This window comes from uncultured Sphingomonas sp., assembly GCF_964244265.1.
Taxonomy (GTDB): Bacteria; Pseudomonadota; Alphaproteobacteria; order Sphingomonadales; family Sphingomonadaceae; genus Sphingomonas.
In genome coordinates, this window is the sequence record NZ_CAXTHV010000017.1 from 1 (window position 1) to 45,651 (window position 45,651).

General features: G+C 68.6%; 43 protein-coding genes, 1 tRNA gene and 2 pseudogenes. 17 read left to right on the forward strand and 29 right to left on the reverse strand.

Going from position 1 to position 45,651, the window contains the following annotated elements:
• Positions 1-149 precede the first annotated feature (149 nt).
• Positions 150-845, forward strand: a complete 696-nt coding sequence (locus tag ACFE7K_RS08590) for an SDR family NAD(P)-dependent oxidoreductase (RefSeq protein ID WP_375397774.1) — start codon at positions 150-152, stop codon at positions 843-845.
• Positions 835-1,809, forward strand: a complete 975-nt coding sequence (locus tag ACFE7K_RS08595) for a 50S ribosomal protein L11 methyltransferase (RefSeq protein WP_375397775.1) — start codon at positions 835-837, stop codon at positions 1,807-1,809. The genes ACFE7K_RS08590 and ACFE7K_RS08595 overlap by 11 nt, the downstream gene beginning before the upstream one ends.
• Positions 1,810-1,817: 8 nt before the next feature.
• Here the strand turns inward: ACFE7K_RS08595 and ACFE7K_RS08600 are convergent, their stop codons facing one another.
• The 3 genes from ACFE7K_RS08600 to ACFE7K_RS08610 form a co-directional block, all read right to left on the reverse strand.
• Positions 1,818-2,663: a hypothetical protein gene (locus ACFE7K_RS08600; RefSeq protein WP_375397776.1), complete on the reverse strand. Its 846-nt coding sequence runs from the start codon at positions 2,661-2,663 to the stop codon at positions 1,818-1,820.
• A complete protein-coding gene (gene phhA, locus ACFE7K_RS08605) occupies positions 2,660-3,535 on the reverse strand; it encodes a phenylalanine 4-monooxygenase (protein ID WP_375397777.1) in 876 nt (291 codons plus the stop codon). Before phhA ends, ACFE7K_RS08600 begins: the two co-directional genes overlap by 4 nt.
• Positions 3,536-3,976: 441 nt before the next feature.
• Positions 3,977-4,351, reverse strand: coding sequence for a hypothetical protein (locus ACFE7K_RS08610; protein WP_375397778.1), 375 nt, complete (start codon positions 4,349-4,351; stop codon positions 3,977-3,979).
• A gap of 359 nt (positions 4,352-4,710) precedes the next feature.
• Here ACFE7K_RS08610 and ACFE7K_RS08615 point away from each other — a divergent pair, with 359 nt between their 5' ends.
• The gene (locus tag ACFE7K_RS08615) at positions 4,711-5,181 is read left to right on the forward strand and encodes a nuclear transport factor 2 family protein (RefSeq protein WP_375397779.1); all 471 of its coding nucleotides are present in this window, start codon (positions 4,711-4,713) and stop codon (positions 5,179-5,181) included.
• Positions 5,182-5,316: 135 nt separating this feature from the next.
• On the opposite strand, the gene ACFE7K_RS08620 is transcribed toward ACFE7K_RS08615, so the two are convergent.
• Genes ACFE7K_RS08620 through ACFE7K_RS08635 form a run of 4 tightly spaced genes read right to left on the reverse strand, consistent with a single transcriptional unit; the run spans position 5,317 to position 11,241 of the window.
• On the reverse strand, positions 5,317-5,460 hold the full coding sequence (locus ACFE7K_RS08620) for a hypothetical protein (RefSeq protein WP_375397780.1): 144 nt from the start codon (positions 5,458-5,460) through the stop codon (positions 5,317-5,319).
• Between the two features lie 30 nt (positions 5,461-5,490).
• Positions 5,491-6,909 (reverse strand): efflux transporter outer membrane subunit, encoded by a 1,419-nt coding sequence (locus ACFE7K_RS08625; protein ID WP_375397781.1) that lies wholly within the window; start codon positions 6,907-6,909, stop codon positions 5,491-5,493.
• A gap of 1 nt (position 6,910) precedes the next feature.
• Positions 6,911-10,078, reverse strand: a complete 3,168-nt coding sequence (locus ACFE7K_RS08630; protein WP_375397782.1) for an efflux RND transporter permease subunit — start codon at positions 10,076-10,078, stop codon at positions 6,911-6,913.
• Positions 10,078-11,241 (reverse strand): efflux RND transporter periplasmic adaptor subunit, encoded by a 1,164-nt coding sequence (locus ACFE7K_RS08635; RefSeq protein WP_375397783.1) that lies wholly within the window; start codon positions 11,239-11,241, stop codon positions 10,078-10,080. Before ACFE7K_RS08635 ends, ACFE7K_RS08630 begins: the two co-directional genes overlap by 1 nt.
• 130 nt (positions 11,242-11,371) lie before the next feature.
• Between ACFE7K_RS08635 and ACFE7K_RS08640 the strand changes: the two genes are divergently transcribed.
• A complete protein-coding gene (locus ACFE7K_RS08640; protein ID WP_375397784.1) occupies positions 11,372-12,094 on the forward strand; it encodes a CerR family C-terminal domain-containing protein in 723 nt (240 codons plus the stop codon).
• A gap of 109 nt (positions 12,095-12,203) precedes the next feature.
• Here ACFE7K_RS08640 and ACFE7K_RS08645 read toward each other — a convergent pair.
• Together ACFE7K_RS08645 and ACFE7K_RS08650 are read right to left on the reverse strand one after the other, a co-directional pair.
• Positions 12,204-12,323 (reverse strand): annotated as a pseudogene (locus ACFE7K_RS08645) (PEPxxWA-CTERM sorting domain-containing protein); the annotation flags it as partial.
• A 62-nt stretch (positions 12,324-12,385) separates the two neighbouring features.
• Entirely contained in the window at positions 12,386-12,559 is a 174-nt protein-coding gene (locus ACFE7K_RS08650; RefSeq protein ID WP_375397785.1) for a hypothetical protein, read from the reverse strand.
• A gap of 820 nt (positions 12,560-13,379) precedes the next feature.
• Between ACFE7K_RS08650 and ACFE7K_RS08655 the strand changes: the two are divergent.
• A pseudogene (locus tag ACFE7K_RS08655) lies at positions 13,380-13,487 on the forward strand (PEPxxWA-CTERM sorting domain-containing protein); the annotation flags it as partial.
• A 127-nt stretch (positions 13,488-13,614) separates the two neighbouring features.
• On the opposite strand, the gene ACFE7K_RS08660 reads toward ACFE7K_RS08655, so the two are convergent.
• From ACFE7K_RS08660 to ACFE7K_RS08690, 7 genes are all read right to left on the reverse strand, one after another.
• Complete coding sequence (locus ACFE7K_RS08660; protein WP_375397786.1) at positions 13,615-14,274, reverse strand: nuclear transport factor 2 family protein; 660 nt, start codon at positions 14,272-14,274, stop codon at positions 13,615-13,617.
• Positions 14,275-14,356: 82 nt separating this feature from the next.
• Positions 14,357-15,661 (reverse strand): transporter, encoded by a 1,305-nt coding sequence (locus ACFE7K_RS08665; RefSeq protein WP_375397787.1) that lies wholly within the window; start codon positions 15,659-15,661, stop codon positions 14,357-14,359.
• The gene (locus ACFE7K_RS08670; RefSeq protein ID WP_375397788.1) at positions 15,658-16,395 is read right to left on the reverse strand and encodes a hypothetical protein; all 738 of its coding nucleotides are present in this window, start codon (positions 16,393-16,395) and stop codon (positions 15,658-15,660) included. The genes ACFE7K_RS08665 and ACFE7K_RS08670 overlap by 4 nt, the downstream gene beginning before the upstream one ends.
• Positions 16,396-16,401: 6 nt before the next feature.
• Complete coding sequence (locus ACFE7K_RS08675) at positions 16,402-17,103, reverse strand: C39 family peptidase (protein ID WP_375397789.1); 702 nt, start codon at positions 17,101-17,103, stop codon at positions 16,402-16,404.
• Positions 17,100-17,459 carry a hypothetical protein gene (locus tag ACFE7K_RS08680; RefSeq protein WP_375397790.1) on the reverse strand — a complete coding sequence of 120 codons (360 nt, stop codon included), beginning with the start codon at positions 17,457-17,459 and terminating at the stop codon, positions 17,100-17,102. Before ACFE7K_RS08680 ends, ACFE7K_RS08675 begins: the two co-directional genes overlap by 4 nt.
• A gap of 70 nt (positions 17,460-17,529) precedes the next feature.
• On the reverse strand, positions 17,530-19,632 hold the full coding sequence (locus ACFE7K_RS08685; protein WP_375397791.1) for a beta strand repeat-containing protein: 2,103 nt from the start codon (positions 19,630-19,632) through the stop codon (positions 17,530-17,532).
• 274 nt (positions 19,633-19,906) lie between these two features.
• On the reverse strand, positions 19,907-21,013 hold the full coding sequence (locus tag ACFE7K_RS08690; protein WP_375397792.1) for a helix-turn-helix transcriptional regulator: 1,107 nt from the start codon (positions 21,011-21,013) through the stop codon (positions 19,907-19,909).
• A 363-nt stretch (positions 21,014-21,376) separates the two neighbouring features.
• On the opposite strand from ACFE7K_RS08690, the gene ACFE7K_RS08695 reads away from it, so the two are divergent.
• The 3 genes from ACFE7K_RS08695 (at position 21,377) to ACFE7K_RS08705 (ending at position 23,427) form a co-directional block, all read left to right on the forward strand.
• The gene (locus ACFE7K_RS08695; protein WP_375397793.1) at positions 21,377-21,673 is read left to right on the forward strand and encodes a hypothetical protein; all 297 of its coding nucleotides are present in this window, start codon (positions 21,377-21,379) and stop codon (positions 21,671-21,673) included.
• Between the two features lie 274 nt (positions 21,674-21,947).
• The gene (locus ACFE7K_RS08700) at positions 21,948-22,094 is read left to right on the forward strand and encodes a hypothetical protein (protein ID WP_375397794.1); all 147 of its coding nucleotides are present in this window, start codon (positions 21,948-21,950) and stop codon (positions 22,092-22,094) included.
• A gap of 577 nt (positions 22,095-22,671) precedes the next feature.
• Positions 22,672-23,427: a PEPxxWA-CTERM sorting domain-containing protein gene (locus tag ACFE7K_RS08705; protein ID WP_375397795.1), complete on the forward strand. Its 756-nt coding sequence runs from the start codon at positions 22,672-22,674 to the stop codon at positions 23,425-23,427.
• Here ACFE7K_RS08705 and ACFE7K_RS08710 read toward each other — a convergent pair.
• From ACFE7K_RS08710 to ACFE7K_RS08720, 3 genes are all read right to left on the reverse strand, one after another.
• Positions 23,397-24,299, reverse strand: a complete 903-nt coding sequence (locus ACFE7K_RS08710; protein ID WP_375397796.1) for a helix-turn-helix domain-containing protein — start codon at positions 24,297-24,299, stop codon at positions 23,397-23,399. The two genes, ACFE7K_RS08705 and ACFE7K_RS08710, sit on opposite strands and share 31 nt — an antisense overlap.
• A 147-nt stretch (positions 24,300-24,446) precedes the next feature.
• Positions 24,447-24,872, reverse strand: a complete 426-nt coding sequence (locus ACFE7K_RS08715) for a hypothetical protein (RefSeq protein ID WP_375397841.1) — start codon at positions 24,870-24,872, stop codon at positions 24,447-24,449.
• 232 nt (positions 24,873-25,104) lie between these two features.
• Positions 25,105-25,180: transfer RNA gene (locus ACFE7K_RS08720), tRNA-Thr, on the reverse strand.
• Positions 25,181-25,323: 143 nt separating this feature from the next.
• On the opposite strand from ACFE7K_RS08720, the gene ACFE7K_RS08725 reads away from it, so the two are divergent.
• Positions 25,324-26,565: a hypothetical protein gene (locus ACFE7K_RS08725; RefSeq protein ID WP_375397797.1), complete on the forward strand. Its 1,242-nt coding sequence runs from the start codon at positions 25,324-25,326 to the stop codon at positions 26,563-26,565.
• 51 nt (positions 26,566-26,616) lie between these two features.
• Positions 26,617-31,221, forward strand: coding sequence for an NAD-glutamate dehydrogenase domain-containing protein (locus ACFE7K_RS08730; protein WP_375397798.1), 4,605 nt, complete (start codon positions 26,617-26,619; stop codon positions 31,219-31,221).
• Positions 31,222-31,327: 106 nt separating this feature from the next.
• Here ACFE7K_RS08730 and ACFE7K_RS08735 read toward each other — a convergent pair whose 3' ends face one another.
• The 5 genes from ACFE7K_RS08735 to ACFE7K_RS08755 form a co-directional block, all read right to left on the reverse strand.
• Positions 31,328-32,380 carry a PepSY-associated TM helix domain-containing protein gene (locus tag ACFE7K_RS08735; RefSeq protein WP_375397799.1) on the reverse strand — a complete coding sequence of 351 codons (1,053 nt, stop codon included), beginning with the start codon at positions 32,378-32,380 and terminating at the stop codon, positions 31,328-31,330.
• A 169-nt stretch (positions 32,381-32,549) separates the two neighbouring features.
• The gene (locus tag ACFE7K_RS08740; protein WP_375397800.1) at positions 32,550-33,233 is read right to left on the reverse strand and encodes a Fe2+-dependent dioxygenase; all 684 of its coding nucleotides are present in this window, start codon (positions 33,231-33,233) and stop codon (positions 32,550-32,552) included.
• The gene (locus ACFE7K_RS08745) at positions 33,227-33,946 is read right to left on the reverse strand and encodes a tetratricopeptide repeat protein (RefSeq protein ID WP_375397801.1); all 720 of its coding nucleotides are present in this window, start codon (positions 33,944-33,946) and stop codon (positions 33,227-33,229) included. Before ACFE7K_RS08745 ends, ACFE7K_RS08740 begins: the two co-directional genes overlap by 7 nt.
• Positions 33,943-36,432, reverse strand: coding sequence for a TonB-dependent receptor (locus ACFE7K_RS08750; RefSeq protein WP_375397802.1), 2,490 nt, complete (start codon positions 36,430-36,432; stop codon positions 33,943-33,945). The genes ACFE7K_RS08745 and ACFE7K_RS08750 overlap by 4 nt, the downstream gene beginning before the upstream one ends.
• A gap of 57 nt (positions 36,433-36,489) precedes the next feature.
• Positions 36,490-36,729 carry a ribbon-helix-helix domain-containing protein gene (locus ACFE7K_RS08755; protein ID WP_375397842.1) on the reverse strand — a complete coding sequence of 80 codons (240 nt, stop codon included), beginning with the start codon at positions 36,727-36,729 and terminating at the stop codon, positions 36,490-36,492.
• A gap of 174 nt (positions 36,730-36,903) precedes the next feature.
• Between ACFE7K_RS08755 and ACFE7K_RS08760 the strand changes: the two genes are divergently transcribed.
• Positions 36,904-37,731 (forward strand): PEPxxWA-CTERM sorting domain-containing protein, encoded by an 828-nt coding sequence (locus ACFE7K_RS08760; RefSeq protein WP_375397803.1) that lies wholly within the window; start codon positions 36,904-36,906, stop codon positions 37,729-37,731.
• Positions 37,732-38,027: 296 nt separating this feature from the next.
• On the opposite strand, the gene cobT is transcribed toward ACFE7K_RS08760, so the two are convergent.
• From cobT to ACFE7K_RS08785, 5 genes are all read right to left on the reverse strand, one after another.
• On the reverse strand, positions 38,028-39,857 hold the full coding sequence (gene cobT / locus ACFE7K_RS08765) for a cobaltochelatase subunit CobT (protein ID WP_375397804.1): 1,830 nt from the start codon (positions 39,855-39,857) through the stop codon (positions 38,028-38,030).
• Entirely contained in the window at positions 39,847-40,194 is a 348-nt protein-coding gene (locus ACFE7K_RS08770) for a DUF86 domain-containing protein (RefSeq protein WP_375397805.1), read from the reverse strand. The genes cobT and ACFE7K_RS08770 overlap by 11 nt, the downstream gene beginning before the upstream one ends.
• A complete protein-coding gene (locus ACFE7K_RS08775) occupies positions 40,184-40,477 on the reverse strand; it encodes a nucleotidyltransferase family protein (RefSeq protein ID WP_375397806.1) in 294 nt (97 codons plus the stop codon). The genes ACFE7K_RS08770 and ACFE7K_RS08775 overlap by 11 nt, the downstream gene beginning before the upstream one ends.
• Positions 40,478-40,487: 10 nt before the next feature.
• Entirely contained in the window at positions 40,488-41,492 is a 1,005-nt protein-coding gene (gene cobS / locus ACFE7K_RS08780; RefSeq protein WP_375397807.1) for a cobaltochelatase subunit CobS, read from the reverse strand.
• A gap of 65 nt (positions 41,493-41,557) precedes the next feature.
• Entirely contained in the window at positions 41,558-42,238 is a 681-nt protein-coding gene (locus ACFE7K_RS08785) for a winged helix-turn-helix transcriptional regulator (protein WP_375397808.1), read from the reverse strand.
• Positions 42,239-42,302: 64 nt separating this feature from the next.
• On the opposite strand from ACFE7K_RS08785, the gene ACFE7K_RS08790 reads away from it, so the two are divergent.
• The 6 genes from ACFE7K_RS08790 to ACFE7K_RS08815 are packed head-to-tail and all read left to right on the forward strand — an operon-like array spanning position 42,303 to position 45,510.
• A complete protein-coding gene (locus ACFE7K_RS08790; protein WP_375397809.1) occupies positions 42,303-42,734 on the forward strand; it encodes a VOC family protein in 432 nt (143 codons plus the stop codon).
• A gap of 25 nt (positions 42,735-42,759) precedes the next feature.
• Positions 42,760-43,116 carry a DUF1428 domain-containing protein gene (locus ACFE7K_RS08795; protein ID WP_375397810.1) on the forward strand — a complete coding sequence of 119 codons (357 nt, stop codon included), beginning with the start codon at positions 42,760-42,762 and terminating at the stop codon, positions 43,114-43,116.
• 26 nt (positions 43,117-43,142) lie between these two features.
• A complete protein-coding gene (locus ACFE7K_RS08800; RefSeq protein ID WP_375397811.1) occupies positions 43,143-43,928 on the forward strand; it encodes a VOC family protein in 786 nt (261 codons plus the stop codon).
• Positions 43,925-44,398, forward strand: a complete 474-nt coding sequence (locus ACFE7K_RS08805) for a VOC family protein (RefSeq protein ID WP_375397812.1) — start codon at positions 43,925-43,927, stop codon at positions 44,396-44,398. The genes ACFE7K_RS08800 and ACFE7K_RS08805 overlap by 4 nt, the downstream gene beginning before the upstream one ends.
• Positions 44,398-45,054: a glutathione S-transferase family protein gene (locus ACFE7K_RS08810; RefSeq protein WP_375397813.1), complete on the forward strand. Its 657-nt coding sequence runs from the start codon at positions 44,398-44,400 to the stop codon at positions 45,052-45,054. The genes ACFE7K_RS08805 and ACFE7K_RS08810 overlap by 1 nt, the downstream gene beginning before the upstream one ends.
• Before the next feature lie 9 nt (positions 45,055-45,063).
• Entirely contained in the window at positions 45,064-45,510 is a 447-nt protein-coding gene (locus tag ACFE7K_RS08815) for an SRPBCC family protein (RefSeq protein ID WP_375397814.1), read from the forward strand.
• The last annotated feature ends 141 nt before the right edge of the window (positions 45,511-45,651 follow it).

Here is a 45,651-nt window from a genome sequence, read left to right on the forward strand (position 1 = left end):
GAGGACACCGAAAGCGTCGCCAGCGAGATCGACCGCCTCGGACAAGGCTTCGGCGAGGTCGACGATCAATTGGGCGGGCTGAAGAGCGCCGCGGACGGGTTCCTGGCAAAGGTAGCCTGACGGTCGAGCCGAGGCTAAGCGCTTTCGGCATGACCACTATCCTTCTCACCGGCTCGTCGCGCGGCATCGGGGCGGCGTGCGCGGCGGCGCTGGCCGCCGCCGGCGCGACCGTGATCGGGCATGGGACGCATAGCGGTATCGCCGCCGACCTCGCCGAGCGGGGCGCGGCGACCGGGCTCTGGGCGCGGGCGCTGGACGCGGCGGGCGGGCGGATCGACGTGCTGGTCAACAATGCCGGAGTGTTCGAGGCGAACCCGCTCGACGGTGAGGACGCCGCATGGGTCGCGGGCTGGGAGCGGACAATGCGGATCAACCTGACCGCCACCGCCGAACTCAGCCGGCTGGCGGTGCGGCACTGGCGGCAGACCGGCGGCGGGCGGCTGGTCAACGTCGCCAGCCGGGCGGCGTATCGCGGCGACTCCCCCCAGCATTGGCATTATGCGGCGTCCAAGGCGGGGATGGTGGCGATGACCAAGACGATCGCGCGGGGGTACGCCGCCGACGGCATCCTCGCCTTTGCGGTGTGTCCGGGCTTCACGATGACGGGCATGGCGGAGGACTATCTGGCGAGCCGGGGCGGCGACAGGTTGCTCGCCGACATCCCGCTCGGCCGCGTCGCCGAACCCGCCGAGGTGGCGGAGGTGGTCCGCTTCCTCGCGCTCGACGCGCCGGCGTCGATGACGGGGGCGGTGCTCGACGTGAACGGGGCCTCCTATGTCCGCTGAGCGACCGCCAGTGGAAGGGGGATCCCCTTCCACGGCCGGCGGCGCGACCAATCAAGAAAGCTGGAAGCTCAGCCTGCCCTGCGCCAAGGTTGAGGCGGAAGCGATCGCAGCGGCGGAGATCGACGGCGCGGTGCTGGTCACGACCGAGGAGGACGAGGCCGAAGGCCAATGGCGGCTCGACGCCTATTTCGACGGCGAGCCCGATGCGCAGACGCTGGCGGCGGTGCGGGCGCTGGTCGCCGGCGGCGGCGACGTGGCCCCTGCCCCGCTGCCCGCGCAGGATTGGGTGACGCTGAGCCAGGCGGGGCTGGCGCCGATCCGGGCGGGCCGGTTCTTCGTCCACACCGCTGCTTACGCCGACGCGGTGCCGGCGGGGACGACGGCGTTGCGCATCGAGGCGGCGCAGGCGTTCGGGACGGGGCATCACCATACCACCGCCGGCTGCCTGGCCGTGCTCGACGCGCTGGCGGACGAGCGGTTCGCGGACGTCATCGATCTGGGCACGGGCACCGGCCTCCTCGCCTTCGCGGCGCGGGCGCTGTGGCCCGAAGCGCGGGTGACGGCGACCGACATCGATGCGGTGGCGATCGACGTCACCGCCGAGAACATGGCGGTCAACGGCATCGAGGCGGTGACGCTGGTCGTGGCGGACGGGGCGCAGGATACGGCGATCGCGGACGGCGCACCGTACGATCTGGTGATCGCCAACATCCTGGCGGGGCCATTGATCGCGATGGCGGGGGAGATCGCGGCCATCGCCAGCCCGGGCGGGCGGGTGCTGCTCGCGGGGTTGCTGTCGACGCAGGCCGAGGCGGTGGTCGCGGCTTATGCGGCGCAGGGGTGCGGGGAGCGGCGACGGCTGGTGCGGGGGGATTGGACGGTGTTGCTGCTGGTGGCGGAAGGTGGTGCCGGTGGCGCAGCCTATAGCGTGGGCGATCGACACGCGTGGCGCAGCGACGGCTGAGCCTTTCGCTATCTGGCGCGCGAGTCGTTACGTTTCTCGGTCAGTGGCGCGCCCCCGCCGGGGGTCAACGGCTCGATGATCCGGAGCGTATAACGGTCCTTCGCGACAGGATCGGCGCTGATGCCGATCACCCCGCCGCCAACCGCGAACAGGCGTTCGGCCGGCTGGCTGCCGCGGCCGATGTCGCCAAAGACATAGCCCCACTGGTTGGCCATCACATCGCCGACCCAGATCTGTGCCTTGATCCGCGCGATCTTGCCAAGGCTCTGAACGAAATAGCGCACCCTCACCGGCGCGCCGAGATCGAACGTGCCGGGGCCGATCTCGCCACCGCCGTAGCGGTCGCGGTCGAGGATATAGCTCGCCGTCGTCATCAGCGCGTCATTTCCGCCGAAGGTCAGCCCCTCATCGAACAGGCACACGGTGCCGACCCTCGGCGAGCCCGGCTTGCGGGTGGCCGCGCACCAGACAAGCTCGGCCGGCCCGGCCTCGCTCGCCCACTTTTCGCCCCGGAAAATCGGCTGATCGGGGGTCTGCGCGGTATTGTCGCGGTCGCGTACCCGCATCGGCACGCCGTAAGCGGGACTGCCGGCCGGGGCGACGACGTCGCCGCCGCGTTGGATCGGCGTGACGACGCGCCCGGTGTAGCCGTACGCCAGATCGCCTTCGAGGAACGGCTCGTCACGGGCGAAGGTCGGTCGGATCACAGGCGGCGTGGCGAAAGCGAAGGGCACGCGGCCGGGATCGACCGTCGTCGGTTTGGGACCCGGCGTCAGGACATTCTTCGCCGGCAGCGACACCGCCAGCATCGTCACGAAGCCGAAGGCGATAGCGAACTTGCGCAGCCCGCTCACGCGCCCCTGCTCCGCTGCCGCGCATATCCCTGGGTGCCGCGCGTCATCACGTCGTCCTCCGGCAATATTTCCGCGACCGGGATGTCGGGCTGCGCCTTCAGCGCCTCGTACAGCGGGGCGAAGTCGGTCTCGACCGTCGCGCGGAGCAGCGTGTCGAAGCTGGGGATGACGAAATAATTCTGCTGGAAGTCGTCTATCCGGTATTCGGTCCGCATCACCCGCGCCAGATCGAAGCCGAGGCGGTTGGGCGACGAATCGTCGAGCGCGAACCTGCTTTCCGCCGCGCTCGACACGATGCCGCTGCCGTAGATGCGCAAGCCTTCCGGCTCGGCTATCAGCCCGAACTCGACCGTGTACCAGTACAGCCGGCCCAGATACTTGAGCGCGTCGTGCTGCATCGCGCGCTGGCCGCCCTTGCCATACGCCTCCAGATAATCGGCGAACACCGGGTCGGCGAGCATCGGCACATGGCCGAAGACGTCGTGGAAGACGTCGGGTTCCTGCAGATAGTCGAGCTGGTCCGGGCGACGGATGAAATTGCCCGCGACGAAGCGGCGGTTCGCCATATGATCGAAGAACACCTCGTCGGGCACCAGCCCCGGTACCGCGACGACGCGCCAGCCGGTCAGCTTTGCCAGCCGGTCCGACAGCTCCTCGAAATCGGGAATGCCGCCCTCGGACAGGCGCAGCGCGGCGAGGCCCTTCAGATAGGCGTCCGACGCGCGGCCCGGCAGCAGCCGTGTCTGGCGCGCGAATAGCGTATCCCAGGTCGCGTGCTCCTGCGCGGTATAGTCCGCCCAGCCCTGCGGGATCGTCCAGTCGGACGCGGCGCCGGGCGGGGGCGCGTCGAGCACATGCGTTTCCTCGGCCATGCCTGTCCCCTATCACGTCTGCGACGAGACGAAACGCCCAGGTGAGCACCGTGGTTGCCCGGTTGCTGAGCGGGTGGCGCCGGGGACGGTTGCGCGGGTGACAAGTTGAGAAAGTTGAGACGCCCGGCTTGCGCCAAAAGTCACGAAAGTCGCGCCCTCTCGCGTGCGCGCGCGACGCCCCCTGATCCGCTCGACGGCAGCGAGACGTAGGCGACGATGCGACGACCGATGCGACATGGCGTCGACCGATGACCATCCATCGGCATGTAGGACAGCGGTTTTTCGCTAACGGCGAGATCGGCGCGGGGGGCGGCTATCGCCCCAACCCGGTCATTCAGCGGCGCGCGGCGGCTTCCGGGGAGCGGACACTCGTTCAGCTCCAATCCCATCAGACGCTTGTTCGTACGCGGACTGCCCGGCGTGGCCTTGCCCTACCCTCACCTACATCCTTGCGTAATGGCAGCCGAGGGAATCGTTCTCCTTCATCTCGTTTGCGCCCAGCATCGTGTACATCGGCGCTCCTGCGAAGCCTGGCGTCGATGAAGCGAAAACATTGTTGCCCCGAACGAAATAGATCACCCGCGTCGTCATCTCGCTGGAGGGGCTGTACTTATCTGCTGCTCGGTAAACGGTCTGCGTGGTCGCATCGAAATCGATCTCGGGAAAGTCAGCGCACCCGTCCCGGCCGGAACGGTCGGTCGGGCCGCGCGCCTCCACCTTCCACTTTCCCAACAGCGGGTTCGCCGCTTCAGCCTGGCTCGTGCAGGCGGCCGTCAACAACGCCGCCAAGACTGCGCGTCCGGTTTTCCACCGCATTCCTTCCTCCTTCGACGACCGGATGCCGCTTTGGCAGGGTAGTGCCTGTCTCATCCACCGTCTTGGAAAAACCCGCCATTTCTCCGGCAGCACTGATCGCCAAACCCCTTCTCGACGGCGGCGACGCTAGCGCTATCAGCCGACGGACGGGCTGGTCGCCGGCGCGGTCTGCCGCGACGACGCGGGCCGCGCGATCGAGGCCAGGAGCGGGCATCCGGGGCGTGCAGATGAAGCCGGCGGTGGCGCGGGTGCTGGCGGGGGGGCGTATGGCTTGCACCCTCCGGTCAGGCGTGAGACACTCTTGCCCAAGTCAGGCGAGCCAATCGCCGGCGGTGCCGTGCAAGCGGCGGGAGAGTGTGATGACCTGTATCTCGACGATCGATATCCAGACGCGGCTCGACGTGCAGGAGCTGCTGAGCCACTTCTCGCATTTCCTCGATCACGATCGTGGGCATTGCTGGGCCGACCTGTTCACCACCGACGGGGTGTTCGAATGCGCCGACGGCGAGCGGTTGCGCGGCGCGGCCGAGCTGGCGACGCTGCCGGGGCTGGTTCACGAGCGCGGGCATGGCGCGTGGCGGCATCTGATCACCCAGGTGGTGATCGAACGCTGCAACACGCGCAAGGAGCTGACGGTCCACGCTTATTGCCCGGTGATGGACATGGACCAGAGCAGCGCGGTCGCCGCCTTCTACGACATCGACTTCACGCTGCGCTTCGCCTCGCGCTGGAAGATCGGCCATGCGCTGGCGCGCCGCGTCGGGGCGGCGACGGGCGTGGGCGCGGCGGCGGTCGCCAACGCGGCGCTGTCGCGGCTGGCGCTGCAATAGCCTTTGGCTCGCAAGGCCATCCGTTTCCCTCCCCCTGCAAGCGAGAAGGTACGGCGCGTCACCTGACGCCGTCATGGTTGGCGGGGCCCGGCGGGGTAGTCGGCCGGTTGTGGACGCCGGCGGCGGCGGCGGTCATCATAGACACGAAGCGATCGAGTGGAGGAGAGACAGCTCCTTGTGGACCATCGCGGCGGCGACGTTCCCGGCCTTCAGCGCGCCGACCAGCTCGTCGACCGAGCGGCGGCCGTGATAGCATAGGATGTCCGGTTCGTGTTGCATGGGCCTTCCTCCGATGGATGTGACGCGGCGCTACTTCAGCCCGCCGCCGAGTGAGCGGTAGAGCTCGACCATGTTCGCCTGCTCGGTCAACCGCGTCGTGACGAGCGACTGCTGCGCGGCGTAGAGCGTGCGCTGCGCGTCGAGGACGTTCAGGAACGGGTCGACGCCGGCGCGATAGCGCAGGTCGGACAGCCGCAGCGTCGCCGCCGCGCCCTCCGCCTGCGAGGTCTGCGCCGCCAGTTGCTCGCCGATCGTCCCGCGCTGCGCCAGCGCGTCGGCGACCTCGCGGAAGCCGGTCTGGATCGCCTTTTCATATTGCGCGACCGCGACGTCGCGCGACGCCCGCGAATAGCGCAGGTTGGCCTTGTTCCTGCCGAAGTCGAACAGCGGCACGCTCGCCTGCGGCTCGACCGTCCAATTGCCGTTGCCGCCCGCGAACAGCCCCGACAGCGCGGTGCTGAGCGTGCCGAGCACAGCAGTCAGGCTGATCGTGGGAAAGAAGGCCGCCCGCGCCGCGCCGATGTCGGCGTTGGCGGCGCGCAGCCGGTGCTCGGCCTCGGCGATGTCGGGCCGGCGCAGCAGCACGTCCGACGACAGGCCGACCGGCAGCGCGGCGATCGTCGCGCCGGTCGCGGGCAGGCTGGCGGGGAGCAGGTCGGCCGGCGGCGCCGCGCCGACGAGAAGCTGGAGCGCGTTGCCGTCCTGCGTCACCAGCGCCGTGCGCCGGGCCGCGTCGGCGCGCGCGCTGTCGTAACTGGTCTGCGCCTGGCGCACGTCGATCTCGCTGGCGACACCGATCCGGAAGCGGGTGCGGGCGAGATCGAGCGTCGCCGCGTTGCTCTTCACGGTCGTCGTCGCGATGGCGAGCGCGTCCCGATCGGCCGCGAGCGTCACGTAAGCGGTGGCGACCTCGCTGATGAGCAGCACCTGCGCGGCGTTGCGCGCCTCCTCGCTCGCCAGATAGGTCTCGAACGCTTCCTTGCTCTGGTTGCGCAGCCGGCCGAACAGGTCGATTTCCCAGGCGGAGATGCCGATGCCGGCCGAATAGGTGTCGATGCGGCGTGGGATCGCCGCGCCCGCGCCGCCGCCGAACGACGCGAACGAGCCTTGCGATGATTTCTGGAAGGTCGCGTCGCCGGTGCCGTTCAGCGTCGGGAACAGGTCCGCCCGGCGCGCGCCGAACTGCGCCCGCGCCTGCGCGACGTTCGCCACCGCGATACGCAGGTCGCGATTGTTGACGAGCGACAGCTCGATCAGCGTTCGCAGCCGCGCGTCCGTGAAGAAATCGCGCCACGCGACGTCGGCAGGCGCGACCGCGCCCGGGTCGGCCGCGCCGACCGGCAGGGTCGGCGGCACCGGCAGCGCAGGCCGCACATAATGCGGCGCGAGGTCGCAGCCGCCGAGCGCGAGCGCGGCGGTGAGGCCGAGGGTCAGGGCCGAATGGCGCATGTCATGCCTCCTGTGGCGTGCCGGGCGCGGCGGTGTCCCGGGGCTGGTCGTCCGCCGATCGCGGCACACCGTGCTGCTTGAACAGCGTCTTCACGAGCACGAAGAACACCGGCACGAAGAAGATCGCGAGGATGGTGCCCGACAACATTCCGCCGATCACGCTGCGCCCGATGGCATGGCGGCCGCCCGAGCCCGCGCCGCTCGAGATCGCGAGCGGCAGGACGCCGAACACGAACGCGAGGCTGGTCATCAGGATCGGGCGCAGCCGCAGCGTCGCCGCCTCGAACGCCGCCTTGGCGACGTCCATGCCGCCGGCGACCCGTTCCTCGGCGAACTCGACGATCAGGATCGCGTTCTTCGAGGCGAGACCGACGGTGGTGATCAGCCCGACCTGGAAGTAGATGTCGTTGTCGAGCCCGGTCAGCGTCGCCGCGATCACTGCGCCGATGACGCCGAGCGGCACGACGAGGACGACCGCGATCGGGACCGACCAGCTCTCGTACAGCGCGGCGAGGCAGAGGAACACGATGAGCAGCGACAGTCCATAGAGCGGCAACGCCTGCCCGGCCGACGCCTGCTGCTCATAGGACAGGCCCGTCCATTCATAGCCGAAGCCGGGCGGCAGCTTGGTCGCGAGCTCGGCCATCGCCTTGATCGCGTCGCCGCTGCTCTTGCCCGGCCCCGCCATGCCCTGCAGCTCCATCGCCGGCGAGCCGTTGTAGCGCTCCAGCCGCATCGGCCCCATCGTCCAGTTCGTCGCGGCGAAGGCGGAGACCGGCGTCATGACATTGGTCGGTCCGCGCACGAACAGCGCCTCGACGTCCTCCGGACGGGTCCGGAACGGCGCGTCGGCCTGGACGAACACCTTCTTGACGCGGCCGCGATCGATGAAGTCGTTGATATAGGCGCCGCCGAGCGCGGTGCTCAGCGTGTCGCTGATGTCGGCGGGCGCGAGGCCGAGCGCGGTCGCGCGCGGCAGGTCGAGATCGATCTTGAGCTGCGGTGCGTCCTCCAGCCCGTTGGGCCGGACCTGCGCGACGCGCTGGTCCTTCATCGCCATGCCGAACAACTGGTTACGCGCGGCGGTCAGCGCGGCGTGGTCGTGGCCGCCCAGATCCTTCAGCTCGAAATCGAAGCCGGTGGCATTGCCCAGTTCGAGCACCGCCGGCGGCGCGAACGCGATGACCTTGGCCTGCGGCACCGCCTGCGCCAGGCTCCTGATCGCGCGATTGGCGATGGACTGCGCATTGTTATCCGCGCCGTCGCGGTCGTCCCAGGGCTTGAGCCGCATGAAGGCCGTGCCGACATTCTGGCCGATGCCCCCCAGGCTGAAGCCGGAGATGCTGAAGAAGCCGTCGACATTGGCCTTTTCGTCGACCATGAAATGCTTGCGCGCGATCGCCATCGCCGCCTCGGTCTGGGCCGCGGTCGAGCCGGCCGGCATCACCACCTGCGCGAACATGACGCCCTGGTCCTCGTCGGGCAGGAAGCCGGCGGGCAGCCGCGCGAACAGCAGCGCCATGCCCGCGAAGATCAGGGCATAGACGATCAGCGACCGGCCCCAGCGCCGGTTGGCGGCCTGCACGCCGTCGGCATAGCGGTCGCGCGTCCGGTCGAACTTGCGATTGAACCAGCCGAAAAAGCCAGTGTCGCGCTTTTTTTCCTGATCCCGCGGCTTGAGCAACGTCGCGCACAGCGCCGGGGTCAGCGTCAGCGCGACGAGCACCGACAGGACCATCGCCGAGACGATCGTGATCGAGAACTGGCGATAGATGACGCCCGCCGACCCGCCGAAGAACGCCATCGGCAGGAACACCGCCGACAGCACCACGCCGATGCCGATCAGCGCGCCGCTGACCTCGTCCATCGACTTGTGCGCGGCCTGGAGCGGGGTCAGCCCCTCTTCGTCCATCAGCCGCTCGACATTCTCGACGACGACGATCGCGTCGTCGACGAGCAGCCCGATCGCCAGCACGGTGCCGAACAGCGTCAGCGTGTTGATCGTGAAGCCGAGCGCGAACAGGATGGCGAAGGTCCCGAGCAGCACCACCGGCACCGCGATCGTCGGGATCAGCGTCGCCCGCCAGCTCTGGAGGAACAGCAGCATGACGAGGAAGACGAGGACCACCGCCTCGATCAGCGTCTGCACGACCTCGTGGATCGACAGGCTGACGAAGGGCGTGCTGTCGAAGGGATAAGCGACGCGGACGTCGGGCGGGAAGCTCTTCGTCAGCCGCGCGATCTCGGCCTTGACGTCGCGCACCGTCGCCAGCGCGTTGGCGCCGGGGGCGAGCTTGACCGCTATGCCGCTCGCGGGATGGCCATCGTAGCGCGAGATCGAGCTCGCCGTCTCGGCGCCGATCTCGACGCGCGCGACATCGCCCAGCGTCACGTTCGACCCGTCGGGATTGGCGCGGAGCACGACCGCGCGGAACTGCTCGGCGGTCTGGAGCCGCGACTGCGCGGTGACGACGGCGTTGATCGCCTGGCCCGCGACGGTCGGCAGGCCGCCGATCTGCCCGGCCGAGACCTGCGCGTTCTGCGCGACGATCGCGGCGCGGATGTCGCCCGTGGTGACCTTCAGCCCCTGCATCTTGTAGGGGTCGATCCACACCCGCATCGCATATTGCGAGCCGAACAATTGGGTGTCGCCGACGCCGGTGACGCGGCTGAGCGGATCCTGGATCCGCGCCGCGACCAGATCGCCGATATCGTCCTGATCGTGGCTGCCGTCGGCGGAATAGACCGCGATCACCAGCGCGAAGTTCTTGACCGACTTGGCGACGCGCAGGCCCTGGAGCTGGACGGCCTGGGGCAGCAGCGCGGTCGCCGCCTGGACCTTGTTCTGGACCTGGACCTGCGCGGTGTCGGGATCGGTGCCTTGCGCGAAGGTCAGCGTGACCGTCGCGGTGCCCGAGGAATCGCTGGTCGAGGAGAAATAGCTCAGATGGTCGATGCCCTTGAGCTGCTGCTCGATGACCTGAGTCGTCGTGTTCTCCAGCGTCTGCGCGTCGGCGCCGGGATAGACCGCCGTCACCGAGATGGAGGGGGGCGCGATGTTGGGAAATTGCGCGATCGGCATCGCGCGGATCGCCAGCCCGCCGGCCAGCATCATCACGATCGCGACCACCCAGGCGAAGATCGGGCGATCGATGAAATAGCGCGACATCAGCGCGGCCCCTGCCCCGCCGCGGCCGGCCTGGGTGGTGCGGCGCCGGCGGGGTGCGCCGTCACCTTCATGCCGGGCATGACGCCGACCAGCCCCTCGACGACCAGCCGGTCACCCGCCTTCAGCCCGCCGGTGACCAGCCATTTGTCGCCAACCGTCTGGCGCGTGGTGACGATGCGCAGCTGGACGCTGTCGCCGGGTCCGAGCACCAGCGCCGTCGCCTGACCGCGCTCGTTGCGCGAGACGCCGGCCTGCGGCACCAGCAGGCCCTGCGCCTGGACGCCCTCGACGATGCGCGCGCGGACGAACAGGCCGGGCAGCAACATTCCGCCGGGGTTGGGGAAGGTGGCGCGCAGCGTCACCGAGCCGGTGGTCTGGTCGACCGTGACGTCGGCGAACTGGAGCTTGCCCTCGATCGGATAGATCTTGCCGTTGGGCAGCAGAAGCTGGACGCGGGCGCTGTCGGGGCCCTGTCGGCTGACGCCGCCGCCCGCGAGCGCCTCCTTCAGGTCGAGCAGCTGCGCCGCGGATTGCGATACGTCGACATAGACCGTGTCGAGCCGCTGGATCGTCGCCAGCGGATCGGCCTGGCCGGTCGCGACCAGCGCGCCCGGCGTTACCAGCGACCGCCCGATCCGCCCGCTGATCGGCGCGCGGACGCGCGTGAAGCCGAGATTGACCTCGGCGCTGCGCAGCGAACCGCGCGCCGCCACGACCTGCGCGCGCGCCTGCCCCGCGGAAGCCGCGGCATTGTCGGCATCCTGCTTGCTGATCGCGTTGGCGGCGGCGAGTTGGCGATAGCGATCCGATTGCAGCGCGGTCGAGCGGATCGTCGCCTGCGCGCTAGCCAATTGCCCCTGCGCGTTGAGCGCGGTGGCGCGATAGGCGGCATCGTCGATCACATACAGTACCTGCCCCGCACGGACGATCGACCCTTCCTCGAAGAGCCGCTCGCGGACCACGCCCGCCACCTGCGGCCGCACGTCCGACGTCTCGAGCGCCGAGATACGGCCCGGCAATTCGGTCGTCAGCGTCACCGGCTCGGTCTTGACGACGATGAAGCCCACCGCCGGGGGCGGCGGCGCGGGCGGCGGCGCCTTGCCGCACGCGGCGAGCGCCAGCGCGGCGGTGAGGACGAGCGTGCGCAGCGGTCGAGTTGGCATAGCGGAACCACCATTGTCGGATCATGCCGGTCTGGCGGCAAATATATCGAGCGATATAAATATGCCAATCGACATACTTGTGTCAAGTGGCATAGTTTTCTATGTCGGACGAAAGAGGAAGTGAGGAGGGATGATGCTCTGCAAGCCGCGTACCGCGACCGGCCGCTATCCGCGCGGCGAGGAGACCAAGCAGCGGATCATCGACGTCGCGATCGACATCTTCGGGCGGCAGGGGTTCGCGGGCACGTCGACCCGCGACATCGCGGCCTGCGCGAAGGTCAATACGCCCGCGATCCATTATTATTTCGGTGGCAAGCTCGGCCTCTACAACGCCTGCATCGACCGGCTGACCGATGGCGTCTGGCGCCGGATCAGCCCTGCGGTGCTCGCCTGCCAGGCGAGCGTCGACGCCGGGGCGTCGCTCGACGGCCTCGTCGCATCACTGGGCGAGGTGCAGAACAGCCTGATCGATTCGTTCTTCGCCGATCGCGAGGGCCAGGCGATCCGCCGGCTGCTGGCCTGGGAAGACGCGGAGAATGGCGAGAACACGTCCGAGGCGTTCATGAAGGACCGCATCGGCACGCCGCTGTTCCAGACTTTCCAGAAGGTGGTCGAGCGCGTCGCCGCCGCGCCGATGCGACGGATCGACCTCGAACTCCACGCCTTGTCGCTGATGGGCCTGTCGATGATCTTCCACTTCAACCAGACCAAGGTGATGGACATGCTCGACCGCCCCGCGCTGGACGACACCCTGATCGCCACGCTGAAAGCCGTCGCGCGACAGCAATTGTCCTATGCGCTGGCCGGGCTGGCGGGGTCCGGCCACGACCTCCCGGCCGGCGGCAGCGCCTAGGGCGCTTTCCACACGGGGCAAGTGGAGTAGCGGCGGGGCCGCGCCGACCCCGAACACGGAACCGCCGCCGGCCCTCCGACCGGCGGCGTCGTCAGTCCGGCGAGAAGCTTCAGGTGAAGGTGAAGGTGAAGGTGATGCTGGTCCGCCGACGGCGGCGCATCAGGTAGCCGGTCGTCCCGCAGCCCGCGACCATCAGCGCCCAGGTGGCCGGCTCGGGCACCGCCGGCACATCGGCGGCCGACGCCACCGTCAGGCTCCGCAGGCCTTCGCCGGGCATCTAGCGACCGGGCGCTACCCCGCCTGCATTTGCGCGGCAATGTCGTCCACGGTGCCGACGACGAGGATCGAGTCGCCGCCGACCAGTCCGACCTTCGTCTGACCGTTCTCATCCGTACGCAGATAGGCGACATTGGCGGCAACGACTTTGTAGTCGCCACCGCGAGATTTGAGCTCGACGAACTTCATCATGGTCTCCTTGCCGGGCACCGGTAGCATCGGAACGGCAGGATTGGATTAACGACTCCAGGGTGCCTGCCGGCGTCGCGTCTGCGCGGCTCTGACGCCCCGCGCGTGGCGATCGGCGGCATGGCCGTCTGGCGGCTCATCGAGCGCGGCTGAACGGCCGCCGATTTCTCGACGTTCGCGATCCGCCCGGGTAGCGCCTCCCCCGAACGGGGGATGGATCGGCAAGGTCGTCGGGCCGATGGCGTAGCACCGCGCTTAAACATCCGACGACGACCATCGCCAACAGTCGTCGGGGACGGCGGGATCGCACGGTTTTGGTCACGCGCCGTCGTAACGGTTGGCCGAGGGGGATGATATGTTACGGAAAACAGCGATGACGTCGCTCGGCCTGTTGGTCGCCGCGCACGCGGTTGCGGCGAACGCCACGAGTGGCACGTATAATTATCAGGGCAATGCGTTGAGCTGCGCGACGGCCAGCTATCAATATTGCACGTACACGAGCCGTCAGGGCCTGACCGCGAGCTTTACCTTCACGCCGGACTTCATCCAGGGCAACGGCGATCAGACGGTCGGCATCAGCGCCGTGTCGGCCTGGAGCGTATTCGACGGGGTTCAGACGCTAAGCTCGGCCAACGGCGACCTGCTGCGGTTCGACTCGACGTTCACGTTCAACAACACCACCCTTCGGACATGGAACTGGGGAGCGGTTGGCGGCCGGACGGGGCAGGTCGTCATCTACTCCGACGCACCGCATTACCAGGACGAGGGCGACGGCTATTATTCGCACGGCAACGGCACATGGACGAGAGGCGGGGGCGACGCGACGTCCGCCGTCCCGGAAACGGCCACCTGGGCGATGATGATCGCGGGCTTTGGCCTGGTCGGCGGCGCCATGCGTCGCCGCACCATCAAGGTGGCGTTCGTCTGATTCCGACGGGTCGCCAAGATGCGTATCTCAATGATACAACAGGGCTCTAACGACGGTAAAAGGCTCGGTCGTCCGACGGGATCTCCTGCTCAAATCCACGCCGGATGAAAAACGAAGTCAACTCACCTCACCTGGTGGCCGGCAGCAGGTGAAACGTCAGGCCGTCTATCTTCCAGCCATCCGTCGCTCGCTCGAAGCGGTATTCGTACTGACCAGCCTGCAAGTCGCGCGACGTCGGCGAACCATTGGCACGACGCCAGGCATAGCCGTCCGACGACAGCGTCGCGCTCCCCCCATCGATGCGTACGCGCTGATTGGAGCGGGGGAGGATGCTACCCCCCGCCGTCAACGCGGGTAAACTGGCGACGAAAGCGTCCGCCGACATGGTGCCGGCCGCCCCTGGTTGACCGTCGAGATCGATCGCTATCGGGTCAGCTAGAAATGTGCGGACAAGCGTCCAGCGCCTGCCGACGAGCGTCGCGTCGAACGCCGCGGCAAGATCGATCAGGACACGTTCGTCCCTGATAAGCTGAAGCTCGTCGCCGAGTTGCTGCACCGAGGCCGCCTGCGCTTGCAGCAAGGTCGCTTGCTGGTCGGTGCGCCGGGCGAGGTCCTCGATCCGGCGTTGCTCCGCAACCCGCTTGTCGCGGGCGGCGTCTTGCGCGCTGAACAGAACCTTGTTCGCCATTGCCTGCGTGTCGGCGAAATCCTGCGCGTTGGCGCTGCTCGCGATCAGCAGCGCGGCGGCGACCTGCACTGGCCGCACCCGGTTCAGCTTCACCGGCATCGACGCGCAGTTCGGGGTCGGTGTGTTTTCGCCCAGGTCATGAAATTCACCTCCCCAACGTGATGTCGATGCGTGGCGGCTTCTAGCGCGGGGTCAACAGCACCAGCGGCAGGCGGAGCACCGTGCGAACGTCCGGGGCGTCGTCGGTGGCGCCGACCTCGACCGACCAGTTGATGCTCGCGCGGTCGGTGGCGCGATAGGTGACGCCGAACAGAAAACGGCCGAGCTGCAGGTCGCGCGCGGTCTGCTCGATCTCGCCGGTGGGATCGGTGGGCCCGGGCGAGAGGAGCATGGTCTTCGTCCTGGTGCCGAACGCCCAGGTCTGGGCGTAGCCGAGATTGAACGAGGTCCGCTCGTTGAGCGAGATGCCGATGCCGGCGCTGAACGACACCGAGTCGCCGGGCTTCACATAGGTCAGCCGCACCGGCGAGATCACCGTGTCGACCGCCTTGCCGAAATTGTGGGTATAGCCGATCGTGCCGAACAGCACGGCGGGGTCGCTCGGCAGGATCGCGGTGATGCTCGGCGAGACGCCCCAGAAGCCGGAGCCGGTCGCCGCCTTGAGCGCCTCGCCGTTCGCGTTGCGCGGCACGCCGAACGGGTCGGAGCCGGTCGGGGCCACGACCTGAAGGTTGCCGACCAGGAAGGGCAAGCCGCCATGCGCGGCGGCGAGCTGGTAGCGCGCCGAGATCTCGACATCGCCGACGCCCGTGCCCGTCGCGGCGCTGTCGATCTCGCGCGCCGTGTCGTTGCTGGTGCTGCCCTGCACCGGCACTAGCACCGAGCTGTCGGCACGGTGGACGAAGGGCACGCGCGCGCCGATCTCCAGCTTGTCGGTCACGCCGTAGCGCGCCGCGAGCGAGCCGGTGAAGATGTCCTGCCGGCTCTCGTTGATGTTGAACTCGCCGACCAGCACCGACTCGACGATCTCGATGCCGCGGAACAGCGCGCGGTTGCGGTCGGCGCGGGCATAGTCGAGCTGGATCTCGCCGGTGAGCTGGCCCTTGCGGGTGACGACGCTGCCCTCGCTGCCGAGCACCGCGACCTCGGGCGGGCGGTCGCGATCGGCGGGACGCTCGCCGACGCGTTCGAGCGGCGGCTGGAGGGCGGATTGCTGGAGCGCGGCGGGGTCGCCGCCGGGCGCGCCGCCCAGGGTCGCCTGCGCGAGCGCCGGCGGGGGTGCGGGCGATGATACGGGACCGGCGCTGGCCATGCGGTCCTCCAACGCCCGCAGCCGCGCTTCCTGCGCGTCCAGCTGCTTGCGCTGCGCGGCGATCTCGGCCCGCGCCTCGGTCAGCTCGGTCTGCAACGCCGCGCGCGTCAGGGGCGGAGTGTTCGCTTGCGGCTCCGCCGCCGCTAGCATCCCGGCGGCTACCAGCATCATCATCGTACCATCCCCCTCGCGGCATCCAGCGCCAAGGTTTCTATGTGCATCTGCGCCGCCCCCGCTTGATAGGGAGCAATGTTGCGCAAATCGATCCCGACGTTGGTGACCGTGTCGAAGGTGCGGTCATTCGCCGAGTTGACCAACGCCGTCGCGACCGCGCGGCCGACCAGATTGGCGACCGAGAACTGGTCGCCGACCAGCGTGACCTGCGTGCCGCTGGGCACGGCGGCGACGCTCACCGTCCCGTCGGCGGTGACCACCGATGCCCCACCGGCGACGACCGGCAGCGCGCTCAATCCCAGGCTTTCCGGCGTCTGAACGGCGGCGCCGACCGATACGGAAGGGGTCGCGGCGGCATAGGTCGGCGTGACGGTCTGCAACCCGGACTGGCGATCGAGCGTGATCGACACGCCCGTGGGCGCGGTCGCCTGCGCGCCGCCGGACGCGCCCGTGTAGGCGATCCCGCTCGCGCCGCTTTCGCGTCCGTACACCTGCACCTGGCTGCCGCGGTCGACGGTCAGGACGGTGCGGAGCACGAGCTGGCCGTTGACCACGGTGTCGCTCGTCACCGACAGCGCCAGCTCGACGCCGTTGGGCAGCAGAAACTTGCCCGTCAGCCGCGCGAGCTGCGCGTCGGTGAGCCTGGCCGCCTCGGGCAGCGGGCCGTCGACCTGCTGCGCGGCCACCGGCGAGGCCAGGGCACAAGACAGGATCGCGAGGAAGAGCGAACGCATGAGAGATCAGAAGTCCCGATAGAAGGGGGCGGTCAGCGCCAGCGCCGCCGGGCTGAGCGGATCGACGAACGGACCGCCGACCGGCGCGCGCGCGATCGCCCGCCATTGACGCTGCCCGTTGAAATTGCGCTGGCCGACGTCGAGCGACGTGGTCAGCACGAAATAGATGCCGTTCCAGATCTGCTGGAACTCGTTCCGGCTCATGCTCCGCAGCCCCAGCGAGGGGTCGCCGATCAGCACGCGGTCGGCGGTGACGCCCTTGACGACGATGAAGTGGCGGTAGCCCTTGACCGTGATCAGCGCGATGCCGGGCAGGCCGCGTTCCGCGATCGAGTCGAGCGATACGCGATAGCCGTCGCCCTTCAGCGCATTGTCGACGAGGTAGCGTTTCATGTCGAGCAGCGAGAAGCCGACCTGGCGGATGCGCGGCTGATCGCCCTTGCGCCACATGCCGGTGAAGACATCCGCTTCGGAGCGCGGCAGTTCGTAATGATAGAGGAGCAGCGTCGCGAGCGCGGCCGAGCCGCAACTGAAATCATATTGCTGGCGCACGACCGTATTGAACTTGCGCGCGAGCATGGAGGCGACGGGAACGCGAAAGTCGCTCATCGACCCCGACGAGCTCAGGAATTGCGGATCGCCGCCATGGCTCTGCGCCGCGCAGCCGGCGAGCAGGGCCGCGGCCAGCAATCCGCCCGCTGGCTTCACCGCGGGCCCAGATTGATCGTGACGTTCATCGCCGAATTGATCGCGACGTTGTTGCCGCTGTTGGCGCTGATCACCGCCAGCCCCTGCAGGTTCTGAAAGGCGTTGCCGTCGATCTGGACGCTGCCGGTAACGGAATTGCCGGTGACGCTGTTGCCCGAGACGGTGTTGCGCTGCGTCGCGATCGCGGCGAGCGTGGCGGTGTTCTCGCGGCCCGTGACCTCGCCCAGATCGGCTTCGGTGACGGCGGTCGCGAACGTGTCTGTCGCGGGGGCGGTCGCGGTTTGAGCGGAGGCACCCGACGCGAGGCAGACCGCGAGCGGCGCACCGGCGAGAATGCTCCAGAGAGCGGTTTTCATGGACTGAGCCTTGGTCGGACAAAAAATGTGGCGGGAGGAGCCATCAGCCCCTCCCGCCCGTCATCCACCCTTAGCGGGTGGTAACGTCACCCGTGCTGATCGCCACACTGACGTTCGAGTTCTGCGAGGCCGCTGCACCCGTGTTCTGGTTCAGCGACTGCATACCGGCGAAGTTCTGGAAGGCGTTGTTGCCCGTGGTCAGGCTGTTGTTCGGCGCGCCCTGATCACCCGCGGTGCCACCGAAGGTCACATGAACCCCGCTGACGTAGCTGGAGAGCGAGGAGCTCGCTACCAGCGCGCCGTCGCCGAACACGCTGCCACTGTTGACGGTGGCGTCACCCGCCGTCTCGGTGCTCGTGTTGAAGGCGTTGGCATAGGTCGCCGTATTGTTGGTCGAACGGTTGGAATTATCCGTATTGTTGGTCGTGTTGTTGTTCGTGGTGGTCGTCGAGCTGTTGTTGCTGTCGGCGACCGTCGTATTCGTCGACCGATTGGAGTTATCGGTGTTGTTGGTCGTGTTGCTGGTTGCCGTCGATGTGTTCTGGCTGTTGGCCAGCGTCGTGTTCGTCGAGCGGTTCGACTGATCGGTCGTGTTGCCGCTGTTCGAGGTGTTCACCGAGTTGTTCGAGTTGTCGGTATTGGCGACGGTGGTCGAACGGTTCGACTGATCCGTGTTGGTCGTGTTGACCGAACGGTTCGCCTGGTCGTTGTTGGTGGTCGCCGTGTTCACCGAGCGATTCGCATTGTCGGTGTTGTTCGTCGTGTTCGTCGTATTCTGGCTATTGGCCAGCGTCGTGTTCGTCGAACGGTTAGAATTGTCCGAGTTGTTGGTGTTGTCGGTCGCCGTGCCGCCGTTGTTGGCCGCCACCCGCGCCCCCGACGCCGAGCTGCCGTCGTTGCCGTTGTTGCTCACATCGCCGACCGCGATGCCGCCGTTGCTGGCAGCGGACGTACCCGCGGCGGCCGACGTGTTGGTCGAACGGTTGGAGTTGTCGGTGTTGGTGGTGTTGCCGCCGTTGTTGCTGCCGTTGGTCGAATTGTTGTTCTGGCTGCTGGCGAGCGAGGTCGACGTCGACGTGTTGCCGCCGTTGTTGGAGTTATTCGTCGAACTGTCGTTGCCGCCGTTGTTGCTGCCGTTCGTGCTGCCGACGTTGGCGAGGCTCACGTCACCGACCGCGACACCGCCGTTGTTCGCGGAAGAGGTGCCCGCGCCGCCCGAGGTGCTGGTCGTCGACTTGTCCGTGTTGGTCGTCGTGTTCGTGACGTTGCTCGTGTTCTGGCTGTTGGCCAACGACGTGTTGCCGCCGTTGTTGCTGCCCGAGCTATCGGTGTTGCCGCCATTGTTGCTGCCGGAGCTGTTGGTGTTGCCACCGTTGTTGCTGTCGTTCGTGCTGCCGACATTGGCCAGGCTCACGTCACCCACGGCGATACCGCCGCTGCTGGCGGCCGACTTACCCGCGCCGCCCGCCGACTGATCGGTGCTGGTGGTGTTGGTCGTGTTCGTGGTGTTTGTCGTGTTCGTCGTGTTGGCCGTGTTCTGGCTGTCGGCGAGCGAGGTGTTGCCGCCGTTGTTGCTGCCGGAGCTGTCGGTGTTGCCGCCGTTATGGCTGCCGTTCGTGCTGCCGACATTGCTCAGGCCGACATCGCCCACCGCGAGACCGCCATTGTTCGCCGAGGAGGTTCCCGCGCCGCCCGAGGTGCTGGTCCGCGACTGATCGGTGTTGGTCGTGGTCGCGGTGTTCTGACTGTCGGCGAGCGAGGTGTTGCCACCGTTGTTGCTGCCGTTGGTCGAGTTGTTGTTCTGGCTGTCGGCGAGCGACGTCGACGTGTTGCCGCCGTTGTTGCTGTCGCTGGTGGAGTTGGAGGCGTTGGTCGAATTGTTGGTGTTCGCCGTGTTGCCGCCATTGGCGACATTGCTGACGTCACCGACCGCGAGGCTGCCGTTGTTGGCCGACGAGGTCCCCGCGCCGAGGCCGGTGTTGTTCGACCCCGAGCTGTCCGACGTGGTGGCGCTGTTGCCCGAGTTCTGATCGCCGATCGCGGTGCTGCCGTTGGCAGCGGCGGACGTGCCGGCGCCCTGGCCCGTGGTCGGGACGGCGCCGGTTTGTGCGACTGCCGACGAAGCGGCGAAAAGTGCCACTGCCGACGTAGTCAGGAGAAGGTTGATTCTCATGCCGATCATTCCTCTGTTCGTTATGTTTGGCTGAGCCCGAGAGCGGCGTTGATCGCCGTTCGTCGTACCCCCCGCCCAGTTCTGGACGGCTGTTCATAAGACGTTAACGATATCGCCGACTGCCCGCATTCGGGTGGATAGCGCGCCCCCAAATGGGGGGAGGCAGGCAGCGGTGACGGGAAACGCACCGGCGCAAGACATTGACGAGGAGTGGTTTTGTCCCGTTACGGGACACAGTCGCCATCTTTGGTCGAACCGCCGGCGGCGGGCCTATTCAGGCCGGGCGGAAATCGAAATCGCCGCGCATCACCCGCAGATAGCGGGTCATCAGCGCCACCAGCTCGGCCTGACGATGCGTCCCCGTCTTGGCGAAGATCTGCTTCAGATAGGCGCGCGCGGTTTCCAGCTTGATGCGCAGGCGCTCCGCCGACTCGGCGACCGTGAGACCGGCGCAAAGCTGCGCCAGGAGTCGTCGTTCGACCCCCGACAGCCCATGCAGCTCCGCGATCGTATCGAGGCCGTGGACCGAATGGATATCGGGCTGGAAGAGATAGATCAGCGCCGACGCGCCTTGTGCGGACGCCGGGCCGGCGCGCGCCGGCACCACCGCGACGATTAGCGGACGTGCCTTGCCCTGGCTGGGCAGCAGCATGACCAGCGCCGGCGGCTTGCCGGCCCGCCCCGCGCCGCGACCCTCCTGCACCGCATCGAGCGCGGCTTCGAACCTTACCGCCTGTCGATAGTCCACCGGCCTGACGACGCCGCGCCTCAAGTGAAGGCCATCCCCATCGGCGAGCATGGCGGCGGCGGCGGTATTGGAGAACAGCACCGTATGGTCGGCGCGCACCGCGATGACCCCGCACGTGCCGTGGTCGAGCGCCAGGACACAAGCCGAATGCCGCTCCTCCAGCGCCTCGAACCGGCCTTCCGCCTCGATCTGGGCGGCGATCAGGGCGGTAAGCGTGGGGATCAACCGCGCGACTCGGGCGCGCGCGACGGCGGACGCGGTCTCGAACACGAGCGCCAGGATATAGGTCACCGCGCCGGCGCTCGCCACCCGCACGAGCGTCGTCGCCCCCGGCTGGCCGTCGTCGGCGGGAACCCAGTTCGGCGCGGCCGCCGGAAACATCAGCGCCGCCTCGAGCTCCGCCGCCGTCCGCATGGCTGGCGACTCCAGGTCGATCGCGGCCGACCCGGCATGGGCGACGGCGGTCAGCGACAGTGGCGATTCGATGGACAGCACCGCGGCGGCCGAAGCGCCTGCGAGCTGAGCGCAGGCGGCGAGCGTCCGCGCCATCGCACTGTGCCCGTCGTCGTGATCGTGATCGCCCGGATCAACGAGGATGCCGTCATCGGCGCCGCGCGCCCGCAAACCGTTCATCCGCTTCCCCCTGTCAGCGCGCCTGGACCCCGACCAACGCGACTCAAAAGTTACCGTTGCCGGCCTGTCGGCTTATCAATGCATGTTCAGGCCAATGCGATTTCGTCGATTGAGGAGGGAAATGTCAATCGCCGATTAACCAAACAACAGCCTATATCTCCTTATCTATTGTTCGTTGCGATACCGTAATGACCGCGAACTGATCGAGCTGGGGCTATGCTTTCTTCAGCGATCGGATCGCCCGCCCATCTCCTCATTGCTTTGCCGCTGGCGCAGGGCAACGCGTCGGCCTCGCAAATCTCCGCTGCTGTGGAACGCCTCCGCACGCGGCTGGTTGATGTCGGGGGAGCAACGAGGTGACCCATGCGCCCACTCACACTGATGCTCGCCGCCGCGATGCTGAGCCTTCCGATCGCCGCGACGGCGGCCGACGGCCCCTATCGCGCCGCTCAACCCGTCTCGGACGACATGCTCGACACCGTTTTCGCGACCGCCCTGCCCGGCTTCGCGCGGGACGCCCGGTCGCTGAGCGACACCAACGCGCAGCTATATCTTCAGCAGGTCGGCGTCGGCAGCCGGATCGCGATGGACAATTGGTGGTCACAGACGGGCGCGGCCCTCATCTTGAACAATGTCATGAGTTCGCCGGCCGGGCGCTAGCGGCTGGATAAATTGCCTGGGATGTGCGTCCAAACCGGCCTCGGCGCGTAGCTACCTCGTCGCCACCGAGGATGCCGCCATCTCACCGACCGAAAATCCCGCCCCGATCTATCGCTCCATCCGTCTGGGCCATGGGCAAGGACGCATCCTGATCGAGCGATGGACGCTCTCCGACGAACCGCGGCTGTGCAACATCGCCCGGCGCGACGCCCAGGACAGGCTGATATGGCGCGCGGAATTGCCGAAGACACCGGGCCGGGAATGCTTTGTCGCGATGCGCCGTGTCGGCGACGCGGTGCTCGCCACCACCTTTCAGGGTGCCGAGGTGCTGCTCGACATGGCGAGCGGCGCGCATTTGACCATGCCGGAACTCGCGAGCCCGACGGCGCCGGCGTCACGATCCACCGACGCCACCGGCTGAATAGGCGCAAGATCGCGCGGCGGACGGCCGGTACCGCCTGCTTTCAGGTAAGCGCGACCCGTCCGCTATCCACGCGACACGCCATCGCCAGGCACCGGCAACGCCATCCTTCGGGCGCGGCGGTGGGAAGCTGTGCCCCGTGCACTACCCAATCGGGCACTCAGGACATTGGGCAATTTCGATACCGTTCGAGTGAGCGCCCGCCAGCAAGCGTCGGGGGTTCTTCTTCGCGAACAGTGTGTTGCGTCGATAGAAAACGAGGGTCGCAATATCGGCTGTCTCCCAGCGCCGGCGTTGAGGGAAATCCGTCGTCGAGCGACGTCTCGCGGATGGTGGGGACATTAACCACGCGCTCGCACCCGCAGCGATTGGCGCCCGCGAAGACTTCACTGAACCAGGGACGACATCGTCGGGTATGGCTGGCCAGGGATTGAATCGCGCTCCCCAATCGATTGCCTAAGTAACCTGGACCTGCGCGACGCAGGGCCAAATCTGCGGGATGCGGCGACAACGACAGCCGCGGCTTTCCGCCCTAATCGGTGACGCGTGGACAAGCCACTAACCGGGGGTTATCATCATGAATATTCGCCATATACTGCTCGTATCCCTTGCCGCGCTGACGCCTTCGCTGGCGCAGGCCGGGCAGGTATTCCTGCCCGGCGGCAGCAATCAGCCCAGCGAGGGGGCGGGCAACAGCGTGCTCTTCGCGCCGGATGGGGGCACCCGGATCCAGTTCTTCTATGACACCAGCCTGTTCGGCAACGCGCCGATCACCATCAGCGGCTTCGCGATGCGGTACGACATGATCGTCACTCCCTCCACCAATGAGGGCGACATCAATTTCGGCGACCTGTTCCAGGTGAAGCTGGCCACCCTGGCCGGAACGATAGGAGCCACCTTCGCCGACAATATCGCCACCAATGCCCAGACGGTCATGTCGGGCGCGCAATCGGTGCATTATGTCGTGGGCAATCCGGCCGGCTTCACCAAGCCGTTCGGCATCCAGTTCAACTTCGCCACGCCCTATGTCTATGATCCGGCGGCCGGCAAGCTGGTGGTCGATATCCGCGCGCCTGCGGTCGATCAATTCGTAACCATCGACACCACTTTCGACAACGGCTTCGCCCGGGTTGTCGCGTTCGACCCCAACGCCGCCGCGGGTTGCTGCGGTGGACGAAACCCAGGCGCGGCCGTGCTGCGGCTCACCACGCAGGACGCCGTTTCCCCCGTGCCCGAGCCCGCCACCTGGGCGATGCTGGTGGTCGGCTTCGGCGCCGTAGGCGGGGCGCTGCGCCGCCGCCGTCAGCCAAGCTCGGCGATCAGCTTGACATAGGTGCCCTGCACCGCGCCGGCCGGGAGCACTCGCCCGGCCGGCCGGCCGCTGGCACGGCGCAGGCTGCTCGGCGGATAGCCGTAGCGGCGGCGGAACTGCCGGCTGAACTGGGCAAGGTCGGGCAGGCCGACGGCAGCGCCGATGCGGCCGACCGAGCGTAAATCGGCCGGGTCCGCCAGCGCCCGGCGCGCCTCGGCGAGGCGGCGCTCGCGCACCAGTGCCGCGACCCCGCCGAACGGCTTGACCGCGCGATAGAGCGCCGAGCGGTAAACGCCGATCCGCTTGGCCAGCCCCGCGGGATCGTGCGACGAGGCTAGATTGCCGTCGATATGGCGCGTCAGCCGGGCACGCACCGACATCGGGCTGGCACCACGATGGACCGTCGCGGGCTCTCCGGTCAGGACACCGAGGAGCAGATCGCGCACGATCAGCCCGAGCGATGGTGCCATCGCCTCGGCCAGGCCCGGCAGGCGATCCGTCAGGGCCACCAGGAAGTCCCGCATCAGCGCCAGCGGCATGCCCGCCGGCAGCGATCCGTGCGGCAGATCCGCAACCTCGCCTTTCGCCACCAGCGCGCGGGGCATCAGCAGCAGGATCGCCCGGCAGCGGGTGCCGTCGGTGAACCACGGCCGGGTCAGGTCGAGCAGGCATGCACCGCCGGCGGCGACGGCCAGCGACATGCCGTCCGCCTCCCCGACGAAACCGCCCTCGACCATCAGCTGGAAGGAGAGATGGTCACCGCCGAGCGCGATCAGGTCGGGCGATCGCTCGAACCGCACGGGCGGAAGCCGCGCGTCGATCATCATCACCTGGCCGAGCTTGGTCACCGCGACCCGGGCGTCGAACGGTTCGCCGGGCGCCAGCGGGGTCACGTGAAAGTCCGGGACCGAGCTGGCCCAGGCGGCAAATCTGTCCGCAGGCGGCAGCGTCGCCGTATCGAAAAGAAGCTGTTCCACGCAAGTCCACTCCAAATCCGGACAGGCCGGCCGCCGGGCCTCGACCCGGCGGACGCGTTCACATCACACCACCCCGAACGCCAGCATGGCGTCGGCGACCTTCTTGAAGGCGGCGATGCTGGCGACCTTTACATAGTCGACATGGCCACCGCTCTGCGTGCCATATACGACACAGCGCGAATGGATGCCCTCCATGATGTCGAGCAGCAGCAGCGGCAACTCGGCTTCCTTCCAGGAGCGGCGCTCGGAGTTCTGGCTCATCTCCAGGCCGGAGACGGCGACGCCGCCGGCGTTAGCCGCCTTGCCGGCGCGTAGAGGATCCTGGCGTCCTTGAAGACGTCGACCCTTCAAGGTCGTCGGCATGTTGGCCCCTTCCGACACCGCGGTGCAGCCCGCACGACACCGACTTAACCGCCCGCCTCGCCGCCCAGCGCACCCGCCGCGCCGATTTGGGCCCGGAGATCGTGCTGGTCGAGCGGCAGTTGTCAGCCACCGATCGCAGCGTCACGGCCGAAGCGATCGGGCGGCTCGGCGACGTCGTTATCCGCAAACTGCGATCGGATGACCCCGTACTCCGGCAGGGCTATGCTCGTCGCTTCATCGACAAGGTGGTACCCGCGCCGGATGTCATCACGATCAGCGGACCGATCAAGCCGCTCGAATCGCCGTCGGCGAAGACCCCGATGATCAGACATCGGGGGTGCCCTCTTCTGCTCGGGAGTGGTGCCGCCTACAGGACTCGAACCTGTGACCCCCGCATTACGAATGCGATGCTCTACCAGCTGAGCTAAGGCGGCCGGAGGCCCGTCGTGGGCCTGCGCTGGAAGGCGGGCGCTTAGCGCAGGGCCCCGGTGCTGGCAAGCGGGCGGCCGGGTTTACGCGGCGTTTACCACGGCGGGTGCATGGCCTTGCCCGTACGAGGCGGTGGACGGAACGCACCATGGACATGACGGGTCTGAACGACGGGCGTTTCGACGCCGAGGAGGAGGCCGAGGAGGGGGCCGAAGAAGCGACCGACGGTGGCGTCAGCGATCAGATGTTCGATCTGGGCGGCGACGAGCGGCGTATGCATGTCCGCGCCTACAACCATTGGGTGTCGCTGCTGAAGGGCCGGCCCTATCCCTCGATCGAGGATCTGGACCCCGCCTCGATCGCCGATTTCGGGCAGAACTCGGTGCTGCTCGACTTCTCCGCCGGGCTCGACGATCCGCACATTTCCTTCCTCGGCCGCGCGTTGCGCGAGGAATGCGGGCTCGCGGCGCACATCGACCAGATCAGCCAGGTGCCCGCCCGCTCCCTGCTGTCGCGGCTGACCGACCATTATCTCCAGATCATCGCCAACCGCGCGCCGATCGGCTTCGAGGCCGAGTTCGTCGGCACGCGCGGGCGCAACACGCTCTACCGCGGCATCCTGATGCCCTTCTCGTCCGACGGCGAGCAGATCGACTTCATCTATGGCGTGATCAACTGGAAGGAACTCGCCGACGCCGCGACGCAGGCCGGCCTCGTCGCCGAGCTCGATGCGACGGTGCGCGACGCCGGCGCCACGGCCCCGGTCTGGGCCGACGGCCCCGGCGCGGAACGCGACGAGGACGACACGCGCCAGGCCGGCCTCGACCACCAGCTCGCCATCGCCCGCGAAAGCGCCGCCGCGGTGCGCGCCGCCGACACGCGCAGCCGTGCGGCCCTCTACCGCGCGCTCGGCCGCGCGCATGATTTCGGGCTGGCCGCCGACGCCGACCCGGCGGGCTATGACGCGCTGCTCGACGCCGGCGGGATCCGCGTGCAGCAGCGCGCGCCGATGACCGCCGTCGCCAAGCTCGTCTTCGGCACGGATTACGACAAGACGCGGCTGACCGAGTTCGCCGCCGTGCTCGACCACGCCCGCCGCCACGGCGTCGACGCCGGTGCGCTGCCGGCCTTCCTCGACCTGCAGCAGGGCGGCATCAAGGCGGTCGTCGCCGCCGAACGCATCGCGCGCCGCCCGCGCATGGCGCTCGACCCCGTCGCGCAGGCGCAGGCCGAGCTGCGGACACGGCCCGTGCTGGCGGAGATCGACCTGCCGGGCGAGGCCGAGTGGGTGGTGCTGGTCGCGCGCCGCGACGGCGACTCCGTTCAGGTGCTGGGTGAAATCGACGCCCGGAGCTTCGTCCAGCAGGCAGTCCGCCGCGCGGCCGCCTGACGCCACGCCGCAAGGGTTGAGCCGATTCCGCGCCGGGCGCATAGGGCCGCGATGGCCGACTACCCCTCCACCCTGTTCGAAAATCTTGCCGCGCGCCTGACCCGTGGCGCGCTGCCCGGCGAGCTTCACCAGTTCGGACCGGAACAGATCGCCGAGGCCGCGCGCTTCGTCGCCGCCACCGCCGGCCGGCGCGCGCCGGGCGAGGCGGCGATCGCGCTGGAGCCGATCGCGGGCGAGGATGTCCGCCGCCGGATGCGCCTCGCGATCGTCAACGACGACATGCCCTTCCTGGTCGATTCGATCGCCGCCGCGATCGGCAGCGCCAATCTGGCGGTCGACCGCATCATCCATCCGGTGGTCCGGGCCAGCCGCGAGGCCGACGGCACGCTGGGCGAGATCGGCGGCGCCGGCCTCCCCGAATCGATGATCTATATCGAGCTGGAGCGCGCCGACGCGCGTGAGCGGCGCGAACTCGTCGCCGACCTCCACGCCGTCCTCGCAGACGTCCGCGCCGCCGTTGCCGACTGGCCCCAGCTCCAGCGCGCGGTCGCCGCCGATGAGGCAGCACTGCCGCAGGGCGAGGGCGCGGCGCTGCTGCAATGGTTCCTCGACGGGCATTTCACACTGCTTGGCCATCAGGTCTGGCGCGAGGGCGGCGCGGGCGGCGCTTCTACGGAAGAGGGGGCGCTCGGCATCGCGCGCAACGCGCACAGGACGCCGATCCTCGCCGAGGTCTCGCGCACGCTGGCGATCCGCTGGTTCGAGGCCGGGGGCGAAGCGCCGCTGCTGCTCAAGTCGTCGTTGATCTCGCTGGTCCATCGCGGCGTCCCGCTCGATCTCTTGCTGGTGCCGGTACGCGCGGGCGACGCGGTGACGGGGCTGTCGATCCATGTCGGCCTGTGGACCAGTGCCGCGCTCGCCGCGCCGCCGCGCGACGTGCCGGTGCTGCGCGCGCGGCTCCAGGCGCTGGAAGCGAAGTTCGGCTTCGACCCCAGGGGCCATACCGGCAAGGCGCTGACCCATGCGCTGGCGGCGCTGCCGCACGACCTCGCCGTCGCTTTCGAGCCCGAGCAACTGGAGGAGCTGGCGCTGACCGCGATGTCGCTCGCCGACCGGCCGCGCCCGGCGCTGGTGCTAGTCCGCTCGGCGCTCGGGCGGCATCTGTTCGGCTTCGCCTGGCTGCCGCGCGACGACCTCACCACCGCGCGCCGCGTCGCGATCGGCGACATGATCGCCGACGCCGCCAACGGTCAGGTGCTCAACTGGTCGGTGGCGCTGGAGGATTCGGCGGTCGCGCTGATCCGCTACACCGTCGACCTGCGTGGCGACGGGCGGGTGCCCGACATCGCGCCGTTGCAGCAGCGGCTGGAGCGGATGGTGCGCGGCTGGACGCCGGCGGTCGAGGCGGCGCTGGCGACGCAGGTCGGCGCGGCGCGCGCGGCGCGGCTCGCGCTCAAGCACGTCAATTCCTTCCCGCAGGGCTATCGCAATGCCAACCTTGCCGAGGAAGCGGCGGCGGACGTCGTCCGTCTCGCGACGCTGGAGGATGCCGGCAGCCGCAACGTCCGGCTGGCGGCGGGCGAGACAGGGCTGAAGCTCAAGATCTATCGCCAGGGCGGCGCGCTGGCGCTGTCGGATGCCGTCCCGGTGCTGGAGAACTTCGGCTTTCGCGTCATCGAGGAGATTCCGACCGCGCTGACCGATGACGCACATTCCTATGTCCACGAGTTTCTGGTCGAGGCCGGCGGCACGCTGACCGGCGATCTGGCGGTGCTGGAGGGCGCGATCGCGGCGGTGCTGGAGGGGCGCGCCGAGAATGACGAGTTCAACCGGCTGATCGTCGACGCCGGCCTGTCACCGCAGGCGGTGCTGCTGTTCCGCGCCTGGTTCCGCTATCTGCGCCAGGCGGGGCTGCCCTATGGCCTGACCACCGTCGTCGACGCGCTGCGCCGCGCGCCCGCCGTCGCCACCGCGCTGGTTGACCGCTTCGCCGCCGCGCACGATGCGAAGAACATCCGCGACACCGCCGCCGCCGACGCCGCCATCGCCGCGGGGCTGGAGGAGGTCGCCGCGATCGACGACGACCGCATCCTCCGCGGCATCCGGGCGGTCGTTGCCGCGACGCTGCGCACCAACGCCTTCGCCCCGGCTGGCGGCGAAGCGCTGGCGTTCAAGCTCGACAGCCACCTCGTCCCCGGCCTCCCCGCGCCCGTGCCGTGGCGCGAGATCTGGGTGTACAGCCCGCGCGTCGAGGGCATCCATTTGCGCGCCGGCCCGGTCGCGCGCGGCGGGTTGCGCTGGTCCGACCGGCGCGACGACTTCCGCACCGAGATCCTCGGACTGCTGAAGGCGCAGCGCGTCAAGAACGCCGTCATCGTGCCGACCGGCGCGAAGGGCGGCTTCTACCCCAAGCAGCTCCCGCCCGCCTCGAACCGCGACGCCTGGCTGGCGGAGGGCACCGAAAGCTATCGCGTCTTCATCCGCACCCTGTTGTCGATCACCGACAATATCGTCGACGGCCGCGTCGTCCATCCCGACGGCATCACCGTGCTCGACGATGACGACCCCTATTTCGTCGTCGCCGCCGACAAGGGCACCGCGACCTTTTCCGACGTCGCCAACGCGCTCGCCCTGGAACGCGGCTTCTGGCTCGGCGACGCCTTCGCGAGCGGCGGGTCGGTCGGCTACGACCACAAGGCGATGGGCATCACCGCCAAGGGTGGCTGGGTCTCGGTCCAGCGCCATTTCGCCGAGCGCGGCGTCGACGTGCAGACGCAGCCGATCACCGTCGTCGGCTGCGGCGACATGTCCGGCGACGTGTTCGGCAACGGCATGTTGCTGTCGAAGGCGATCAAGCTCGTCGCCGCGTTCGACCACCGCCATATCTTCCTCGACCCCAACCCCGATCCCGACGCGAGCTGGGCCGAGCGCGCGCGGATGTTCGCGCTGCCGCGCTCGTCCTGGGCCGATTACGCCGCGCCGGTCTCGGCGGGCGGTGGCGTCCACAGCCGCGCAGCCAAGGCGATCCACGTCACGCCCGAGGTCGCCGCCGTCCTCGGCATCGCGGGCGGCGAGATGGAGCCGGCCGCGCTGATCTCCGCGATCCTCAAGGCGCCCGCCGACCTGATCTGGTTCGGCGGCATCGGCACCTATGTGAAGGCCGCGAACGAGAACAATACGACCGTCGGCGACCCCGCCAACGATCGCCTGCGCGTCGACGCCGAGGAGCTGCGCGCGACCGCGATCGGCGAGGGCGCGAACCTGGGCGTGACGCAGGCGGCGCGCATCGCCTTCGCCAGTCGGGGCGGGCGGATCAACACCGACTTCATCGACAATTCCGCCGGCGTCGATTGCTCGGACAACGAGGTCAATATCAAGATCGCGCTCAACCGCGAGATGACCGAGGGCCGGCTCGCCTACGCGGACCGCAACGCGTTTCTCGCATCGATGACCGACGACGTCGCGCAGCTCGTGCTGGAGGACAACCGGCTCCAGACGCTGGCGCTGTCGTTCATGGAGAATGACGGCGCGGCGACGCTGCCTAGCTATGTCCGCGTCATCGAGATCTTCGAGGCGGCGGGCCGGCTCGACCGCCGCGTCGAGGGGCTGGCGCCCGACGACGAGCTGCTGCGCCGGGGCCAGGAGGGGCGCGGGCTGACCCGGCCCGAGCTCGCGGTGCTGCTCGCCACCGCCAAGCTGGCGTTGCAGGAGGCGATCGAGCATTCGCCGCTGGGCGCGGACCCCGCCCTGTTGCCCGACCTCCACGCCGCCTTCCCACGCGCGATGCGGGCGCGGTTCGCCGCCGCGATCGACGGCCATCGGCTGCGCGGCGAGATCATCGCCACCAAGCTCGCCAACCGCCTCGTCAACCGCATGGGCGTGCTCTACCCGTTCGAGCTGGCCGAGGAGGAGGGCGCGGCGCTGGGCGATATCGCCGCGATGTTCGTCGTCGCCGAGCAATTGTTCGGCCTGCCCGACCTGTGGGCGGCGATCGAGACGGCGGCGATGCCCGAGGCGGCGCGGCTGCTGCTGTTCGACGAGGTCGCGGCGGCGACGCGCTCGCACCTCGCCGACCTGCTTCGCGCCACCGGCGCGGGCGTGGCGGTCGGCGAGGTGCTCGCCCGGCTCCAGCCCGGCATCACCGCGCTGTCGGAGGCCACGGCGACGCTGCTGCTCGCGGAAGCGACCGCGCAGAGCGACCGCATCGCCCGCCAGCTCGAAGCGGCCGGCGCGCCGCCCGAACTGGCGCGGCGCGTGGTGCGGCTGTTCGAGCTCGACGGCGCGGTCGGCCTCGCCGATCTCGGCCAGCGGCTGGGGCTGGACGAGATGGTGCTGACCCGCGCCTTCACCGCGCTCGGCCAGGCGCTCGGACTGGACTGGGCGCAGGCATCGGCGACGCGCATCGTGTCGAGCGACCCGTGGGAACGGCTGCTGCTGGCGGGGCTGGCGCGCGATTTCCAGCAGCTCCGGCTCCATTTCCTGGCCCGCGCCGGCGCGGGCGACCCGGGGGCGGCGGTTGACGCCTGGCTCGCCGCCAATGCGGCGCGCGTCGCGCAGTTCAAGGCCGTCATCGACCGCGCGCGCCATGCGCCGGCCGCGAATGCCGCGATGCTGGCGCAGATCGCCGGGCAGGCGCGCGTGTTGCTGGGGCGCTAGCCGTCATGCCGGCCTCGTGCCGGCATCCACGCCGGACCAGCCGCCTCGATAAGGAAGAGGCCAGCACCAGCGCGGACCCCCGCACCAGGCCGGGGTGACGTTGGTGCTACGCCCCCCGCCACCGCCGCGCCCGCCACCACATGACGAGGCCCGTCACCGCCAAGACCACCGGCGCCAACCCGCCGGCGAAGATCACCGCCTGCCACACCGGCCCCATCCCCTCCCCGTCATGCACCCGCCGCATCAGCCGCGCGACGCCACCCTGCCCCGCCCGCTCCGGCGCGAGCACCGCGACGCCGTCGTCGTCGGCGACCAGCACCGTCCTCGCCCCGACCTCGATGTTCCAGTCGGGCTTCCGCTCGGTCGGCCAGGTGATCGCGCGCACCTCCCCCGCCGCCACCGCCCGCGCCCGCGCGACCGCCACGTCGACCGGCAGGGTAACCCGCGCCGCCGGCCGCGCCGGCGGGACGCGCGTGGGAACACCCCCCTCCCCGACCAGCGCGCCGAACGCGCGGGGAAAGCTGATCCACGCCCCCGTCAGCGACAGTACGAACAGCGGCAGCGCGATCCAGAAGCCGAACAGGTGATGGAGGTTGGCGTTGGTATCGGGCCGCCGCCGCCACCTGAGCCCGCGCGTCCAGCGCCCCACGGTCGGCCACCACAGCCACAGCCCACTGACGCTCGACAGCAGCATCGCGATGCCGACCAGCCCGACGATCGTCCGGCCGATGCCGGGGATCTGCAACGACCCGTGCAGGACATGGAGGAAGCGCACCGGCCCCGCCGAACTCGACGCGACATCGAGCACCCGCGCGGTCGGCGGATCGAGATAGATATTGGTCCGCAGCGGCGGCCCGGGCCGGGCCGGCGCGTCGGCGGCGGCGGACACCAGCACCGGTCCGCCCTGCTCGGGCAGCGTCAGTTGCGCGATCCGCTCGCCCGGCCGCAATCGCGCTTGCGCGGCGGCGGCATAGGCGTCCGCCGGCAGCAATCGCGTGCCCGTCACCACCGACCGCTGCGGGTTGATAGCCCGGTCGAGCGCATCGTGCCACACCAGCGCCGCGCCCGACAGCGACAGCGGCACGATCAGGATCGCCAGCGCGATCCCGATCCATTGATGGACCTGGAACCACCAGCGCCGAAGCTGGAACTTTGTCATCGGGTTCCCCGTCGTGCCGGCCCTGTGCCGGCATCCACCGTCGAACGCGCTGCCCGGCCAAACAGCCTCAATCCGGCTTGGATGCCGGACCAACCCTCCGCAGCCTTTCGAACGATGCGTCGCATCGCCGGAACCCTGGGCTGCTCCGCCCGGCATGACGAAAGGATGACTACACGTCCGCCCAGCGCCGCAACAAGTTGTGATACACCCCCGTCAGCCGCACCACCGCCGCGTCGCCCTGGCCCAGCGCCTGCGCGGCGCCCTGTACGCCCTGGTCGAGCTCCCACAGGATGCGGCGCGCGCCGTCGTCGCGGACCATCGACTGGAGCCACAGGAACGACCCCAGCCGCGCCCCCCGCGTCACCGCCGCGACGCGGTGGAGGCTGGAGGCGGGATAGACCACCGCATGACCGGCGGGAAGCTTGACCGAGCGTTCGCCGAACGCATCCTCGATCACCAGCTCGCCGCCGTCATAGCTGTCCGGATCGGACAGGAACACCGTCGCCGACAGATCGGCGCGGAGCCGGAAATCGCTGCCTCGCCTGATCCGCACCGCCGTGTCGACATGCGTCCCGAACGCCTGCCCGCCCTCGTAGCGGTTGAACAGCGGCGGAAAGACCTTGAGCGGCAGCGCGGCGGCGACGAACAGCGCCGATCGTCCCAGCGCGTCGAGCACCAGCGCCCCCGCCTCGCGCGCGGCGGTGGAATCCTCCGGAAGCTGGACGTTGCGCTTGGCCAGCGCCGACTGCGCGCCCGAGGTGGCGTTGCCGTCGACCCACTCGGCCGGCTCGATCAGCGCCCGGACGCGGGCGACCTCGTCCGCGCGCAGCAGGTCCGGGATGATCGTCAGCACGCGTCGAGCACCCGCAAGCCCCGCAGCCGCAGCTCGGCGTCGCCCTGCGTCTCAAGCCAGCCGCGCACCTGCTCGCGGAAGCGGGCATGGCCGAGCGCGCCGGCCTGGCCGATCCAGGGCAGCGCCTCGCGCACGCGGCCCTTCGTCACCAGCATCCGCGCGTGGTTGAAACAGCCGCGGAAGTCGCCGCCGGCCGCCGCCCGCTTGTAGCATTGCGCCGCCGCCAGCGGGTCGACCGGCGTCGCCCAGCCGTCTTCGTGGAAGCTGCCGACGAAGTTTTCCGCCTTGGCAAAGCCGCGCGCCGCCGCCTGCCGCAGCCAGACCAGCGCCACCGCCTTGTCCTCCGCCACGCCCCGCCCGAGCGCGAGCTGCGTCGCGTAATTGTACATCGCCTCGGTCGATCCGCGTTCGGCGGCGACGCGATAGCATTCCGCCGCGCGCGCCGGGTCGGGCACGACGCCCCAACCGAGCTCGTAGCAGCGCCCGACCATGTTGAGCGCCATCACATGCTCTTGCGCGGCGGCACGCATGAACCAGCCGAACCCGGCGCGCGCGTCGCCAGGCACCTCGACCCCGTCGAGCAGCATCTGCGCATACACGGCCTGCGCCTCCGCCAGCCCCGCTTCCGCCGCCTCGCGGATCAGCGCCACCCGCGCCGGCCCCGCCAGTGCCGCGCGCGCCTCGGCCGGCGACAGGGCGGCGAACGCGCTCACAGCCTCAGGCTCAGCGTCCCGAACACCGTCCGCCCCGGCGCGATCGAGGCATAATGGCTGGCATAGGCCTGGTTGAAATAGACCTTGTCGGTGATGTTCTGCGCGTTGACGCTGAGCCCGATGTTCTTCGTCAGGTCATAGCTCGCGCGCAGGTCGAAGCGCCAGTAATCGGGCACCGCGCGGTACAGCACCCTGGTCGCGGCGGTGAGCGTCGGCCCGGCCGTCGCGGTCTGCGTATAGCTGCGATTGTCGGCATAGCCGCCATACTGCCGCGCATTGTAGATCGCCGTGCCGCCGACCTGGAAGCCGTGGAACAGCGTGACGTTCGTCGTCGCGGTGAAGCTGTGGCGAAAGGTGTTGGGAAGCTGCTTGCCGGTGTTGACCGAGGGCACGCTGATCGTCGCCGCCGGCCGCATCGTCGTGGTGACGCCGCCCACCGTCTGCGTCACCGCCGCCGCCGTCAGCACCGTGTTGCCGCCGTCGACGATGACCGGATCGAGATAGGTATAGCCCCCGAACACCGTCCAGCCGGGCAGGATCGTGCCGCTCGCGGTCAGCTCGATCCCCTTGACCCGGCTCTTGCCGATGAAGCCGACCGTGGTCGCGTCGATCGTGACGCGCGCATTGTCGATCTCGGTCTGGAACGCCGCGATCTGGAGCTGGAGCTTTTCGCGCAGCAGGCTCGCCTTGGCCCCGACCTCGTAGCTCCTGGTCTTCTGCGGCTTGAGCGAGGCGAGCAATTGCAGGTTGGTCGCCGTGTCGGTGGTCGGCAGCCCGTTATTGTCCGATCCTTCGCCGAGGATACTGTTGGGCGGCGTCGCCGCGGTGGCGTAGCTGGCGTAGAGGCTGGTCTCGCGCGTCGGCTTGAACACCAGCCCCGACTGCCAGTTGAACAGCTCGTCGGTCCGCGACAGCCGGATCTGCGGTGCCCCCGCCGCCACCGCCGGCCGCAGCACCGACGTGTAGCGATCGTAGCGCGCGCCGAGGTTCAGGATGAGCTGCGGCAGCAGCGTGATCGAGTCGAAGCCATAGATCGCCTGTGTCGTCCCGTCGTTTTGCGTCTCGCTGTTGGTCGCGCCCTTGACGATCGGCGTCGCCACCGTCGACGTGTCGGTCGTGTAATTCACCGAGGGATCGTTGGGGTTCGGAGTGAACAGGCTGGTGCAATAATAGCGCGCGACGGTCGTCGCATTGCAGCGCGGGCTGACGGTCGAGCCGGTCGCGAGCACATCGGCCCCGCGCCGCGCCTGCTCCCACGCGAACTCGGTGCCGACCGCGATCGAATGCATGACACTGCCGGTCTTGAACGTCCCGTACAGATCGGTCTGGTCGATCAGTCCCTCGGTATAGCCGTAGCGTGTGTTGGCGCGCCGCCAGACATAGCCGCCGCTGGTCAGGTTCGCGCCGGTGTTGACCGCCGTCGTGCCATAGACGTTGCCTTGCGAGTCATCGGGCTGGGTGTAGATGTAGGACTGGTCCGAATAATTGTACCGCGCGGTGTTGCGCAGCGTCAGCCCGCCGAAATCATGCTCGACGCGCAGCATTGCCTGGTGCGTGGTGGCGTCGCGGAAGTCGCGATCCTTCAGGCCGTAAAAGGTGGAGCGCGCGACGGTGCCGGTCTGCCCGCCATTGGTCGTCACCCGTCCGATCGCCGGCTCGGACAGGATAATGCCCGTGCCCGGCGCGTTGCCGATCGTATAGAGATAGGGGATGCCGCTGTCGGGCAGCTCGTTGCTCTCCAGATAATAATAGCTTGCGGTCAGCCGGGTCGACGTCCCCAGCCCGACCGTCACCGACGGCGCGATACCCCAGCGCCGGGAATAGATCGCGTCGCGCCCGGCGACGTCCTGGTCGTGCCACACGCCCGCGATGCGTACGCCGATATGGTCGCCCAGCATCGCGTTCGCGTCGCCCGTCACGCGCTTGTAGTCGGCATTGCCGTAGCTCGCGCTGACGCGGCCGAAGGTGTCGGCCTGGGGAAGCTTGGAGACGATGTTGAGCGTGCCGCCGGCCGAACCGCGCCCGCCCAGCGTCGAGTCCGAGCCGCGCACGACCTGGATCTGGTCGGTGTCGAACACCTCGCGCGTCTGCGACCCCAGGCTGCGGACGCCGTCGACATAGATCGAGCCCTGACTGTCGAAGCCGCGGATGAAGGGCCGATCGCCGATCGGATTGCCGCCTTCGGCCGCGCCGAAGGTGATGCCGGGCACCGTCCGCAGCGCGTCCTGCAGGCTGTTCGAGCCGGTCTGCTCGATCACCTCGGCCGGCAGCACGACGATCGACCTGGGCGTGTCGACCAGCGGCGCGACGGATTTGGCATCCCGGTCCTCGCGCACGCGCTGGCCGTTGACGACGACATCGCCCGGTCGCTGCTGCTGGTCATCCGCGCCGGCCGGCGTGGTCGGATCGGCGGCGGCGTAAGCGGGCGCGGTCGCGAAGGCGCCGACGCAGGTCAGCGCGAGAAACGAAGCGGACGACGTGGACACAGGAACTATTCCCCTCTCGGGGTCGAGCGCTAATGAGAGTCGTTCGCAACGTCAATGCTATTGCGAAACGTTCTCATCTTTGGCTGCGAACAGCCAAGTTCGGATAGCCGATGCCAGGTTCGGCGGATCGGACTGGCCGATCCGCAACGCATCGATCCGTGCCACCAACGCCGACAGCGGCAGGCCGCGCGCGGCAGCCGCGCCTTCCAGCGCCGTCCAGAACACCGGCTCCAGGCTGATCGACGTCTGATGCCCGGCGATCGTCACCGAGCGTTTGACGGGTCCGGCGAACGTCATTGCCACGTGCCCGCGCTAATCGAATCCGGGCGATCTGTCGCTACCCGACCTCGAGCCGCCCCATTATGGCACAGCGCTGCCTTGACGGCATTTTTCGTGACCGCGTGGCCCGCTCCACCCCGGCTTCGCGCCTTCATGGTTGTCGCAAGCTTAACGACAACAAGGGGAACCATGATGCGTGCAGTTGCCTGTCTCACCGCCGGCCTGGCCGTCCTTGTCGCCGCGCCCGCCGCGGCGCAGACGCAGACCTACATCACCAATTTCGCCAAGACGTCGAACATCTACACGGCGCTCAATCAGCAATATCCCAATACCGGACCGGGCACGCCGGGCGACCGCACCGGCACGCCCAACGCGACCAACCTGTTCACGCCGCAGGCGACCGGCCAGGGCAATCCCGACAACCTCAACTACGCCAATAACGGCATCAGCTACCTCCTCGCCTCGGATGCGCAGGGCCACGACTTCGCGGAGGTCGGCACGGCGAGCTTCGGGCTGACGTCGCTGATCGTCCCGATTAACGTCGTCGACGTCACCAACTTCTACCTGCTCGCCGCCGCCTATAACGGCACGACCTTCAACATCACCTTCAACGGCACGGGCGGCTTCGCCCAGACGTTCAGCAATATCGCCCTGCCCGATTTCAACGGCGGCGCGATCAACACCGTCGGCGGCGGCGTCTCCGACCAGACCGTCTTCCGCGTCTATGGCGTCGGCGGCGGCGGCACCGGCAATTCCAGCAATGGCGCGGTCAACTATTACAGCCTGACGCAGGTCGGCTTCGACTTCGGCAATACGCTGGCGGGTCGGACGCTGACCAGCGCGACGATCACGGGCAACGGCTACGAGACGCTGATCTTCGGCGCCACCGCCGTGTCGCCGCAGGCGGTGACGCCCGGCGCGGTGCCCGAGCCCGCGACCTGGGCGATGATGATCGCCGGCTTCGGCCTCGTCGGCGGCGCGATGCGCACCCGCCGACGGGAGGCGCTGGCGGCGGCCTGATCGCCTGGACAAATAAAAGTCTGTCCTACAGGCCCACGATCCGCCAGGTCGTGGGCCGCTCTTTCTCATCGCCGATTCGCGGACGCCAGCAAACGCCCGCCCCACGCTTCCCCGGCGAAAGCCGGGGCCCAGTTGCGAGCTGGTTGGAACAGAGTTCACCGTTCCGGGCAACGCCGCTGCTGGGCCCCGGCCTTCGCCGGGGAAGCGGTAGTTCTAGGCTGCGAAGGGCTTCAATTCCGCCGGGCAGCGCCGCAATTTATCGAATATGCGGCAACTTTGACAACTTCCGACCCGACCTACCGCCGATCGGCGTCGAACAGCCCCGCCAGCTGCTCGATCAGCGTGCCGCCCAATTGCTCGGCGTCCATGATCGTCACCGCGCGGGCGTAATAGCGCGTCACGTCGTGGCCGATGCCGATCGCGGCCAGTTCGACGGGCGACTTGGCCTCGATATAGCCGATCACCTGCCGCAGGTGCCGCTCCAGATAGCTGCCCGAATTGACCGACAGCGTCGAATCGTCGACCGGCGCGCCGTCGGAAATGACCATCAGGATCTTGCGCTCCTCGGGCCGGCCGATCAGCCGGCCGTGCGCCCACAGCAAAGCCTCGCCGTCGATATTCTCCTTGAGCAGCCCTTCGCGCATCATCAGCCCGAGGTTGGTGCGCGCCCGCCGCCACGGCTCGTCGGCCTTCTTGTAGACGATGTGGCGGATGTCGTTGAGCCGGCCCGGCTGCGGCGGCCGGCCGGCGGTGAGCCAGGTCTCGCGCGCCTGCCCGCCCTTCCACGCGCGCGTCGTGAAGCCGAGGATCTCCGTCTTGACCCCGCACCGCTCCAGCGTGCGTGCGAGGATATCGGCGGAGATCGCCGCGATCGAGATCGGCCGCCCGCGCATCGACCCGCTATTGTCGATCAGCAGCGTCACCACGGTGTCGCGGAAGTCGGTCTCGCGCTCGATCTTGTACGACAGCGACAGCCCCGGGCTGACCACGACGCGGGCGAGGCGGGCGGCGTCGAGCATTCCTTCCTCCTGGTCGAAGTCCCAGGCCCGGCTCTGCTGCGCCATCAGCTTGCGCTGGAGCCGGTTGGCAAGCTTCGACACCGCCGACTGGAGATGGACGAGCTGCTGGTCGAGATAGGAGCGCAGCCGCGTCAGCTCGTCGGGGTCGCAGAGCTCGGTCGCGGCGACCACCTCGTCGAACTGCGTCGTCCAGGTCTTGTAGTCGAACTGGGCGTTGAGGTCCGCCATCGGCCGGTTGGGGCGGACGGGCTGCATCCCCTCCTCGCCCTCGTCGCCGGGCTCGCCGTCGAGGTCGTCCTGCGTCTCGCCCGACTGTTCCTCGCCCTCGCCGTCCTCGGCCTCGGCGTCGGACTGCTCGCCCCGCGCGTCGACCTCGGCCTGGCCCTCGCCGCCCTGCTCCTCGCCCTCCTCCTGCTCCTCCTCGCCGGCTTCCTGCGTGCCCTCGTCCTCGGCCCCGCCGTCGTCGGCCTCGTCGGGGATCTGGTCGCCCTCGACCAGTTCGAGCTGTTCGAGCAGCTTCATCGCCAGCGCCTGAAACGCGCGCTGGTCGTCGATCGCCATCGCGAGCGCGTCGAGATCGGCGCGGCTGTCGACCCACTCGCGCACCAGATCGACGCCCGTGCGCGCGGCGTCGGGCACCGCCTGCCCGGTCAGCCGCTCGCGCACGAGCAGCGCCAGCGCCGTCGACAACGGCGCCTCGTCGCGGGTGCGTGCCCGCGTGATCGGGTCGGAGCGCAGCCGGACGGCGAGCGCGTTCGCCAGATTGTCGGCGATGCCGGCATAGCCCCGGCTGCCCAGCGCCTCGACCCGCGCGCCCTCGACCGCATCGAACACCGCCCGCGCCACCGCCTCGCCAGGTGCCGCGCGCTGGTGCAGCGCGGGGTCGTGATGCTTGAGCCGCAGCGCGAAGCCGTCCGCGAAGCCGCGCGCCTCCGCCACCTGGTCCGCCGGCAGGGCCCTTGCCGGCATCGGCACCTTCAGATGCTTGCCCGACTGCGCGGGCGCGTCGGCGGTGAAGGCGAGTTCGATTTCCGGCTCATCCGCCACCGCCCGCGCCGCACCCGCGAGGACGGCCTTGAAGCGATCGAGGGGGGTTTCAGTACTCATTGGCTTCTATCGCCAGTTCGGCAGCGGCCCGGACGAGCGGCACTTCCAGCGGCGCGATATGAAAGACGACGCTGCGATCGATCTCGCGGTATTCGTGTCTCAGCAAATTTCCAAACGCGCGCATCTTTGCAAATGGAATGTCACCAATTTGAGCCGCATCGGTCACGTCGATCTGGATCGTCGCTTCCGTGACGCGCTGGAGCAAACGCTCAACCGCGAAAATCGTCAGCTCGCGACCAAGAAACTCAGCCAGCGACATGCCTTCGATGAACGTCGTTATCCGGTCCGCGTCCTCAATTATATCGCCCAAACGCCGGATCGTTTTCTTAGAAAGCATCCACACGGTCCCGATCAATCTCGGCCTGAAGGCGTGCTCGGTGGGTGGGTACCGTGACAATGTCGACCCGCACGCCGATCAATGCGGCGATGCGCTCGGGTAAAGTAGCGTAATCCCAGCCAAGCCGAACATCCGCGCGAAGACGGATAGCCAGGTCGAGGTCTGACGATGGCGTCGCCTGATCGCGCGCGACCGATCCGAAAACCGAGACATGCTCGATCCCCATCTCTTGCAGGTCGCCACGGTGCGACCTCAACCGTTCAAGAGCTTCGGAACGCTTCACGACTGGTCGATCAACCCTTCCCCACCACGCTTTCGGGCAGATCCTTGCCGAACACCCGCTGGTAATATTCGGCCACCAGCGACCGCTCGTTCTCGTCGCACTTGTTGAGGAACGACAGGCGGAACGCGAAGCCGACATCGCCGAAGATCAGCGCGTTCTGCGCCCAGGTGATGACGGTGCGCGGGCTCATCACCGTCGAGATGTCCCCGGCGACGAAGCCCTTGCGGGTCATGTCGGCGACGCGGACCATCGCCTCGACGGTCTTCTTGCCCTCCGGCTTGTCATACTCGCCCGATTTGGCGAGCACGATCTGCGCCTCGGTCGCGGCGGGGAGGTAGTTGAGCGTCACGACGATATTCCAGCGGTCCATCTGACCCTGGTTGATCTGCTGCGTGCCGTGGTAGAGGCCGGACGTATCCCCCAGGCCGACGGTGTTGGCGGTGGCGAACAGCCGGAACCAGGGGTTGGGCCGGATCACGCGATTCTGGTCGAGGAGCGTCAGCTTGCCCTCGGTCTCCAGCACGCGCTGGATGACGAACATCACGTCGGGCCGCCCCGCGTCATATTCGTCGAACACGAGCGCGGTCGGCGTCTGCAACGCCCAGGGGAGCAGCCCCTCGCGAAACTCGGTGACCTGCTGGCCCTCGCGCAGCACGATCGCGTCGCGCCCGACCAGGTCGATGCGGCTGATGTGCGCGTCGAGGTTGATGCGGATGCACGGCCAGTTGAGCCGCGCCGCGACCTGCTCGATGTGCGTCGACTTGCCGGTGCCGTGATAGCCCTGGACCATCACCCGCCGGTTGTGCGCGAAGCCGGCCAGTACCGCGATCGTCGTGTCGGGGTCGAACACATAAGCGGGGTCGAGATCGGGCACGCGCTCGTCCGCCTCGCTGAAGGCGGGCACCTCCATGTCGACGTCGAGCCCGAAGACGTCGCGCGCCTTGACCATCCGGTCGGGGGCGTCGAGCAAGGTCGTCTCGCGGCTGAGCGGCTGGGTGTTGGGCAGATCGGTCATGGAAAGCCTTTCGCCGAACGCCTTAAGCCAACGTGGCCGGCCGACTCAACCACGCAAGCGGCAACTCAGGCGATCTTGTCGGGCAATCCGAACAGTTCGATGAAGCGTTGCGCCGCCGCGCGGTCGCCGGTGATCCGCAGCGCGCCCGCCGCTTCGAGCTCGGCGAGCGACACCTTGGCATAGACCGCCCCCGCCACGGCGCGCGGGTCCGCCGCCTCGAACACCGCATCGACCTCCACTGGCTCGGCGCGCTCGACCTCGACCGTCTCGCCCAGCCGCGCGACGAAGACGTCGCGGCCGAAGCGGAAGCCGTAGCGGCCCCGGCCGCCACCCGGATACATCGTGCGAAAGCTCATCATCATCGACGCCGGCGACAGCGGCAGCGTCACGTCGTGCGCGGGCGAACGCACCGCCCAACGGCCGAGCGCCTGGATCGCGGCCTCGCTCTCGCGCCCCCAGGGCGTCAGCGCATAGACCTGCGCGTTGGCGGGCGACGGCAACTGGCGACGCTCGACGATGCCCGCGCGCTCCAGCCCCTCCAGCCGCTGCGTCAGGACATTGGCGCTGACGCCGTTCAACCCGGCCTTCACCTCCGAGAAGCGGCGCGGCCCGAACATCAGCTCGCGCACGATCAGCAGCGACCAGCGCTCCCCGACCAGTTCCATCGCCAGCGCCGTGCCGCAGGCGTCGTCGTACCAGCGCTTCGCTTCCCTTTTTCCATCATACGTCACTTTTTCTAACTTCATGGTTGTGTTTAATAACTCAACGGTGCAGAAAAGCCAAGTAGTGAGTCGAAAGGAACAGCTCGTCATGCCCAAGATGATCTTCGTCAGCCTGCCGGTCGCCGACGTGGCCCGCGCCACCGCCTTCTACGAGGCGATCGGGTTCGAGAAGGACCCGATGTTCTCTGGCGATCATGCGTCCTCCATGAAATGGTCGGATGCCATCGTCGTGATGCTGGCGGACCGGGCGTTCTTCGCTACGCTCACGACCAAACCCGTGATCGATCCGAGGGAGGGCAGCAGCGTCCTCCTCGCCCTGTCGCGGGACAGTCGGGCGGAGGTCGACGCGATCACCGAGGCGGCGCTCGCCGCCGGCGGCCGCACCGTCCATGAGCCCGAGGACGAAGGCTTCATATACAGCCGCGCGTTCGAGGACCTGGACGGTCACGGCTGGGGGCCGGTGTGGATGGACGTCGCCGCTTTCGAGGCCAAGATGCAGCCCCAGACCGCGTCGGCCTGACGGCGTCTGCGCAGGAGAGACCAGCATGAGCTATATCGACGGGTTCCTCGCGCCCATCCTCAAGGGAATCGACGCCGAGGCCTATCGCGACTTCGCGGCAAAGGCGGCGCCGATCTTCCGCGAGCATGGCGCGACCCGCGTTGTCGAGGCCTGGAACGACGACGTCCCCCACGGCCAGCACACCGACTTCTTTCGCGCCGTGGCCGCCGGGGAGGGTGAGAGCGTCGTCTTTTCGTGGATCGAATGGCCCGACAAGGCGACGCGCGACGCCGGGATGCAGAAGGTCATGGCAGACCCCCGGATGCAGCCGGGCGACACGCCGATGCCGTTCGACGGCAAGCGGTTGATCTACGGCGGCTTCCGAACGATCCTCGACGACTGAGGACGGACAAGAAGAGGAGAGGAATGATGGCCAATCCCCCGGGTACACCGATTTGGTACGAGCTGCTGACCACCGACGTCGAGGGCGCGAAACGTTTCTACGGCGAGATCGTCGGCTGGACCGCCGCCGCCCATCCCTCGCCCGATGGCGGGATGCCGTACACGATCTTCAACGTCGGCGAGACCGGCGTCGCCGGCGTCGCGATGCCGCCCGAGGGCGCGCCGACGGGGCCGCAGTGGCTCGCCTATTTCCATGTCGAGGATGTCGACGCGAAACTCGCCGAGCTGGAGCGCGCGGGCGGCAAGACGCACATGCCCGCGACCGACCTGCCGGGCGTCGGCCGCATCGCGCTGGTCGCCGATCCGCAGGGCGTCGTCTTCTACCTGATGAAACCCGCGCCGCCGCCGGGGATGGAAGGCGAGAGCACCAGCTTCTCGGCCACGCTGCCCGGCCGCTGCGCGTGGAACGAGCTGGTCACCAGCGACCAGAAGGCGGCGCTGCCCTTCTATGGCGCGCTGCTTGGCTGGACCTCGACCGAGGTAATGTCGATGGGGCCGATGGGCGATTATACCTTCATCGACGGTGGCGGCGAGCGGCTCGGCGCGATGATGGACCGCGCCGCGCCCGAACAGCCGCTGAAATGGACCTTCTACTTCACCATTCCCGATGTCGACGCGGTCGCCGAGCGGGTGAAGGAACTGGGGGGACAGATTATCATGGGACCGATGGATGTACCCGGCAACCAGCGCATCATCCTCGCGCTCGACCCGCAAGGCGTGTCGGTCGGGTTCGTGTCGGGGGAACGGCAATGAGCAGGAACACGATCTGCCTGTGGTATGACGGCACCGCCGAAGAGGCCGCCACCTATTACGCCAGCGTCTTTCCCGACAGCGCCGTCACCGCCGTCCATCGCGCGCCGGGCGACTATCCCGCGGGGCAGGAAGGCGACGTGCTGACCGTGCAATTCACGGTCTGCGGCATCCCCTGTCTCGGGCTGAACGGCGGCCCCGGTTTCCCGCACACCGTCGCCTTTTCCTTCCAGATCCAGACCGAGGACCAGGCCGAGACCGACCGTTACTGGAACGCGATCGTCGATCATGGCGGGTCCGAAAGCGCGTGCGGCTGGTGCAGGGACAAATGGGGCCTGTCGTGGCAGATCACGCCGCGCGTCCTGACCGAGGCGCTGGCCGTCGGCGGCGACGCGGCGAAACGCGCCTTCACCGCGATGATGGACATGCGCAAGATCGATGTCGCCGCGATCGAGGCGGCGGTCGCGGGCTGATGCTCCAGCTCTTCGCCCATCCGTTCTCCAGCTTCTGCTGGAAGGTGCTGATCGCGCTCTACGAAAACGCGACGCCGTTCGACTTCCGGATGCTCGATCCCCAGCACCCGGAAAACGGCGCGGAATGGGCGCGGCGCTGGCCGCTGCGGAAGCTGCCGGTCCTGGTCGATGGCGAACGGACGGTGGTTGAGACCGACGCGATCATCGAGCATCTCGATCGTTGCCACCCCGGCCCGATGCGCCTGCTTCCTGACGCGCCGGCGGCGGCGGTGGAGGCGCGAATGATGACGCGGATCGCCGACGATTATGTGATGACGCCAACGATGAAGCTGGTCGCCGACGCGCTCCGCCCGCCTGACCGGCGCGACCCCTTCGGCGTCGAGGAGGCGCGCGCGCAGCTTGGCGTGATCTATGGCTGGCTCGACGGGCATCTCGCCGGGCGGGCGTGGACGGCGGGGGAGGCGTTCAGCATCGCCGACTGCGCGCTCGCGCCGGCGATCTTCTATGCCGACTGGGCCGAACCCATTCCGGACACCTGCCCGACCCTTCGCGGCCATCGCGCCAGGCTGCTCGCGCGTCCGTCGGTCGCGCGCTGCATCGACGCGGCGCGGCCCTTCCGCCCGTTTTTCCCGCTCGGCGCGCCCGACCGGGATTGAGAGGTTCCGATGCACGAATTGTCGATCACCCGCCTCATCGACGCGCCCGTCGCTGCCGTCTGGCGCGCCTGGACCGGGCATCTGTCCGAATGGTTCTGCCCAAAGCCGTGGCGCGCCGAGCTGATCGAGCAGGAGCTGAAGGCGGGCGGGCGCTCGGTCATCGTCATGCACGGGCCTGCCGGCGAGGAGAACCGGCTGGAGGGCGTGGTCCTGGAGGTGGTTCCGCAGCGGCGCATCGTGACGACCGACGCGTTGACCGCCGACTGGATGCCGCAAGGCCCGTTCATGGTCCGTGTCGACGAGTTCGCCGACGAGGACGGCCGCACCCGCTACACCGCCACCGCGCGCCACTGGACCGCGGAGGCGAAGGCGCAGCACGAGGCGATGGGCTTCGAGGCCGGCTGGGGCATCTCCGCCGACCAGCTCGAAGCGGTGGCGAAGCGGTTGGCCAGCTAGCTTTACCCCGTCATGCCGGCCTTGGGTTGACGATTACGCGAACGCCGGTGCCTGCCGGAGCCGCTGATACGCCGCGATGACCTTCTGCGGTTGGCCAGCTAGCTTTACCCCGTCATGCCGGCCTTGGGTTGACGATTACGC

Coding starts and splice junctions, on each gene's coding strand:
- ACFE7K_RS08755 (WP_375397842.1), bottom strand. CDS start 36,729: ATGACGTTCGCCGGACCCGTCAAACGCTCGGTGACGATCGCCGGGCAT.
- ACFE7K_RS08730 (WP_375397798.1), top strand. CDS start 26,617: ATGGCCGACTACCCCTCCACCCTGTTCGAAAATCTTGCCGCGCGCCTG.
- ACFE7K_RS08625 (WP_375397781.1), bottom strand. CDS start 6,909: ATGCGCCATTCGGCCCTGACCCTCGGCCTCACCGCCGCGCTCGCGCTC.
- ACFE7K_RS08735 (WP_375397799.1), bottom strand. CDS start 32,380: ATGACAAAGTTCCAGCTTCGGCGCTGGTGGTTCCAGGTCCATCAATGG.
- ACFE7K_RS08640 (WP_375397784.1), top strand. CDS start 11,372: ATGATGCTCTGCAAGCCGCGTACCGCGACCGGCCGCTATCCGCGCGGC.
- ACFE7K_RS08670 (WP_375397788.1), bottom strand. CDS start 16,395: ATGCGTTCGCTCTTCCTCGCGATCCTGTCTTGTGCCCTGGCCTCGCCG.
- ACFE7K_RS08810 (WP_375397813.1), top strand. CDS start 44,398: ATGCTCCAGCTCTTCGCCCATCCGTTCTCCAGCTTCTGCTGGAAGGTG.
- ACFE7K_RS08705 (WP_375397795.1), top strand. CDS start 22,672: ATGAATATTCGCCATATACTGCTCGTATCCCTTGCCGCGCTGACGCCT.
- ACFE7K_RS08725 (WP_375397797.1), top strand. CDS start 25,324: ATGGACATGACGGGTCTGAACGACGGGCGTTTCGACGCCGAGGAGGAG.
- ACFE7K_RS08620 (WP_375397780.1), bottom strand. CDS start 5,460: ATGCAACACGAACCGGACATCCTATGCTATCACGGCCGCCGCTCGGTC.
- ACFE7K_RS08590 (WP_375397774.1), top strand. CDS start 150: ATGACCACTATCCTTCTCACCGGCTCGTCGCGCGGCATCGGGGCGGCG.
- ACFE7K_RS08680 (WP_375397790.1), bottom strand. CDS start 17,459: ATGAAAACCGCTCTCTGGAGCATTCTCGCCGGTGCGCCGCTCGCGGTC.
- ACFE7K_RS08815 (WP_375397814.1), top strand. CDS start 45,064: ATGCACGAATTGTCGATCACCCGCCTCATCGACGCGCCCGTCGCTGCC.
- ACFE7K_RS08615 (WP_375397779.1), top strand. CDS start 4,711: ATGACCTGTATCTCGACGATCGATATCCAGACGCGGCTCGACGTGCAG.
- ACFE7K_RS08785 (WP_375397808.1), bottom strand. CDS start 42,238: ATGAAGTTAGAAAAAGTGACGTATGATGGAAAAAGGGAAGCGAAGCGC.
- ACFE7K_RS08635 (WP_375397783.1), bottom strand. CDS start 11,241: ATGCCAACTCGACCGCTGCGCACGCTCGTCCTCACCGCCGCGCTGGCG.
- ACFE7K_RS08695 (WP_375397793.1), top strand. CDS start 21,377: ATGCGCCCACTCACACTGATGCTCGCCGCCGCGATGCTGAGCCTTCCG.
- ACFE7K_RS08630 (WP_375397782.1), bottom strand. CDS start 10,078: ATGTCGCGCTATTTCATCGATCGCCCGATCTTCGCCTGGGTGGTCGCG.
- phhA (WP_375397777.1), bottom strand. CDS start 3,535: ATGGCCGAGGAAACGCATGTGCTCGACGCGCCCCCGCCCGGCGCCGCG.
- ACFE7K_RS08700 (WP_375397794.1), top strand. CDS start 21,948: ATGCGCCGTGTCGGCGACGCGGTGCTCGCCACCACCTTTCAGGGTGCC.
- ACFE7K_RS08595 (WP_375397775.1), top strand. CDS start 835: ATGTCCGCTGAGCGACCGCCAGTGGAAGGGGGATCCCCTTCCACGGCC.
- ACFE7K_RS08760 (WP_375397803.1), top strand. CDS start 36,904: ATGCGTGCAGTTGCCTGTCTCACCGCCGGCCTGGCCGTCCTTGTCGCC.
- ACFE7K_RS08660 (WP_375397786.1), bottom strand. CDS start 14,274: ATGCCGGTGAAGCTGAACCGGGTGCGGCCAGTGCAGGTCGCCGCCGCG.
- ACFE7K_RS08690 (WP_375397792.1), bottom strand. CDS start 21,013: ATGAACGGTTTGCGGGCGCGCGGCGCCGATGACGGCATCCTCGTTGAT.
- ACFE7K_RS08800 (WP_375397811.1), top strand. CDS start 43,143: ATGGCCAATCCCCCGGGTACACCGATTTGGTACGAGCTGCTGACCACC.
- ACFE7K_RS08770 (WP_375397805.1), bottom strand. CDS start 40,194: ATGCTTTCTAAGAAAACGATCCGGCGTTTGGGCGATATAATTGAGGAC.
- ACFE7K_RS08665 (WP_375397787.1), bottom strand. CDS start 15,661: ATGATGATGCTGGTAGCCGCCGGGATGCTAGCGGCGGCGGAGCCGCAA.
- ACFE7K_RS08650 (WP_375397785.1), bottom strand. CDS start 12,559: ATGAAGTTCGTCGAGCTCAAATCTCGCGGTGGCGACTACAAAGTCGTT.
- ACFE7K_RS08685 (WP_375397791.1), bottom strand. CDS start 19,632: ATGAGAATCAACCTTCTCCTGACTACGTCGGCAGTGGCACTTTTCGCC.
- ACFE7K_RS08610 (WP_375397778.1), bottom strand. CDS start 4,351: ATGCGGTGGAAAACCGGACGCGCAGTCTTGGCGGCGTTGTTGACGGCC.
- ACFE7K_RS08795 (WP_375397810.1), top strand. CDS start 42,760: ATGAGCTATATCGACGGGTTCCTCGCGCCCATCCTCAAGGGAATCGAC.
- ACFE7K_RS08790 (WP_375397809.1), top strand. CDS start 42,303: ATGCCCAAGATGATCTTCGTCAGCCTGCCGGTCGCCGACGTGGCCCGC.
- cobT (WP_375397804.1), bottom strand. CDS start 39,857: ATGAGTACTGAAACCCCCCTCGATCGCTTCAAGGCCGTCCTCGCGGGT.
- cobS (WP_375397807.1), bottom strand. CDS start 41,492: ATGACCGATCTGCCCAACACCCAGCCGCTCAGCCGCGAGACGACCTTG.
- ACFE7K_RS08805 (WP_375397812.1), top strand. CDS start 43,925: ATGAGCAGGAACACGATCTGCCTGTGGTATGACGGCACCGCCGAAGAG.